General features: G+C 58.1%; 39 protein-coding genes, 1 tRNA gene and 5 pseudogenes (1 of these 45 only partly in view). 20 read left to right on the forward strand and 25 right to left on the reverse strand.

Annotated features, from left to right (window positions below; all coding sequences use genetic code 11):
- The 7 genes from JSY17_RS21130 to JSY17_RS21160 form a co-directional block, all read left to right on the forward strand.
- Positions 1-598, forward strand: partial view of a DMT family transporter gene (locus JSY17_RS21130; RefSeq protein ID WP_200980477.1) — the 3' portion only. Its footprint begins 329 nt before the window's first position; only the last 598 of its 927 coding nucleotides appear in the window; its start codon lies beyond the left edge, outside the window; it ends in the stop codon at positions 596-598.
- Between the two features lie 134 nt (positions 599-732).
- The gene (locus JSY17_RS21135) at positions 733-3,675 is read left to right on the forward strand and encodes a monovalent cation/H+ antiporter subunit A (RefSeq protein ID WP_117183766.1); all 2,943 of its coding nucleotides are present in this window, start codon (positions 733-735) and stop codon (positions 3,673-3,675) included.
- On the forward strand, positions 3,675-4,019 hold the full coding sequence (locus JSY17_RS21140; RefSeq protein ID WP_007251310.1) for a Na+/H+ antiporter subunit C: 345 nt from the start codon (positions 3,675-3,677) through the stop codon (positions 4,017-4,019). Before JSY17_RS21135 ends, JSY17_RS21140 begins: the two co-directional genes overlap by 1 nt.
- Positions 4,016-5,701: a monovalent cation/H+ antiporter subunit D gene (locus tag JSY17_RS21145; protein WP_206402879.1), complete on the forward strand. Its 1,686-nt coding sequence runs from the start codon at positions 4,016-4,018 to the stop codon at positions 5,699-5,701. Before JSY17_RS21140 ends, JSY17_RS21145 begins: the two co-directional genes overlap by 4 nt.
- Positions 5,701-6,189, forward strand: a complete 489-nt coding sequence (locus tag JSY17_RS21150) for a Na+/H+ antiporter subunit E (protein WP_200980506.1) — start codon at positions 5,701-5,703, stop codon at positions 6,187-6,189. The genes JSY17_RS21145 and JSY17_RS21150 overlap by 1 nt, the downstream gene beginning before the upstream one ends.
- The gene (locus JSY17_RS21155; RefSeq protein WP_117166237.1) at positions 6,186-6,464 is read left to right on the forward strand and encodes a K+/H+ antiporter subunit F; all 279 of its coding nucleotides are present in this window, start codon (positions 6,186-6,188) and stop codon (positions 6,462-6,464) included. Before JSY17_RS21150 ends, JSY17_RS21155 begins: the two co-directional genes overlap by 4 nt.
- A complete protein-coding gene (locus JSY17_RS21160; RefSeq protein ID WP_117166238.1) occupies positions 6,461-6,841 on the forward strand; it encodes a Na+/H+ antiporter subunit G in 381 nt (126 codons plus the stop codon). The genes JSY17_RS21155 and JSY17_RS21160 overlap by 4 nt, the downstream gene beginning before the upstream one ends.
- Before the next feature lie 49 nt (positions 6,842-6,890).
- On the opposite strand, the gene JSY17_RS21165 is transcribed toward JSY17_RS21160, so the two are convergent.
- Complete coding sequence (locus tag JSY17_RS21165) at positions 6,891-7,358, reverse strand: hypothetical protein (RefSeq protein ID WP_117166239.1); 468 nt, start codon at positions 7,356-7,358, stop codon at positions 6,891-6,893.
- A gap of 363 nt (positions 7,359-7,721) precedes the next feature.
- On the opposite strand from JSY17_RS21165, the gene JSY17_RS21170 reads away from it, so the two are divergent.
- Entirely contained in the window at positions 7,722-7,958 is a 237-nt protein-coding gene (locus JSY17_RS21170; protein ID WP_025259416.1) for a DUF2789 domain-containing protein, read from the forward strand.
- An 11-nt stretch (positions 7,959-7,969) separates the two neighbouring features.
- Here JSY17_RS21170 and JSY17_RS21175 read toward each other — a convergent pair whose 3' ends face one another.
- The 13 genes from JSY17_RS21175 to JSY17_RS21235 all read right to left on the reverse strand — a co-directional run bounded on the left by JSY17_RS21175 (position 7,970) and on the right by JSY17_RS21235 (position 24,793).
- Positions 7,970-9,451, reverse strand: coding sequence for a T6SS phospholipase effector Tle1-like catalytic domain-containing protein (locus JSY17_RS21175; protein ID WP_206402880.1), 1,482 nt, complete (start codon positions 9,449-9,451; stop codon positions 7,970-7,972).
- Positions 9,452-9,783: 332 nt separating this feature from the next.
- The gene (locus JSY17_RS21180) at positions 9,784-10,188 is read right to left on the reverse strand and encodes a TraR/DksA family transcriptional regulator (protein ID WP_025259414.1); all 405 of its coding nucleotides are present in this window, start codon (positions 10,186-10,188) and stop codon (positions 9,784-9,786) included.
- Positions 10,189-10,481: 293 nt separating this feature from the next.
- Positions 10,482-11,507, reverse strand: a complete 1,026-nt coding sequence (locus JSY17_RS21185; RefSeq protein WP_025259413.1) for an ABC transporter permease — start codon at positions 11,505-11,507, stop codon at positions 10,482-10,484.
- A 48-nt stretch (positions 11,508-11,555) separates the two neighbouring features.
- On the reverse strand, positions 11,556-13,139 hold the full coding sequence (locus tag JSY17_RS21190; protein WP_117183770.1) for a sugar ABC transporter ATP-binding protein: 1,584 nt from the start codon (positions 13,137-13,139) through the stop codon (positions 11,556-11,558).
- 60 nt (positions 13,140-13,199) lie between these two features.
- Positions 13,200-14,141, reverse strand: coding sequence for a sugar ABC transporter substrate-binding protein (locus tag JSY17_RS21195; protein WP_117183771.1), 942 nt, complete (start codon positions 14,139-14,141; stop codon positions 13,200-13,202).
- 481 nt (positions 14,142-14,622) lie between these two features.
- A complete protein-coding gene (locus tag JSY17_RS21200; protein ID WP_117186298.1) occupies positions 14,623-15,639 on the reverse strand; it encodes a Gfo/Idh/MocA family protein in 1,017 nt (338 codons plus the stop codon).
- A gap of 38 nt (positions 15,640-15,677) precedes the next feature.
- Complete coding sequence (locus tag JSY17_RS21205; protein WP_117186297.1) at positions 15,678-16,688, reverse strand: Gfo/Idh/MocA family protein; 1,011 nt, start codon at positions 16,686-16,688, stop codon at positions 15,678-15,680.
- A 42-nt stretch (positions 16,689-16,730) separates the two neighbouring features.
- Positions 16,731-18,668 (reverse strand): 3D-(3,5/4)-trihydroxycyclohexane-1,2-dione acylhydrolase (decyclizing), encoded by a 1,938-nt coding sequence (gene iolD / locus JSY17_RS21210; protein WP_200999507.1) that lies wholly within the window; start codon positions 18,666-18,668, stop codon positions 16,731-16,733.
- 22 nt (positions 18,669-18,690) lie between these two features.
- Complete coding sequence (locus tag JSY17_RS21215) at positions 18,691-19,518, reverse strand: TIM barrel protein (protein ID WP_201013452.1); 828 nt, start codon at positions 19,516-19,518, stop codon at positions 18,691-18,693.
- 39 nt (positions 19,519-19,557) lie between these two features.
- Positions 19,558-21,060, reverse strand: coding sequence for a CoA-acylating methylmalonate-semialdehyde dehydrogenase (locus tag JSY17_RS21220; RefSeq protein ID WP_200980482.1), 1,503 nt, complete (start codon positions 21,058-21,060; stop codon positions 19,558-19,560).
- 25 nt (positions 21,061-21,085) lie between these two features.
- Positions 21,086-21,895, reverse strand: coding sequence for a 5-deoxy-glucuronate isomerase (iolB, locus tag JSY17_RS21225; RefSeq protein ID WP_117183777.1), 810 nt, complete (start codon positions 21,893-21,895; stop codon positions 21,086-21,088).
- 14 nt (positions 21,896-21,909) lie between these two features.
- On the reverse strand, positions 21,910-22,809 hold the full coding sequence (gene iolE / locus JSY17_RS21230; protein WP_117183778.1) for a myo-inosose-2 dehydratase: 900 nt from the start codon (positions 22,807-22,809) through the stop codon (positions 21,910-21,912).
- Positions 22,810-22,855: 46 nt separating this feature from the next.
- Positions 22,856-24,793, reverse strand: a complete 1,938-nt coding sequence (locus JSY17_RS21235; protein WP_206402881.1) for a bifunctional 5-dehydro-2-deoxygluconokinase/5-dehydro-2-deoxyphosphogluconate aldolase — start codon at positions 24,791-24,793, stop codon at positions 22,856-22,858.
- Between the two features lie 294 nt (positions 24,794-25,087).
- On the opposite strand from JSY17_RS21235, the gene JSY17_RS21240 reads away from it, so the two are divergent.
- From JSY17_RS21240 to JSY17_RS26160, 3 genes and pseudogenes are all read left to right on the forward strand, one after another.
- Complete coding sequence (locus JSY17_RS21240) at positions 25,088-25,996, forward strand: MurR/RpiR family transcriptional regulator (protein ID WP_025259402.1); 909 nt, start codon at positions 25,088-25,090, stop codon at positions 25,994-25,996.
- 300 nt (positions 25,997-26,296) lie between these two features.
- Positions 26,297-27,070, forward strand: a pseudogene (locus JSY17_RS26155) (PAS domain-containing protein); the annotation flags it as partial.
- A gap of 105 nt (positions 27,071-27,175) precedes the next feature.
- Positions 27,176-27,616 (forward strand): annotated as a pseudogene (locus JSY17_RS26160) (methyl-accepting chemotaxis protein); the annotation flags it as partial.
- 86 nt (positions 27,617-27,702) lie between these two features.
- Here the strand turns inward: JSY17_RS26160 and JSY17_RS21250 are convergent.
- The 3 genes from JSY17_RS21250 to JSY17_RS21260 are packed head-to-tail and all read right to left on the reverse strand — an operon-like array spanning position 27,703 to position 30,724.
- Positions 27,703-28,683: a lysylphosphatidylglycerol synthase domain-containing protein gene (locus JSY17_RS21250; protein WP_206402883.1), complete on the reverse strand. Its 981-nt coding sequence runs from the start codon at positions 28,681-28,683 to the stop codon at positions 27,703-27,705.
- On the reverse strand, positions 28,680-29,942 hold the full coding sequence (gene clsB / locus JSY17_RS21255; protein WP_117186291.1) for a cardiolipin synthase ClsB: 1,263 nt from the start codon (positions 29,940-29,942) through the stop codon (positions 28,680-28,682). The genes JSY17_RS21250 and clsB overlap by 4 nt, the downstream gene beginning before the upstream one ends.
- Positions 29,939-30,724: an endonuclease/exonuclease/phosphatase family protein gene (locus tag JSY17_RS21260; RefSeq protein ID WP_183134053.1), complete on the reverse strand. Its 786-nt coding sequence runs from the start codon at positions 30,722-30,724 to the stop codon at positions 29,939-29,941. Before JSY17_RS21260 ends, clsB begins: the two co-directional genes overlap by 4 nt.
- A 168-nt stretch (positions 30,725-30,892) precedes the next feature.
- On the opposite strand from JSY17_RS21260, the gene JSY17_RS21265 reads away from it, so the two are divergent.
- The 4 genes from JSY17_RS21265 to JSY17_RS21280 all read left to right on the forward strand — a co-directional run bounded on the left by JSY17_RS21265 (position 30,893) and on the right by JSY17_RS21280 (position 34,985).
- Entirely contained in the window at positions 30,893-31,333 is a 441-nt protein-coding gene (locus tag JSY17_RS21265) for a hypothetical protein (RefSeq protein ID WP_117166255.1), read from the forward strand.
- Positions 31,334-31,430: 97 nt separating this feature from the next.
- Positions 31,431-31,970, forward strand: coding sequence for a cytochrome b (locus JSY17_RS21270; protein WP_117184403.1), 540 nt, complete (start codon positions 31,431-31,433; stop codon positions 31,968-31,970).
- Positions 31,971-32,081: 111 nt separating this feature from the next.
- Positions 32,082-34,265 carry a tol-pal system YbgF family protein gene (locus JSY17_RS21275; protein ID WP_206402884.1) on the forward strand — a complete coding sequence of 728 codons (2,184 nt, stop codon included), beginning with the start codon at positions 32,082-32,084 and terminating at the stop codon, positions 34,263-34,265.
- Positions 34,266-34,271: 6 nt separating this feature from the next.
- Positions 34,272-34,985 carry a DUF3142 domain-containing protein gene (locus JSY17_RS21280; RefSeq protein WP_200980491.1) on the forward strand — a complete coding sequence of 238 codons (714 nt, stop codon included), beginning with the start codon at positions 34,272-34,274 and terminating at the stop codon, positions 34,983-34,985.
- A gap of 1 nt (position 34,986) precedes the next feature.
- Here the strand turns inward: JSY17_RS21280 and JSY17_RS21285 are convergent, their stop codons facing one another.
- The gene (locus tag JSY17_RS21285; protein ID WP_206402885.1) at positions 34,987-35,544 is read right to left on the reverse strand and encodes a cysteine hydrolase family protein; all 558 of its coding nucleotides are present in this window, start codon (positions 35,542-35,544) and stop codon (positions 34,987-34,989) included.
- Between the two features lie 149 nt (positions 35,545-35,693).
- On the opposite strand from JSY17_RS21285, the gene JSY17_RS21290 reads away from it, so the two are divergent.
- The 3 genes from JSY17_RS21290 (at position 35,694) to JSY17_RS21300 (ending at position 37,154) form a co-directional block, all read left to right on the forward strand.
- Positions 35,694-36,443, forward strand: coding sequence for a 3-oxoacyl-ACP reductase family protein (locus tag JSY17_RS21290; protein ID WP_117184407.1), 750 nt, complete (start codon positions 35,694-35,696; stop codon positions 36,441-36,443).
- 166 nt (positions 36,444-36,609) lie between these two features.
- Positions 36,610-36,699, forward strand: a tRNA-Ser gene (locus JSY17_RS21295).
- Positions 36,700-36,785: 86 nt separating this feature from the next.
- Positions 36,786-37,154: a c-type cytochrome gene (locus JSY17_RS21300; RefSeq protein ID WP_117184408.1), complete on the forward strand. Its 369-nt coding sequence runs from the start codon at positions 36,786-36,788 to the stop codon at positions 37,152-37,154.
- A gap of 84 nt (positions 37,155-37,238) precedes the next feature.
- On the opposite strand, the gene JSY17_RS21305 is transcribed toward JSY17_RS21300, so the two are convergent.
- A complete protein-coding gene (locus JSY17_RS21305) occupies positions 37,239-37,403 on the reverse strand; it encodes a DUF6021 family protein (RefSeq protein WP_162880439.1) in 165 nt (54 codons plus the stop codon).
- 139 nt (positions 37,404-37,542) lie between these two features.
- On the opposite strand from JSY17_RS21305, the gene JSY17_RS21310 reads away from it, so the two are divergent.
- Entirely contained in the window at positions 37,543-37,947 is a 405-nt protein-coding gene (locus JSY17_RS21310) for a DUF4124 domain-containing protein (protein ID WP_206402886.1), read from the forward strand.
- A gap of 45 nt (positions 37,948-37,992) precedes the next feature.
- Here JSY17_RS21310 and JSY17_RS21315 read toward each other — a convergent pair whose 3' ends face one another.
- The 6 genes and pseudogenes from JSY17_RS21315 to JSY17_RS21340 form a co-directional block, all read right to left on the reverse strand.
- Complete coding sequence (locus JSY17_RS21315) at positions 37,993-38,610, reverse strand: hypothetical protein (RefSeq protein ID WP_232849582.1); 618 nt, start codon at positions 38,608-38,610, stop codon at positions 37,993-37,995.
- A gap of 363 nt (positions 38,611-38,973) precedes the next feature.
- Positions 38,974-39,243: a DUF6966 domain-containing protein gene (locus JSY17_RS21320; RefSeq protein ID WP_206402887.1), complete on the reverse strand. Its 270-nt coding sequence runs from the start codon at positions 39,241-39,243 to the stop codon at positions 38,974-38,976.
- Positions 39,240-39,791, reverse strand: coding sequence for a hypothetical protein (locus JSY17_RS21325; RefSeq protein ID WP_206402888.1), 552 nt, complete (start codon positions 39,789-39,791; stop codon positions 39,240-39,242). Before JSY17_RS21325 ends, JSY17_RS21320 begins: the two co-directional genes overlap by 4 nt.
- Positions 39,752-42,085 (reverse strand): annotated as a pseudogene (locus JSY17_RS21330) (DUF637 domain-containing protein); the annotation flags it as partial. The pseudogene JSY17_RS21330 and the gene JSY17_RS21325, both read right to left, overlap by 40 nt.
- Positions 42,085-42,354: pseudogene (locus tag JSY17_RS21335) on the reverse strand (transposase); the annotation flags it as partial. The pseudogenes JSY17_RS21330 and JSY17_RS21335, both read right to left, overlap by 1 nt.
- A gap of 180 nt (positions 42,355-42,534) precedes the next feature.
- Positions 42,535-42,825 carry a hypothetical protein gene (locus JSY17_RS21340; protein WP_263943136.1) on the reverse strand — a complete coding sequence of 97 codons (291 nt, stop codon included), beginning with the start codon at positions 42,823-42,825 and terminating at the stop codon, positions 42,535-42,537.
- A gap of 170 nt (positions 42,826-42,995) precedes the next feature.
- Here JSY17_RS21340 and JSY17_RS21345 point away from each other — a divergent pair.
- A pseudogene (locus tag JSY17_RS21345) lies at positions 42,996-43,082 on the forward strand (IS5/IS1182 family transposase); the annotation flags it as partial.
- Positions 43,083-43,160: the final 78 nt, after the last annotated feature.

Here is a 43,160-nt window from a genome sequence, read left to right on the forward strand (position 1 = left end):
CGTGCCCTTGCTGCAATGGCTGGTGCTGGGACGTCGTCCCGGCCTGATGCCCAGCCTGGGCATTGCGCTGGCCTTCAGCGGGCTGATACTGCTCTCGGGGCCGGAAGGCGCATCGTTGCAATTCAGTCCTGGCGAGATTGCCACCATCATCAGCGCCGTGGCGATTGCTGCCGAAATCATCATGATCGGTGCCTATGCCGGCAAGGTCGATGTACGACGGGTCACTGTCGTGCAACTGGCTACCGCCTCGATGCTGGCGTTTCTGATGATCGTTCCCACCGGCGAGAGCCTGCCGGGCTTTTCCTGGCTGCTGGTTATCAGTGCCGTTGGCCTGGGTGCCATGAGCGCAGTTATCCAGGTCGCCATGAACTGGGCACAGAAGAGCGTATCCCCGACCCGAGCCACCGTGATCTATGCCGGGGAGCCGGTCTGGGCCGGGATTGCCGGACGGCTGGCCGGTGAACGTCTGCCGGGTATCGCATTGCTGGGTGCGGCGCTGATTGTCGCTGGCGTGATTGTCAGTGAAATGAAGGCGCGGGCCCGGCCTCAGGAACAGGAAACGGAGCAGGAAGAAGGCATCCAGCGACTGGATCAATGACGCCGGATCCACGTCCTGCAAGGCTCACAGGTTTAAAACAGACACTTCTTGTAGGAAATTCCTGAGGCTCTGAGTTTGGAGATGCGACGTCTGGCACGTATGATGCTTGACATTTCCCTGCAGATTAGAAGCCTATGTCTCTGATAGTTCTACTGCTTCTGCCTTTCATCGGCAGCTGTCTGGCGGCCCTTTTGCCGCACAACGCGCGTAACGCCGAATCCCTGCTCGCTGGCATGATCGCTCTGATCGGTGCCGTGCAGGTGGCGTTGTGGTTCCCGCAGATCGCCGACGGCGGTGTGATTCGTGAAGAATACTTCTGGCTGCCCAGCCTGGGACTGAATTTCGTCCTGCGCATGGACGGGTTTGCCTGGATGTTTTCGATGATGGTGCTGGGCATCGGCACGCTGGTGTCCTTGTATGCCCGCTATTACATGTCACCGGACGATCCTGTTCCGCGTTTCTTTGCGTTTTTCCTGGCGTTCATGGGGGCAATGCTGGGGCTGGTGATCTCCGGCAACCTGATCCAGATCGTGTTTTTCTGGGAACTGACCAGTGTCTTTTCCTTCCTGCTGATCGGTTACTGGCACCATCGCAATGACGCACGACGCGGCGCTTACATGGCACTGATGGTCACGGGCGCTGGCGGTCTGGCGTTGCTGGTGGGCGTCCTGATGCTGGGCCATGTGGTGGGCAGTTATGACCTGGACCGCGTGCTGGCCTCGGGCGAAGCGATCCGTGCCCATGCACTGTACCCGGTGTTATTGACCCTGATCCTGATCGGCGCCTTGAGCAAGAGCGCACAGTTTCCGTTTCACTTCTGGCTGCCCCACGCCATGGCCGCGCCGACGCCGGTCTCGGCTTATCTGCACTCGGCAACCATGGTCAAGGCCGGGGTGTTTCTGCTTGCGCGCCTGTGGCCTTCGCTGTCCGGCACCGAACAGTGGTTCTGGATCGTCAGCGGGGCCGGTGCCTGCACACTGGTGCTGGGCGCCTACGCCGCCATTTTCCAGAACGACCTCAAGGGGCTGCTGGCCTACTCGACCATCAGCCATCTGGGCCTGATCACTCTGCTGCTGGGCCTCAACAGCCCGCTGGCGGCCGTTGCGGCCGTGTTCCACATCCTCAACCACGCCACCTTCAAGGCTTCACTGTTCATGGCGGCAGGGATCATCGACCATGAAAGCGGAACACGGGATATCCGGCGTCTCAGCGGGCTGATAAAGCTGATCCCTTACACCGCGACACTGGCCATGGTTGCCAGTGCTTCGATGGCGGGGGTGCCGTTGCTCAACGGCTTCCTGTCCAAAGAGATGTTCTTCGCCGAAACCGTATTCATTTCTGCCACCGCCTGGGTAGAAATGGCGCTGCCCATCATCGCGACCATTGCCGGGGCCTTCAGCGTCGCCTACTCCCTGCGCTTTACCGTGGATGTGTTTTTCGGCCCGGCGGCAAAAGACCTTCCCCTGCTGCCCCACGAACCGCCACGCTGGATGCGTGCGCCGGTGGAGTTGCTGGTGATGGCCTGTCTGGTGGTCGGTATTTTCCCGGCTCAATCGGTCGCTCCACTGCTCGCCGCCGCTGCACAGCCGGTAGTGGGCGATACGTTGCCCGAGTACAGCCTGGCGATCTGGCACGGCTGGAACGCACCGATGATCATGAGTCTGATCGCCATGGCCGGTGGCATTACGCTGTATCTGCTGCTGCGCAAGTCGTTCCGCCAGGAACGCTTTGTCGGCCCGCCACTGGTATCGAGGCTCAACGGCAAGCTGTTTTTCGAACGTTGTCAGGTGATCCTGATGCAGTGGGCTCGACGCTTCGAGCGTCAGGTCAGTACCCGTCGTCTCCAGCCACAATTGTTCATGCTGGTTCTGACGGCAGCGGTGCTGGGCTTTATTCCGATGTACTTCAGCGGCCTGACCTGGGGTGACCGGCCGAAGATTCCGGGCTCCGGAGTGTTTGTAACCCTGTGGCTGATCGCGATTGCCTGCGCCCTCGGAGCTGCATGGCAAGGCAAGTATCACCGTCTGGCTGCGCTGATCATGGTCAGTGTCTGCGGCCTGATGACCTGCATCACCTTTGTCTGGTTCTCGGCACCCGATCTGGCGCTGACCCAACTGGTGGTCGAAGTGGTGACCACCGTGCTGATCCTGCTGGGACTGCGCTGGATGCCACGCCGTAACGAAGATGTCGCGCCCTCGGTGAGTTCGCGACTCAATGCCCGTACCCGACGCATTCGCGACCTGACGCTGTCCGTACTGGTCGGTGCAGGCATGGCCTTGCTGTCCTATGCCATGCTGACCCGCCAGACGCCCAACGCCATCTCTTCGTTCTACCTGAGCCGGGCATTGCCCGAAGGTGGCGGCACCAACGTGGTCAACGTGATGCTGGTGGATTTCCGCGGCTTCGACACCTTCGGGGAAATCACGGTACTGGCCGCCGTTGCCCTGACGGTATTCGCCTTGCTGCGTCGTTTCCGTCCCCCCAAGGAAAGCATCCCCCTGCCCGCCCAGCAACGCCTGCTGGCCCGTGACGTGGTCACTGACCTGATCAACCCGCGCAGCGCAAGCGATACGGCACTGGGCTTCATGATGGTGCCGGCTGCGCTGGTACGCCTGCTGCTGCCCATCGCGTTCATGGTTTCGATGTACCTGTTCATGCGCGGCCACAACCAGCCGGGCGGCGGGTTCGTCGCCGGTCTGGTGATGTCGGTGGCGTTCATCCTGCAATACATGGTTGCCGGAACTCAGTGGGTCGAGGCGCAGATGAGCCTGCGACCTCTGCGCTGGATGGGCACCGGTCTGCTGTGCGCTGTCATCACCGGCCTGGTTTCCATGGCGCTGGGGTATCCGTTCATGACCACTCATACCGCGCATCTGGACCTGCCGATACTCGGCGAAGTCCATTTCGCCAGCGCCCTGTTCTTCGATGTAGGCGTCTATGCAGTGGTCGTCGGCTCGACGCTGTTGATCCTCACTGCGCTGGCCCACCAGTCGGTGCGCAGCCATCGTCCGACCCAGTTGCCGAAACCGATTGTCCGCCCTGCGGCCGAATCCGCGACTACACAAGGAGCCGTCTGATGGAAGAAGTCATCGCAGTCGCCATTGGCGTTCTCGCTGCATCCGGTGTCTGGCTGATACTGCGCCCGCGTACCTTTCAGGTGGTGATGGGTCTGTGTCTGCTGTCCTATGGCGTGAACCTGTTCATTTTCAGCATGGGCAGCCTGTTCATCGGCAAGGAGCCCATCATCAAGGACGGCATCCCTCAGGACCTGCTCAACTACACCGATCCCCTGCCCCAGGCGCTGGTACTGACCGCAATCGTCATCAGCTTTGCCATGACGGCTCTGTTTCTGGTCGTGCTGCTGGCGTCCCGCGGCCTGACCGGCACTGACCATGTGGATGGCAGGGAGCCCAAGGCATGAGCTGGATGAACCAACTGATTGTTGCTCCCATCCTGTTGCCATTGGTGACCGCCGGGCTGATGCTCTGGCTGGGCGAAAAACACAGGCCGCTCAAGGGCCGCATCAACCTGCTGTCGAGCATGCTCGGGCTGGCGATTTCCATCACATTGCTGTTGTGGGTCCAGAAGAGCGGTACCACTGGCAGCATCGGGGTCTATCTGCCGGGCAACTGGGAAGTGCCGTTCGGTATCGTGCTGGTGGTGGATCACCTGTCGGCCCTGATGCTGGTGCTGACCGGCATCATTGCCGTATGCGCGCTGCTGTTCGCACTGGCACGCTGGGACCGGGCAGGTGCCAGCTTCCACGCCTTGTTCCAGATACAGTTGATGGGCCTGTACGGTGCCTTCCTGACCGCCGACCTGTTCAACCTGTTCGTGTTCTTCGAAGTCTTGCTGGCGGCATCCTACGGTTTGATGCTGCACGGCTCCGGGCGCGCCCGGGTGTCGGCGGGCCTGCATTACATCTCCATCAACCTGCTGGCCTCGTCGCTGTTCCTGATTGGTGCTGCATTGATCTACGGCGTAACGGGCACCCTCAACCTGGCTGATCTGGCGATCAAGATTCCTCAGGTTCCGGAATCCGACCTCGGCCTGCTGCACGCGGGCGCAGCGATCCTGGCCACCGCCTTTCTGGCCAAGGCCGGCATGTGGCCGCTGAACTTCTGGCTGGTGCCGGCCTACTCGGCAGCCAGTGCACCGGTTGCAGCGATGTTCGCCATCATGACCAAGGTCGGCATCTACACCCTGTTGCGCCTGTGGACGCTGCTGTTTTCCGAACAGGCCGGGCCTTCGGCATTCTTCGGCGGGGACTGGCTGATCTATGGCGGCATGGCAACAATCGTTACCGCAGCAGTGGCGATTATTGCCGCGCAGCGCCTGGAGCGTCTGGCCAGCCTGAGCATTCTGGTTTCGGCGGGCATTCTGCTGGCGGCCATCGGCTTTGCCCAGCCGAGCCTGACTTCGGGAGCGCTGTTCTATCTGGTCAGCTCGACCCTGGCGCTGAGCGCAATGTTCCTGCTGGGTGAACTGATCGAGCGCTCACGCTCCTCCAACGAGATCCCCCTCGAAGACGATGCGGACCAATTGCCGCGTAACATGGAATCCCTGCACCCGCCGCCGGGCACCAACCTGGACGACGAGCAGAAGGCCGTGGTCGGGCAAGTCATTCCAATGACCATGGCTTTTCTGGGTCTGAGTTTCATAGCCTGCGCCCTGCTGATCATCGGCATGCCACCGCTCTCGGGATTCATCGGCAAACTGACACTGCTCAGCGCGCTGCTCAACCCGCTAGGGCTGGACGTGGCAAAGGACGAAGCCATTTCCACTCAAGGATGGATGTTGATTGGCTTGCTGATCTTCTCGGGTCTGGCATCGCTGATTGCCTTTTCTCGCCTCGGCGTCCAGCGTTTCTGGACCCCGCTGGAAAGCCCTTCGCCGCTGCTGCGGCGCAATGAATGCCTGCCCATCATTATTCTGCTGGGCCTGTGCATTGCCCTGACGATCAAGGCGGAACCGCTGTTGCGCTACACACAGGACACAGCTGCCGCCTTGCATAACCCGACTCAGTATGTGCAATCGGTCATGGCCACACGCCCCGTGCCAGGACCGACCGGCACCCAGGCCGTTTCGCAGGTGCAGCCATGATGAGATTTTTCTTCCCCGCCCCATGGTTTTCACTGGCGCTGTGGGTGTTATGGCTGGTGCTGAATCTTTCCATCAGCCCAGGTACGGTACTGCTGGGTGCCATATTCGGCTTTCTGGCCCCCCTGCTCATGGCGCCTTTGCGCCCGACCCCGGTGCGCATTCGCAAACCGGGCAGGATCCTGAAGTTTTTCCTGCGGGTGGGCTATGACACGCTGATCTCAAACCTGCAGGTATTCATGTCGGTCTGGAACCTCAAACGCCGCCCGCCACGTTCGGCGTTCGTCAAGGTGCCACTGGACATGCGCGACCCCAGCGGCCTGGCCGCACTGGCGATGGTCACGACCGTGGTGCCCGGCACCGTCTGGTCGGAACTGGCACTGGACCGCAGCATTCTGCTGATGCATGTGTTCGATCTGGAAGATGAAGCGCAATTCATCAAGCACTTCAAGACAGCTTATGAGCGCCCCTTGATGGAGATTTTCGAATGACGGCCCTGCTCGACAATGCCATTCTGCTCAGCCTGTTCATTTTTGCCCTGGCGATGGTGATCACCCTGATTCGCCTGTTCAGGGGACCGTCGGCACAGGATCGCGTCCTGGCACTGGATTACCTGTATGTCATCGCCATGCTGATGATGCTGGTGCTGGGCATACGTTATGCCAGTGACACCTATTTCGAGGCCGCCCTGCTGATCGCCCTGTTCGGTTTCGTCGGCTCCTTTGCCCTGGCCAAATTCCTGTTGCGCGGAGAGGTGATCGAATGAATTCGCTGCAGAACATTCCCTTCTGGGTGCAGGTCATTACTTCGTTGCTACTGGTTGCCAGCAGTGTGTTCGCCTTGACCGGCGCTCTGGGCCTGTTGCGCCTGAAGAGCTTTTTCCAGCGCATGCACCCGCCTGCTCTGGCGTCCACGCTGGGAGCCTGGTTCGTTGCACTGGCTTCGATCATTTATTTCTCGGCGCTGAAATCCGGGCCGGTGATTCATGCCTGGCTGATTCCTGTCCTGCTGTCGATCACCGTGCCGGTCACCACGTTGCTGCTGGCCCGTACCGGGCTGTTCCGCAAGCGCATGGCCGGGGATAACGATGTTCCGCCGGAAGTCAGCGGCGATCGTCCCGCCCGGGAATCGGTCGAGAACTGAACCGTCATTGATGGCTTCGCGGGCGGCCCTGCTCGCGAAGAAACTTCAATCACTCACTGGCCTTGAAGGTCAGCTCACCCTTGCGCCATTTGGCAGCCTTGCCGATGGCCGCCTTGAGAGGCTTGCTCAAGCCGCCCTGCAATTGCTCATTGGCCGCAAAGACCATGAACACTGCATGCCCCTCCTTGAACACGATGCCGTGGCCTTCGGGAATATCGACATAGGCGTAATCGCCCAGACCGTAGACAGTGAACTTGATATCACGAAACTTCAGCTCAAACTTTCCACCTTCGCGACTGGGCAGAACCGAGGCGCGAAAATGGTCCCCGACCTTGAGTTCAAGGCGCGGTTTGTCATCGACCACCATTGCTGTTTCGGTGTCGATTTCGGACATGTAGATGCCATCGGGCGACTGCTCGGTGACATAGACAAAACGTGACTGGAACTGCTTGACCAACTGCGCACGTAGATCACCGAGCACAAACAGAGAATGGGTATCCAGGTTACTTACAGCCAATGTACAAATCCTCGAACATGAAAATAAGCTGCCTGGCAAAACCAGGACAGTGAAAGAATAAGCATCCTTACAGGCCGCCGGAGCGGCTGAAATACCTGCTGACACGCACTGAAACTGCGAGCGATGATTCCATGGTCGCCACCCTGCCGGGCAGGCTGGAGGCGGATTCTACCGACAGACAACGCCAGCGGCCTATATACCTTTTTGTACAGAGAAATATCAGAGGCAGGAAAAGCGGCTCGGTTCGGCACGCGGGACAGACATTAGCACCTGTCGCCGGATGAATAAAAGGTTCGTCGAACTCTGCCCGTCGTCGACACTCCGATAAAGAACGAAGGCCAACCCTGCAGCCAAGGAGATGACATGGAATTGCCAACCCACTCTCTGCCCAACCTGTTCGCCCAACTGGGCCTGGACTCGGATGAGGATAGCATCCAGAACTTCATTGCCAACCACTCACTGCCTGACGATGTGAAACTGATCGACGCCGAGTTCTGGACACCTCAACAGGCCCGCTTCCTGAAAGAAGAACTTCGCGAAGATGCCGACTGGGCTCCTGTGGTCGACGAACTCAATGTATTGCTGCACAAGAGCCCATAACCTCGCACGACTCAATGCCGGTATCCGGACTGACTCGCGTTCGGGTACCGGACCCGGCCACCTGGCTGCGGTGCATGCACGAATACCGCATCACTGAAACTGCCGACCCTGCCAATGATTGCATTCCAGTGGGCGGAGTGATGAATATAGCGCCAGCGCAGCAGGCATTCCTCTCGCTCGTCCAGCGTGTAGGCACCGCCGCGGGCATAGCCGATCAACTTGCGGCAGATGCTTTCCAGCTCCGGAACGAGCCGCAGTTCTGCGGTATCGGGAACCGGCTCGAACGGCACGCCTTCATCACAGGCCAGTGCATGCATGACACGCAGATAGACTCGCGACAGATGCCCGAACACCTGGCGACGCAAACAGGCTGCCGCCACGACCGTCTTGCGTCCCAGAGCGGTCGTGCGCCCCCGGCCACAGATTTCGGAGCACTCCACCTTCAGTGAGGCCTGCCGATCCCGGGGATCAATCCATTGCCCGGCATCCAGGGCCAGCAGGTCTTCCTGGGCCTGCAACCAGGCCGCACTCGACTCACAGGGAGTGTCGCGATAAACCATGCTTAACCTTGGCCGGGTCAGGAGCAGCTTTTCTTCCATCTGCGGATGGTAACCGCCGCCAATGTCGGCATGGGCTCCGGGCAACACAATCTCCCGGCTCCAGTCAGGGGTAATGCTGTTGAGGGCAAAGTTGCGCCGCGACTCATCCCGTGCCACCAGATGAAGTACCTGCTGGGCGCATCCAGGCGGCAGATAGAGATTGACCCTGTTGCTGGCCGAGTCGCGAACATTGTAGAGATCCTTCAAACTGCCAATGGCAGCCACCGTGTCGAACAGTCCGATGACCTTGAGCCTGACGCTGCCCTTGTCCCAGCCGAAATCCGGCCCCAGCGGGACCTTGCGACTTGCCAGGGCCGGTTCGAGCGCCCCCTGGGCCTGCTTGAGCACTTCATTGACAAAATGCCGGGCCGAGGCAGCGCCACGGCTGAAACCGAAAACATCCAGTTCAAGGGCTTCGATGACGCATCCGGGATTATCCAGGGCAAACGCCTTCAGGCGAGAGCCCAGCTTCCTGACGGCATGTTCGGCCTTGGCCACAACCCCCGTGGAACCGCGCCCGAAGCTCTGTCCGAGCCAGAGAGTATCCCCTTCTCCGGAAGTTGTACCTGCGCCGCTGATATAAACGGGCCAGTAAACTTTCAGGCCCTCACCATCGTTTCTGGCGACATACTGATGGCGATAAAGTGCAACCAGCCGAGCGATATTACTCAGATCATTGCTGTAACTGCTATTGGGGTCGGAGTGCCGTCCTCCACACTCGACGATATGTCTGCCGTCATTGACCTCCATCATGGCGCGGCAATCGGCGCCTGTCTGGCTATTGGAGCGATTATTGCCCGTTCCGTCGAAGAACAGGCCGGCACGCACCGTAACACGAAGCATTGCGGTATCCGATACCGCAGGTTTGCGATTAACTTCCCATGTTTTCTTCATCTTCTGTTCCGTCCGTAGAAAGCAGTCACTTCCCATGACCGCCTTTTAACCAATTCCATACAATTGATTAAAAAGCTTGCTCAGCAACAGACAACAGTCAAGCAACAAGAAAATTTACAGAGCGCTCCTACAAACAGAACCAACATTACTCAAATTAAACAATAAATAAATATCACCTTCACTTTGAAAAATATTATCCGAATACAAACTTGCAGAACGCCTGCAATATCCCGAATAAAATTCCCGCATGAAACCGAAAGATTCCGGGCACAACAAAACCGGGAGGCTAAGATAGCCTCCCGGTCAGGTGACACACCAGTCCAGCCTGAGGATCAGGCCTGACGCTGATGCTTGTCGATCTGCTCGTGGCGCTCTTGCGCCTCGATGCAATATTTGGTCGTCGGGCTGATCAGCAGACGCTTGAGGCCAATAGGCTCTCCGCTGTCGTCGCACCAGCCAAAGGTGTCATCGGCAATGCGCGACAGAGCCATTTCCAGTTGTGGAAGCATGCGCTGATCGCGATCGATGACATTGACCAGCCAATGACGCTCTTCTTCTACCGAAGCAGCGTCGGCAGGATCGGCCGGGGTGTCCAGGCTCTCGATAGCAATGCGGCTTTGCTCGATACGCTCGTGGATTTCAACCTTCATGGCCTGCAACAGCTCGACGAAGAAAGCATGCTGTTCAGCATTCATGTAGTCATCGGCCGGCATGGCCAGCAACTTTTCCTTTGTCATTGATTTCTCTATAAAAAAACGTGCATTGAGGAGCGGCTCAACGTTGCCGTAAAAGCGCCATGATCTCCAAGCGCCACCAGGCACTCAATTTACGAGGGGCGGCAGTCTAAGGCCGGCTTGGCCCGTCGGCAATACAATTGAAGGGATTTTGTCCCCCGAGTGCATTGACGCCCCTGAAAATCAGGCCTTGAAACCTTTGTGAAGAGCCTCTGACTCTGCTTTGAGAGATCAGTTCCGGTAAAGGAAAAAGCACAAAAGGGCCCGTTGAAGGCCCTTTTGTGCTCAATCCGCTATCAACGCTTGGCTTTGCGCTTGTTGCGATATTGATCGATTACCACCGCAACCACAATGATCAGGCCCTTGATGATGTCCTGAACATAAGCATCCACACCCACGAAAGTGAAGCCGCTGGCCATGACCCCCAGGATCAGCGCACCGATCACGGTGCCGGTAATGCGTCCGACACCACCGGCCAGACTGGTGCCACCGATCACGGCGGCGGCAATGGCATCCAGTTCATAGGACATGCCCATCCCCGCCTGCCCTGTCGCCGCCCGCGCCGAAGCCACGACCCCGGCCAGCCCCGCCAGCAGGCCTGCAATGCTGTAGACAATGACCAGATGACGCTTGACGTTGATACCCGAAGTACGAGCCGCCTGCATGTTACCGCCGATGGCGTAGGTGTACTTGCCATACTTGGTGTAGCGCAAGGCAATATGAAAGATCACCGCGACAACCAGGAAAATGATGACCGGCATCGCCCCCTGACCAATGGCCGTATAGGAGTCCGAAAGCATGCTCACCGGCTGGCCTTCGGTATAGAAACGCGCCAACCCGCGAGCCGATACCATCATGCCCAGAGTGGCGATGAAGGGTGGAATCCCGGTGATTGCGATGATGCTGCCGTTGATTGCCCCGGCCAGCAGTCCGACTCCAAGCCCCACGACCACCGGTATCCAGACCGGCAGGTCAGTGAGCGAAGGAAAGACCGCCCGGGAAAAGTCCGACGTCTGCGCCAGACTGGCGGCAATCATCGCCGACAGGGCCAGCACCGAGCCGGACGACAGATCGATACCGGTGGTGATGATCACCTGAGTGACCCCGATCGCCAGCAGGCCGATGATCGAGACTTGCAGGATCATCAAGACCAGTCGCTGGGAGTTGAGCAGGAAGCTCTGGTCGCGCACGATCCAGCCCAACAATTCGAAAACCAGCCCGATACCGATCAGCACCAGAAAAATACTCAGTTCGGTAGGCAGCCGCCGTTTGCTCTTGTTCGGCGCCAGGGCCGGCTTGTTCTGCAAAATTGCGTTGCTCATTTCCATTTCCCTCTTGTTCTTTTTCTGCCATCAGTCCGGACGGGCAACTCAGTGAACCAGATTGCCGGAAGCCAGATGCATGACCTTTTCCTGGGTGGCCTCACTGCGATCGAGGATGCCCATCATTTCGCCTTCGTGCATGACCATGACCCGGTCGCTCATGCCCAGCACTTCAGGCAATTCGGAGGAAATCATGATCACGGCCATGCCCTCGCCAGCCAGCAGGGAAATCAGTCGATAGATTTCCGCCTTGGCCCCCACATCGATGCCACGGGTCGGCTCATCGAGAATCAGGATTCTGGGGTTGGTCATCAGCCAGCGGGCCAGCAATGCCTTCTGCTGATTACCGCCGGAAAGCGTATCGATGCACTGTTCAAGGGACGGCGTCTTGACGCGCAACTTCTTGCACATGTCTTCGCACATCAGCCGCAGGGCTTTCTGCTGGACGAAACCGTTGCCGGCGTAATTGGCCAGAACAGCCATTTCCATGTTTTCCATGACCGACAGACAGGGAAACAGCCCCGTAAGCTTGCGGTCCTCGGTCAGTAACGCGAAGCCTTTTTCAATGGCCTGATGCGGGTCGGTAATACGCACCGGCACCCCATCGAGCTGAATTTCGCCTTCTTCACTGGGGGTGATACCGAACAGGGTTTCGGCCACATTGGTCCGGCCGGAGCCCATCAGCCCGGCAATGCCAAGAATCTCACCGGCATGCAAGTCGAAGGACACACCCTGGAATACCCCATCCAGGCTCAGATCACGTACCGACAGCAGCAGGTCACCAATGGGCTTTTCCCGTTCGGGAAAGAGCTGGGTCAGTTCGCGCCCGACCATCATCGAGATCAGGCTGTCGCCGTCCATGCTTTCCGCACGCTGCAAGCCGATATAGGCACCGTCGCGAAACACCGCCACTTCGTCGGCAATCTCGAAAACTTCGCTCATCTTGTGGGTGATATAGATGATGCCTTTGCCCTGGGCGCGCAGGTCGGCAATGATCGAAAACAGGTGGGCGACTTCCGTCTCGGTAATGGCCGATGTCGGCTCGTCCATGATGAGGATGTCGGAGTCATAGGAAACCGCCTTGGCAATCTCCACCATCTGCCGCTCGGCAATGCTCAGGTTGCCCACCAGTTCCTGCGGATCGAGCCTGATGCGCAAGCGCTCCAGCAGTTCGGCCGTGCAGCGGTACATTTCCCGGTGGTCGACCATGTGCAGGCTGTTGAGTTGTTCGCGACCGATCCAGATGTTCTCCGCGATGCTCATGAACGGCATCAGGTTCAATTCCTGATGGATCATGGCAATACCCGCCTGCAAGGCGGCCAGAGGCGTATCGAAGCGCACGGGATTGCCCCGCAGGCGTATCTCGCCGGCATCGGGTTGATAGATCCCGGCGATGATTTTCATCAGGGTCGACTTGCCTGCGCCATTCTCGCCCATCAGGGCCAGCACAGTGCCGGGCCGTACCCGCAGCTGTACATCGTTGAGGGCGATGACGCCCGGAAAGCCCTTGCTGATATTGCTGATTTCCAGCAGATAGGGGGATGAAACGTCAGTGGCGTCCGGGTTATCGGCACGGGCAGCGGACGGCGTCTCGCGCTGGGCATGGCGGGTGGCAGTAGCGGAACCGAACATGATCGAAACTCCTCAAGCAACAGGCCATGGGAGAGCAGGCGACCGCCCTCCCATGCCTCTTCACTGTTTCTTTTTAGTGAATTCGTCGACGTTTTCAGGTGTGATCAGGCGATACGGAATCAGGATGGCCTGTGGCTCGACCTTTTCCTTCTTGGCCAGCTTCACGGCGGCATCGATTGCCCCTGTAGCCTGGCCGTTGGCATCCTGAAAGACCGATACCGCCAGATCGCCACGCTTCACGGCACTCAGACCATCGGGCGTGCCGTCCACTCCGGCAACCAGCACACTGCCGGGCTTGACGCCGGCCTGCTTGAGAGCCATGGAGGCGCCGATCGCCATTTCGTCGTTGTTGGCCAGCACCGCATTGAAGGCTCTGCCCTGGGTGATCCAGTCGTTGGTCAGGTCCATGCCTTTTTGACGTAGCCAGACACCGGTCTGCTCCTGATCGATCTTGATGTCGGGGTATTTGCTCAATACCTCTTTGACGCCTTTGGTACGGTTCTGCGTCGAGTTGTTGGCCAGATCCCCCAGCAGGATCATGACACTGCCCTTGCCACCCAGTTTTTCGGCGATGTACTGCATCTGCATGCGGCCTGCCTCCATGTCATCGGAGGTGACGGTAGCCACACCCTGGGGCAGTTTCGGATCATCGGGACGGCGATTGACGTAGACCAGCGGTATTCCCTTCTCCGTGGCGACCTTGGTAATACGGGCTGTCGCTGCGGTGTCCACGGGATTGACGATCAGCGCGTCGACCTGCTTGTTGATGAGCTCCTGCACCTGATCGATCTGCTTGTTCACATCCGCACGGGCATCGACGAACTGCAGCTTCACCCCATCGGGCAGGGTCTTGGCATGCTCGTTCATGTCTTCGCGCAGGTAAGTCAGCCAGGTGTCATCGAACTGCGACATGGCCACACCGATCCTGATGTCGGCCATGGCAGTACCGCTGCCCAGCAGCAGGGCCAGAGCCAGGGAGGTGAAACGAATCTTGGTCTTCATGAAGGTCTGTCTCCAAATTCTTGTTGTTGTTCAGACTTGGTAACGACGTAGCGAAGAGCGGGTTACTTCGGCAGACGAATACCCGTGGCACCGGGTATGCAGAACAGTTGCGCATCCTTGTGCTGCACGCACATGCCGCGTGCGACGAGCGTAAGGAATCGCTCCATGACAGAGATCCAGAATGACGAGGGGGCAGAACGCATGGCCTGTTGGCCGCGGGTAGGGGTTTTCATCGACGGTACCTATCTTTGTCTTGTTTTTGTTTGCTTGTTTCCTGCGACTTTCAGACGAGTCTGACAGCGCAGGTGATTCGATAGTCGGCAACCTGAAAACGACTTTATTGGAAAATATTTTCCAATTCAACTCATTTTAGAATTTTATTATGTTTTTATTTCCCCCCCTCCCGGCATGTCGATAGCAGCAAGCCCCGGCTCTCTCCAGAGAACCGGGGCTTGCATGCAATCCTGAAAAAACGCGCTGATTACAAGGCGATCACCCGCCCCTCCTGTGCACTCAAGCGTGCGGCGTCCAGCACGACGGCAGTCGCGACAGCATCGTTCGCATCCACGGGATTGCGCCCCTGTGCGTCGATGGAATCCTGCAACTGTCGGTAGAACTCCAGCCAGCATCCCTGCTCAGAGGGAACCCGCTCCCGGTGGTCGCCATGTTCGAACCAGCCCCAGCGCCTGTGCTCCTCGACACCCCAGCGTTCGCCTTCAGACCTGGGCGTCAGCCCCGCCAGAGCGGCCTCTTCCTGACCATCCAGACCTTCGACACTGTAGCAACCCTGGGTGCCGCTGACCCTGAAACGCGGCCTCGGAGTGTTTTGCAGACAACTGCCGGTCAGATGCGAGACGACACCGCTGGCATGGGTCAGGGAAATGAAGAAGGCGTGATCCGGCGCATCCGGCGCACTGAACTGCAGTTCGGCATACACACGGCTGACCGGGCCGAACAGCACCAGGGCCTGGTCCACCAGATGACTGCCAAGATCACGCAACAGACCACCACCGCTGGTCTTGCCCACCGACCTTGGAGAATAGCGTTCGATGCTGGATTCAAAACGGTTGATGGTGCCAAGCACATCGTTGTCGATCAGCTTGCGCACGGTCAGGAAGTCCGAATCCCAGCGCCGGTTCTGATAGACGCTGAGCTGCACGCCGCGCCGCTTCGCCGCGTCGACAAACTCACGGGCCTGGGCGGCATTGTCGGAAAAGGGTTTGTCACTGACCACGTTCACACCCAGCTCGATGGCTTCGAGTATCAGGGCACGACGCGAAGCCAGCGGTGTGGAGATCACCACGGCATCGACCCCGGCCGCGACCAGGTCGGCCAGGGTGTCGAACGTCGCGACATCGGGGTGGTCGTTGGCCACTTCCTGCCGTCGCTCGGGTGAACGGGTCACGACCCCCACAAAGGTTGCATCGGGCAAACTTGAAAGCAGCGTCGCATGAAAGTAGCGCCCGCCCTTTCCGTAGCCTACCAATCCTATTCGCATGAAGTCCTCCTGCTGTTGCTATCGCCAGCAACTCTTTTTCAGCCGTAGAACCCGGGACGACTGGCCAGACTCACCGGCACGATCGCACCACTGCGTTGCGCCTCGACGCAAGCGTCGGCGGTTACCGCAGCTGCGTAGCCATCCCAGGCTGAAGGACCACCGACTTTACCGGCATTCACACCATCGATGAAAGCCTGCAATTCGACATCATAGGCCGCGATAAAACGGTCCTTCCAGTCCATCAGGATGGCATTCGACAGCTTGGCCTCGCTGCGCAACTGCACTTGCGAAGGTTCGGGCAGTCTGGCAATACCGGTCTCGCCAACCACTTCGCACTGGATGTCATAACCGTACTGGCAATTGACGAAGACCTCGACGTCGATGCGGGTTCCCCTGGCGGTTTCCAGCAGGACGATCTGCGGGTCCCGGAGGTGCGCCAGCGCTTTGGAGGATTTGCGCGGGAAGACCACCTGCACCGAAATGTAGTCATCGTCGAGCAACCAGCGCAGTACATCGATCTCGTGGATCAAAGTGTCGGTGATTGCCATGTCGGTCTTGTAGTTCTCGCCCACGGTCGGGTTGCGGTGAGCGCAGTGCAGCATCAAGGGTTCACCGATCCTGCCGCTGTCGATCACCGCCTTCAGGGCACGATAGCCTTCGTCATAAGGCCGCATGAATCCCACTTGCACCAGACGCTTGCCGTGGGCGACTTCGGCATCGACGATGCGACGGCAGCCCTCGGCCGTAACCGCCAGAGGCTTCTCGCAGAACACCGGCTTGCCGGCGGCAATCGCTGCCAGCACGAACTCTTCATGGGTCGGCCCCCAGGAAGTCACCAGCACTGCTTCCACATCCGGTGCGGCAATCAGGGCGTGACCGTCGGCATAGACTTCAGCCGTGATATCCAGCTCACGAACCACATTGGCCGCCTGTTCGAGATTGATGTCGGTGACGGCCACCACCTGACTGCCGAGCAGGGTCTTGCTGCAGCGCCGGATATGATCGCGGCCGATTGCGCCAGTACCGATTACGCCTAATTTCAAAGCCATTGCAGTGCTCCTGTTGAATTCATTCCGAATGAATAACCGCAATCAATATTGACGGGCCTTGGCCAGTTCCTTGTTGAGCTTTTCGTACACCTGGGCCGTGGTGCCGGTGGTGGAGACCTCGGCGACCCCCACCCGCCACCAGGACAGGTAGTTGTGGATCATGGTCTTGGGCAGGACCTTGATATCGATGAGCGTCGAAACCGTTTGCCGTTGCGCATCTGCCAGAGCCTCGCGCAGTTGCTCAAGGGTGTTGACCCTGTAGGTCTTGCAGCCATAGGCCGCTGCACTCATGGCGAAGTCCACCGGCACGAAGTCGCCGTCGAGCAGGCCGGTTTCCGGGTTGCGGAAACGGAACTCGGTGCCGAAGCTGTTCATGCCGTTGCCCATCTGCAGGTTGTTGATGCAACCGAAGGTCATGTTATCCAGCAGCACGACATTGATCTTGCGTCGCTCCTGAACCGAAGTTGCCAGTTCCGAATGCAACATCATGTAGGAGCCATCCCCCACCAGCGCGAAGACTTCCCGCTGCGGCGCAGCCAGCTTGACGCCCAGTGCGGCATTGACCTCGTAGCCCATGCAGGAATAGCCATACTCGACGTGATAGGTATCGACGCCGGTACTGCGCCAGGCACGCTGCAGGTCGCCCGGCAGACTGCCAGCGGCGGCGACGATGACTGCGTCCTGTGGCAGGCTCTGGTTGAGCACACCCAGCACAGCGCTCTGGGTCAGGCAGGAACCGGTCAGCTCGATGAATTCGCGCAATACGGCCGGGTCCATGTGGTCATTGATTTCCGGAGTGAAATCGATGGCCTGGTATTCGGCGGCATAAATGCGATCGACTTCGGCATCCAGTTCCTGCTTCGCACGCCCGGGGGCGTCTCCCCAGGCTGCGCGATAGTCGCTGGCCTGCAAATCCCGAAGCAATGCCTGCAAGGCTTCCCGGGCATCGGCCAGCACCTGCACACCGTCAAGTTTCTGCACGTCGAAGGCACCGACGTTGAGGTTGAGAAACTGCACGTCCGGATTCTGGAACAACCATTTCGAGGCGGTGGTGAAGTCGCTGTAGCGGGTGCCGACGCCAATGATCAGGTCAGCCTCTTTGGCCAACTGGTTGGCCGCCAGCGTGCCGGTCTCACCAATGCCGCCCATGTTCAGGGGGTGAGCAGAAACAATGGCGCTCTTGCCGGCCTGGGTTTCCGCAAAAGGAATCTCGAAGCGTTCCGCAAAGTCCTGCAAGGCCTGGGCGGCACCGGAATAACGCACCCCGCCACCACAGATCAGCAACGGCTTGCGCTTGCCCTTGAGCAACGCCAGCGCGTCATCGAGCATCGCGCGGCTTGGCGGGCGACGGTCGATACGATGCACACGCTTCTGCAGAAAACTGTCGGGGTAATCGTAGGCTTCGGCCTGCACGTCCTGAGGCAGGGCCAGGGTCACGGCACCGGTTTCGGCCGGATCGGTCAGCACCCGCATGGCGCTGAGCGCAGCACTCATCAGTTGTTCGGGACGGTTGATACGGTCCCAGTATTTGCTGACGGCCTTGAAGGCATCGTTGGTGCTGATGCTCAGGTCGTGGAATTGCTCGATCTGTTGCAGTACCGGGTCGGGCTGGCGACTGGCGTAGACATCGCCGGGCAGCAACAGCAAGGGAATCCGGTTGGCCGAAGCGGTGGCGGCAGCAGTCAGCATGTTGGCGGCACCGGGCCCGACCGACGAGGTGCAGGCGTAGATCCTGCGCCGCAGATGCTGCTTGGCAAAACCGATGGCGGCGTGACACATGCCCTGCTCGTTACGCCCCTGATGAACCACCAGATCGCCACTGTCCTGCTCCAGCGCCTGACCGATTCCCAGCACGTTGCCATGGCCGAAGATGGTGAACACTCCGGCGACGAACTTGCTCTGTACGCCATCGACTTCGACGTACTGGTTATCCAGAAACTTCACCAAGGCCTGGGCCATGGTCAATCGGGTTGTACTCATGCTTGCACCTTGTTCTTGTGATTTATCCGCGAAGGCAGCATTGGGACAAATGACTCATGCTCTGCTCGATTGCCTCGGGAATGTTGTCCAGAGCATGCACGCTTTCGGCAAACGGCTCGAAGGACAGATGCCCGTTGTAGCCACTGGCCAATAACCGTTCGATCTGACTGGCATTCCCCAGAATGTCCGCCTTGCCCACCAGCACCCGATGTCCGTCGCGAATGCTGTTGAGGGGAGCCTGGGTATCTTCGACGCCGGAGATATGCACCAGCCCGGTGAGTTCGGGGAACAGCTCAACCTCACCCGCCAGATGGTGGTGGAAGGTGTCATGCACCAGTCGATACACATCCAGCCCGCCAACTCCTCTGATCGCATCCACCGCCTGACGCTTGAAGCGCAGCGCACATTCCTCGAAACCCAGCGGCTCGACGAAACCGAGAATCCCGTGCTCACGCAGAATCGGCGCCAGTTCGGTCAAGGCCGTGCGCAGCCCCGTGGCACGCTGCCCGGCACTGCGCGTATCGGAACGATCGTTGAGCGGGCACATCACCAGCGCTTCGGCACCACAATCGCGGGCATATTGCGCCAGCTTCGTGGCCTGGGCCCGACGCTCGTCATTCCACACATCGAACGGATACAAGGCATTGATCGACAACACCCGAACGCCTCTGGAAGTGCATAGTTCACGGACGGTCTGCGGCGGCGTACCGTCTTCGATCTCGATTCCCTTGAGGTCGTTGCGAATTTCGATGGCATCGGCTCCCAGCTTCACTGCCAGATCAACGAAGTCCGGCAGGGACAGGCGTGGGGCGACCATACGATTGAGGGCAAAGCGCAGCGGTTGGCTCATTGTTATTGTTCTCCACAATCCATTGTTTGAAGGTGACTGTTACTTGGCGGTTGGCATGCTGAACTCGGGACCTTTGGCGATGCTGTCCGGCCAGCGTTGCATGACACTCTTGTAGCGGCTGTAGAAACGCAGGCCCTCTTCGCCATAGGCATGGTGATCGCCGAACAGCGAACGCTTCCAGCCACCGAATGAATGCCAGGCCATGGGCACCGGAATCGGCACGTTGATACCGACCATGCCGACCTTGATCGACCGGGCAAAGGCACGGGCCACGCCACCGTCGCTGGTGAAGCAGGACACACCGTTGCCGAACTCATGGGCATTGATCAGCGCCACGGCGCTGGCGAAATCCGGCACATGGACGATGCCCAGCACCGGTCCGAAGATTTCTTCCTTGTAGATCTGCATCTCGGGGGTGACGTTATCGAACAGCGTCGCTCCGACGAAGAAGCCCTGCTCGGCACCCGGCACCGTGAAGTTGCGACCGTCGACCACCAGCTTCGCACCTTCCTTGACGCCTTGATCGATATAGCCCTGCACCTTGGCCTTGTGCACAGCAGTGACCAGCGGCCCCATGTCCGAGTCGGCCTGCATGCCATCGCCAACCTTGAGCTGGTCGATGCGTGGCAGCAGCTTTTCGATCAGTTGCTGGCCGACATCGCCCACTACCACAGCAATGGAAATCGCCATGCAGCGTTCGCCCGCCGAACCATAGGCTGCACCGATCAAGGCATCGGCAGCCTGATCCAGATCGGCATCGGGCATGACGATCATATGGTTCTTGGCACCGCCCAATGCCTGTACACGCTTGCCGTGGGCTGTGCCTTGCCGGTGGATGTATTCGGCAATCGGCGTCGAACCGACAAAGGAAATCGCTTCGATGCCCGGATGTTGCAGCAGGCCGTCCACAGCCACCTTGTCGCCCTGCACGACACTGAAGACGCCGTCCGGCAGCCCGGCTTCCTTCAACAGACGCGCCATAAGCAGGCTCGCCGAAGGGTCACGCTCCGAAGGTTTGAGGATGAAGCAGTTGCCGGTGACCAGTGCCAGGGGAATCATCCACAGCGGCACCATCACCGGGAAGTTGAACGGCGTAACGCCGGCACACACGCCCAGTGGCTGACGCAGGTTCCAGTTGTCGATGCCGCCACCGATGTTGTCGCTGTAATCGCTTTTCAGCAGGCTCGGCGCACCGCAGGCGAACTCGACGATTTCAATGCCACGCACCACCTCGCCACGGGCATCGGACAGCACCTTGCCGTGTTCACGACAAATGATCTGCGCCAGTTCTTCGTGATGCCTGTCCAGCAGTTCCTTGAACTTGAACATGACCCGCGCACGCCGCAGGGACGACTGATCCGCCCAGGCGGGAAACGCTGCCTGGGCCGAAGCGACCGCTTCGTCGATAGTCTTGAGGCTGGCCAGGGCAACCCGCGCCTGGACCTTGCCGGTGACCGGGTTGAACACATCGCTGTAACGCTCGCCATCACCGTTATTCAACTGGCCGTTTATGTAATGGCCGATAACCGGGGACTCGCTCATCTGACTGACTCCAAATCGAAAGAGGTTAAAGATCCAGCAACCAGCTGTGCTGCGGGTCGTTATTGAACTGCCAGGCGCGCTTGGGACCCGCCATCACGTTCAGGTAATAAGACTCGTAGCCGTAGGGCACGCTGACCGGGTGATAGCCTTTGGGTACGGTCACCAGATCGTTGTTTTCCACGGCCATGGCCTGATCGATGCTGCGATCGTCGGTGTACACCCGCTGAAAGACGAAACCCTGAGGCGGGTTGACCTGGTGGTAATAGGTTTCTTCGAGATAGCTCTCGTGGGGCAGGTTATCCATATCGTGCTTGTGGGGCGGGTAGCTGGAGGAATGCCCCGATGGCGTGCGCACTTCCACCACCAGCAACGAATGGGCCTGCTCGGTATCCGGCAGGATGTCGCAGATATAACGGGTATTGGCGTCTTTGCCGCGCACACTGCGCTTCATGCTGTCCGGCGTGATAAGACGTGCCGGGGCGTGTCTGGAACTGTCGCCGGGAGCCTTGCACACCGCCAGTTGCGCAGGCCCAAGAGCCGTGAAATGTGCCTGGCTGTGGGGCGGCAGGTACACGGCGAACGGCGACTTGTCTTCAAAGACCGAGTGCCGGTCACCGATATTTTCCCAACTGAACGCGCCCTGCCCCAATGCCTCACCGCTCACACTGGCATGGCCAGTGAGCAGTACCACACACAATTCGTTGTCTTCGGCATTGAGGGACAGACGCTCACCGGTTTCCAGGCGATAGGCGGCGAAGCCTACATATTCCAGAACACCGTCTTGCAACTCGACGATGTCGCGCCCCTGAGCCTTGCTTTTAGTCAACAGATTCATTGTTCAGTCCTCCGTTATCGAGCATCCATCAAGAGTTGGCGCAGCGTGTCATAGCCTTTTTTGGCATAGACATAACTGGGCGCGACGGCAGGGTCCTGTTCGGCTTCGACGACCAGCCAGCCCTGATAACCGGCCTGCAGCAGCACCTTGAGCAGCGCCGAAAAATCGATATCGCCATCGCCGGGCACGGTAAAGGTGCCGTTGACGATGCAATCAGGGAAACTCCAGAGATTGTTGCGCGCCAGTTGCACGACCGGCTTGCGCACATCCTTGAAATGCACATGACAGACGCGGTCGATGTGCTTGCCCAGCACCTGCAAGGGTTCGCCACCGCCCATGTAACAGTGGCCCGAATCGAACAGCAGGCCGACTTCGGGGCCAGTCAGCTCCATCAGGCGATCAATGTCCTGGGGCGACTCGACGTAGGCGCCCATGTGATGGTGATAGGCAAGACGCACGCCCTGAGAGAGCGTGAAGCGCGCCAGCTCGGTGAGTTTGTCGGCATATTCGCGCCAGGCGGCATCGGTGTGAAAACGGGGTCGCTCGACCAGAGGAATACGCTGCCCCTGAATGGAGTCGGCCACCTCGCCATACACCAGCACCGAAGCACCGTTCTGCGCCAGCAGTTGTACATGAGAAGCGATGGCTTCGATTTCCTCGGCCACCGAACGGCGTGCCAGACGGCTGGAATACCAGCCCGAAACCAGCGCCAGCCCATAAGGACGCAGCACATCGCCGACACCTTTGGCGTCCTTGGGAAACTTGCCGTTGAGCTCAAAACCTTCGTAGCCGATTTCCTTGCCTTCACTCAGAGCAGTACTCAGCGGCGTTTCACCGCCCAGCGCCGGCAGGTCGTCGTTGCTCCAGGAAATCGGATTGATGCCGATGCGGATGTTGGATGCGGAAACAGGCATGGCTGCACCTTTTCTTGTTGTTATCACTGCGTCAATGACGATGGGGTCAGGCGCGGGCTTCGCGCCAGGACTCGATCAACCAGATAAACGTACTTTGCACCTGACTTATCAGAGTAGCGTCGTCGATCTCTCCGGCCATCCAGGCGCGACTCGGCTCCCTGAAAATCGTCCGGCCAACGGCAAACCCCTTGCAGGTGGTGCTGTGACGCGCCTGGGCAAAGCCGACGGCCAGCTCCTCTACCGGGGCATTGAGGCCCAGCAGCACCACGCCACGGCAATACGGGTCGCGCTCCTGAATCAAGGCATCCAGTTGTTGCCAGACCTCGGCGCTCTGCGCTTCGATCTTCCACCACGCAGGATAGATCCCCAGGTTGTACAGACGCTTGAGGGCACGGTACATGACATCGGGATGAGTCGACGGGTGGTCCTTGGGCGGAATGATTTCCAGCAGCAGCTCATGGCCACTGACCTGGGAAGCCTCGTACAGCCCCTTGATCTGCGCTTCCTGCTCAAGACGCAGAAGCGGCTCGTCATCGGGGTGATATTGCACCAGGCACTTGATGATCTGTTCCTGAGGCCAGCTCAACAGATTGCTGCCAATCGAACGGCCATGCTCGAACGCCAGCGGTCTTGAGCCCTGCACTTCAACAGGTCGGGCAACCCACCAGTCGCGACCGGTGGCCGCATTGAGTGAGTCCTGACCGAATCGCTGGTCGGCAAGCAGACCGACATCGGCCTCAATGCCGCGCTTGCGCAGATCGGCCTCGACACGCTCGACAGCCGTTATAAACAGCTGTTTGAGATGGCTGATGCTGCCCAGGTCGCGCCCGGCCTGCTGGGCCAGCTCCACCAGTTGTCCGCGATGGTCGAAGGCAAAGATGAACAATTGCTTCCACTGTTTGCGCGGCACGCTGACCTGATGCAGGCGTTGCAGGGTGACATCGCGATCCGGCCGAGTGATCGGCACCGGGCTGTTGAACAGGTAATCCAGTTCCGCCGGGGTCGGCATGGCCGGTGCACAGGCATGACGCGACACCACTAGGCCACCGCAGGCATTGGCCAACTGGCAGCAGCGCTCGTCGCTGGCATCCTTGAGCCAACCGCTGAGATAGCCGGACATGAAAGCATCCCCCGCTCCCAGCACATTCAGCACTTCGACCCGTACGCCCGGATAGATGGCACCATCCTCCAGTCGGGCCGGAATCGCGCCGTGAATCACCGTGCAGCCCTGAGGCCCGAGCTTGACCACCAGGGTCGCAGCCGTAAGCTCGCGCACCACCCGCAAGGCACCGAGCAAATCCTCGGTTCCGCCCGCGATCAGAAACTCTTCTTCAGTGCCGACAATCAGGTCAAAACGCGGCAGGATGCGCTGCACATGCTGGCTGACATGCTGATCGGCGACAAAACGGGTTTCGCCATCGGCCTTGCCGGCCAATCCCCACAGGACAGGCCGGTAGTCGATATCCAGAATCCGTTTGACGTTGTGCTTTTCGGCGTAGTCCAGTGCCTGACTGCTCGCCTTGAACACTTGCTCGGTGGAGAAATGCGTACCGGTAATCAGCAGTGCCTTGCTCGAGGCGATCTGGGCTTCGTCAATGTCCTCGGCGCGCAGAGCCATGTCGGCGCAGTTTTCGCGGTAGAACACCAGCGGAAATGTTTCACGATCTTTCAACCCCAGCAGCACCATGGCCGTGAGGCGCTCGGGATCACGCTTGATTGCACTGACATCACAGCCTTCGCGCGCCAGTGCTTCAACCAGAAAACGTCCCATATGATCGTCGCCGACACGACTGAGCATGGCAGACTTGAGCCCCAGTCGAGCCGTGCCGAAGGCGATATTCGCCGACGAACCGCCCAGGTATTTGGCAAAGCTTGAGACATCTTCCAGCCGCGCTCCAACCTGCTGCGCGTAGAGATCGACGCCAAGGCGCCCGAGGCAGATCAGATCCAACTGACGCCCACTGACAAAGCGAGTCTGGCCCATGGTGGCTCCTGTTATTTTTATCAGCCTGCATCTCACGTCGCTGATGCGTGAAATGCTTTTGGTAGGACAGAGCCTAAAACGTCCCGCCACATCAATCAATAATTATTCTATAATTTTTTCAAGTGGAATATTTTTTCCAATAGTGGCGCGTGGAGTGCTGGCACACTTGGCAAGCAGGTGAGATATAGTTTGAGGCTCTGTACGAAAGCGGCCAGATCAATGCGTGATCAACGACGCTCGACCCTTTTCCTACAGCGCCTGGCGCCCTAAAGAACAAGCAAAAAGGATTGAAATATGAACAGCACCGAGCAGCCGTCCCTGCCGGACACAGGCCTCGATACGCCACCGACCAGTGCCGAGGGCCTGCTGCGGCTGATCACCAATGAATATGACGGCTTGCCACGTCAGCTCAAACGTATCGCCAGCTACATGAGCCAGCAGAGCGACCGGATCATGGTCGATCGCATCAGCGATATCGCCCGGGAATGCGAAGTTCATCCTTCAGCCATCGTGCGCTTTTCACAGCGCTTCGGCTTCAGTGGTTTCAGTGAAATGCAGGCGCTGTTCCGCGAGGCTTACACCCACAAAACCACACCGGTTCAGAATTACCAGCAACGCATTCGCAACATGATCGCCAACAAGTCACAGAAAGCCCGAGGCGGCGATCTGGCTCGCGAATGCGTGAATGCCACCTTGTCGGGCCTGGAGCGACTGGGCGCGGATCTGGACGACGACGAATTCGAGAAAGCCGTGGATCTGGTGGTCAATGCCGACAATATCTACGTGGTTGGTGTACGCCGCTCGTTCGCCGTGGCCGATTATCTGGTCTACAACCTGCAACACACCAACAAGCGCATCCATCTGATTTCCGGCCTGGGCGGCAGTTACCGGGAACAGATGCGCAGTGTGCGGGCCAATGATCTGGTCATTGCCATCAGCTTCACGCCCTACGGCAAGGAAACCCAGCATTGCCTGCGCATCGCCCAGCACAATCAGGCCAAGACGCTGATCATCACCGACAGCAACCTCTCGCCCCTGGCCAAGCGGGCCAATTCGGTGCTGCTGGTCAATGAGGGCAGCTCATTCGCCTTCAGGTCGTTGAGTGCCACGCTCTGCCTGTGTCAGGCGCTGTTCATCGCCGTGGCCTATCGCCTGGAATTGAAGGTGGACGAGATTCATGAGCAGGCGGGGTTCGAGGACTGAAACCATCTTTCACGGCGCAGCCTTTATAAAGAGGCTGCCAGCTTTTTATTGGCGTCAAGGAAATCCGGGACATATTCATTTGAATAAAACTTTTCAGTGATCCAACACAAAACAATGCTCGTATTATCTACAAAGTTGATCATCGTTATCATCTGAATGTTTTTTTCACAATCCGTTGTACAAACGCCCGAAGTGCCACCTATAGTGCCATCATCGCAGAAGGATACGCACGAGTGCCCTACGCACCGCAGGCCGAAGGACGGGAACTCCCATTGCAACTTCCTCCTGAGCCACGCCGCCATGCTATTTAATTCAAACAAGAAAGAATTAACTGCCCTCCAGCAAACCATTGATCAACAGGCCTGGCTATTGAAAGCCCTCGATCGTTCGATGGCCATCATCGAATTCGATCTCAATGGCGTTGTACTTACTGTCAATGACAACTTCCTGAACACCATGCATTACCGGCGCGAAGACGTGCTGGGCAAGGAACACCGCAAATTCTGCCCACCCGAATACGCCCGCAGTGCCGAATACAGCCAGTTGTGGAATCGCCTCAGGGCGGGAGAGTTTGTCTCCGCGACTTTCCGTCGTGTGGCCGGCAACGGCCAGACGGTATGGCTGGAAGCCAGTTACAACCCGATCAAGGATGAGTCGGGCAAGACCGTGAAGATCGTCAAGTACGCATTGGACATCACCGCCAAGGTCAAGGCCGACAGCGAAGCGAAAAACAAGCTTCAGGCCCTCGACCGAGCAATGGCTGTGATCGAGTTCGATCTGGAAGGCCGGATCCTGTGCGCCAACAGCAACCTGACGAATCTGATGGGTTACAGCGAAAAAGAGTTGGTCGGCAAGAGTCACAAACTGTTGTGCCCACCGGAAATCACCGGCAGCAGCGAATATGCAGACTTCTGGAAACGCCTGAACAAGGGTGAGTTCTTCAGCGGTCAGTTCAAGCGAGTCAACCGCCATGGGCGGATTATCTGGCTGGAAGCCAGTTACAACCCCGTATACGACACCGACGGGAAGCTCTGGAAAATCATCAAGTTCGCCTCGGATATCACAGACCGGGTCGAACAGCATGAGCGCGATACCAGCAGCGCTGCACAGGCCTATCACATCTCGGTCCAGACCCAGAAAGTCACCGAACAAGGCTCTCAGGTGATCCACCAGGCCGCGACCGAGATGCGCCAGATCTCGGTGAATATCGAGGACTCGTCACGCATCATCACCCAGTTGGGCGAGCGCTCGGAGCAGATCACCACCATCGTCAACACCATCCGCAGCATTGCCGAACAGACCAACCTGCTGGCGCTGAACGCAGCAATCGAAGCTGCTCGTGCCGGTGATCAGGGACGCGGTTTTGCGGTAGTGGCCGATGAGGTCCGCCAACTGGCCGGACGCACCAGCCGTTCCACTGCCGAAATTTCGGAGATGATCGGTGTGATCCAGAACGAAACCCGCCAGGCCATCGACAGCATGGAGAACACCCGCAGTAACGCGGTCAAGGGTGTCGACCTGGCGGATCAGGCCGGCTCTGTGATCGTAAAGATCAGCGAAGGCACCAGCCATGCGGTCGATGCGGTGAAAATGTTTGCGCGTCAGGATGTGGGGCACTGACAGATAGCCGCCACTTCAAGAGGCCTTGGTCGCGACAGCACATTCAGTACTGAAGATGTGCTGTCGCGGCCAAGGCCCCTCCCACTTCACATCCGCTGCTGGTTCTTTGCGCTGAGCTGCTTCGCCTTTTTCTCCAGCACCACATACACCAGCAGAGCAATCAGCAGAGGCAACAGGAAGTAAATCGCCCGGTAGCCGATCAGCCCGGCCAGCAGGCTGCCTTTGGAAAACTCCTGAGCCAGCAAGGTAATGAACACGGTTTCCAGCACGCCGAGACCCGCCGGTATGTGGGTAATGACGCCTGCGATACTGCTGATCAACAGTACCCCCAATATCGCCGGATAGAACGCGTTATCCGGCAACAGGGTATAAATCACCATCGCCATCAACGACCAGTTCAAGGCCCCGAGGCTGGCCTGCATCAAGGCCTGCCCGAGGGATGGCAGAACGATTTCCTGGCCCCGCAGATTCCAGGAGCGGCGTTTGGAAAAGCGGCATGCCAGCAGGTAGCAAAAGCACAGCACCAGCAGACCCACGCCGATCAGTTGCAGGGAAGTCGTACCGACCTCCCAGGCCTTGGGCAACTTGGGGAAGCCCATCGCAAACACGGCCCCTGCCAGTAACATGTAACCCAGCCAGTTGGTGATCAGACTGAAGCTCAGAATCCGGGTGATGGTCGGTACATCCAGCCCCAGCCGGGAATACAGGCGATAACGCAAGGCAATCCCGCCCACCCAGGAACTCAGGTTGAGGTTGAAGGCGTAGCAGACAAAGGTGACCGGAACGATCTGCTGGATCGACAACTTATGGCCCGTATAGAAGCGCGCCAGGATGTCGAACCCGCAATACGTCAGGTAACTGGCCAGCGCCACCAGTACCGCAAGGCCCAGGGTACTGGCCTTGTAGGACTGCAAGGCGTGGCTGACTTCCTGCCAGTCAAGGTTCTTGACCAGCATGAACAGCAACACCGGCACGGCGATGAAGAAAAACAGGTTCAAGACACGCTTGGCCCACTTCCAGCGGGTTCCGTGAGCATTATTGGCTGATGCCTGGGCGACCTGAGTCATGAAGATTGCTCCCTGTCCGGCAAATCCTGATGAGCCTGCTGATCGATAACCCGCGCCTCGGGCATTACATCTCCAGCCCTGATCGGCTTGAGGCGCATGCCGTGGACCGGAAACAACCCGGCGATGGCCGGAAAATGCCGCAGGAAGTGGAAACACAGAAAAATCATCGGCGCACGCCACCACTGACCGCGAGCCGCGCCCTTGAGGTTGATCTGGGTGCTGTGAGCAGCAGCGAGTTCGCACAAGTGCTCATGCAAGTGCTGGTTGAGGCCCTGGTCACGAATGAACAGATTGGCCTCCAGATTCAGCGCCAGACTCAGCGGGTCCAGATTGCTGGAGCCGATGGTTGACCATTCGCGGTCGATCAGCGCGACCTTGCCGTGCAAAGCCCGTTGCTTGTACTCGTGAATCACCACGCCATCGCGCAGCAGATAGGTATAAGTCAGACGCGAACAGACCCGCACGAACGGCATGTCCGGCTGCCCCTGCAGGATCAGCGTGACCTTCACCCCACGCCGTGACGCATTGCGCAACTCGCGCAGGAAGCGATAGCTGGGGAAGAAGTAGGCGTTGGCAATGGTGATTCGCTGGGTCGCACCCCGAATGGCCTTGAGGTATTGCTCCTCGATATCGGTGGTATGATTGCTGTTGTCGCGCTCGGCCAGCAGCATCCGGGCACTGCCGGCATACTTCAGCTTCAGGGGTATCTGCTTCAGCGTGGCACGCACTGCCGGGTTGAGCATGTGCAACGCGCTGCGATGGATATCGGCGAGAATCGGGCCACGGACCAGCACGGCATAATCCTGCTTGGCAGTGAGCCCGGTATCGGTCATGTGATCGACGCTGTAGTTGATGCCGCCGATGAATCCCAGCTCACCGTCGATCACCACCACCTTGCGATGCAGGCGTCGGAACAGGTTGGTGCGCATCCCCATGAAGCGCGGGCGCGGATCGAACAACTGGATCTGGATGCCTGCCTCGATCATGGCTTTGACAAACCCGGAACTCAGGTCCGAAGTGCCATAGTCGTCCACTGTCACCACGACCCTCGCCCCATTGTTCGCGGCCTCGATCAGGGCCTGCTGCAAGCCCTTGCCGATGCGGTCCTCGAAAATGATGAAGGTCTCGACCAGCACTTCCTTGCGGGCCGCACGAATGCACTCGAAGACCCGGGAAAAGAAATCCTCACCGTTGATCAACAGCTCCACGCAATTACCATCGCGCCACTGCCCCTGCTGCTCCCTGGCATTGCTGCTCATAAAGTTACCTCCACCGCCAAGGGTGCATGATCGGAAAGATGGGACCAGGGCCGGTTGGACAGCACTCTGGGCCTGTGGGTGGTCGCGTTGCGTACGTAAATCCGATCGAGCCTCAGCAAAGGCCAGCGGGCCGGGAAGCTCTTGGCCGGCGCACCGAAACGCTCGACGAAGACCTCATGCAGCCCGGTCCCCTGCAACAACGCATCGGCGCGCTGACGCCAGTCGTTGAAATCCCCGGCGACAATCACCGGCACACCGGCCGGCAGACGCTCCATCAACCCGGCCAGCAGCTTGAGCTGTTGTCGCCGGTGACTTTCAAAAAGCCCAAGATGCACACAGACCGCATGAACATGCCCGTAATGCGGGACCTCAAGGATGCAGTGCAATAACCCGCGCTCTTCAGTGCCGTGAATGGAAATATCGAGGTTTTCGTGCTGGACGATGGGGTATTTGGACAGCAGCGCATTGCCGTGATCCCCTTCCGGGTATACCGCATTGCGCCCATAGGCAAAGTCCTTCCACATGCTGTCGGCCAGAAACTCGTACTGCGAAATCGTCGGCCAGTCCTTGATCCTCCGGGCATGGCTCTGGTGCTCGCCATGGACTTCCTGCAGGAACACGATATCGGCGGACACACTGCGTACCGCCTCGCGCAGCTCAGGCAGAATGAAGCGGCGGTTGAAGATGCCGAAGCCCATATGCATGTTCATGGTCAGCACATTCAATGAAATGTTCGCTGACACCGGCGTGATGTTGCCTACAGGGGGATTGGCACTGGTCAAGGCTCGCTCCTTCACGACATTCAAGTCATATGAAGCCGGGCGCATGCGCAGGTTCCATCGTTTGTCAAACTCGTGCCGCCTGCCGCTCGTCATCAGGGGATGAACTTCATGCAGGCTTTGTGATTCGCACTATCGACAGTTCCCGAGACGTGAAGAGAGATAACAACAATGACTCTGCGACTCTGTATGGCCCTGACCGGCTGCCTGCTGTGCAACATGGCGCTGGGGCAGGCGTGCGATGTAGTGACACGTCCTGCCAGTGCACAGGTTCCGGTGGTCCAGCCACACATCTGCTATGAATATAAAGGGGTGCCCGAAGGAGCCATTGACTGGTCATGCAGCAATGAAGACAAAGGCTCCACGCCCAGGGAAAAACGCAAGGTCGACACCTGCCCGAAAGGCGCAGTGGCGTTATGTACGGCAACCGCGACCACGGAGTCTCTGGCTAATGAACGCTCGACCAGCAAAGAGCAAGGTGAAGGCACCGCACAGCTTCCGGATGATGCACAGGTCATCACCTGGTACTACGAAATAAAGGAACAGGCCCAGGCCAGAAACGACTGCGAACAGAGCGGTGGCAAGTTCAGTTATCCGCTCCAGACGCCCTGAAACGGTTAGGTTTCAAGGCATGAGGTTTGCTTGATGCACAAGTGGTCGGAAAAATGTCAGGAAGCTGGCTGAGAACAACATGACAAGGGTAACAACAGTGGATTTACCGTCTTCTGAACGCTATACCTCCCGGGCCAGGTGGCTGCACTGGATCATGGCCGCCCTGATTGTGCTGGCTTATGCCTTGATTCTCAGCCGTACCCAGTTCGGCAAGGGATCGGAATACCGGACCTTCGTCGTGCAAAGCCATTTCTGGGTCGGCATCGCAATATTGGCTCTTGCCTTCTTTCGCCTGGCAGAACGTCGTCGCCATCGACCACCGGGAATTACGCCGCCTCTTGAAGGAGCACTGCGACTGGCGGCAACCGCATCACACTACGCCCTTTATGCCTTCCTGTTCGCCCAGCCGGTGCTTGGCGTGCTCACGGTAATGGTTGAAAAAGGCGCCTTGCCTGTTCCACTCACAGACCTGCAGATCCCTTGGCCCTTCCCTACTTCAGGACGCATCGCCGAACGCTTTGAAGACCTGCACAAGCTGCTGGCGTCGATCTTCTACTACGTGATCGGCCTGCATGCGATTGCTGCGATCTGGCATCACTTCGTGCGCAAGGACAATACGCTCAAGCGGATGCTGTAATCGCGTCAGGGCTGCGTGGGGGGCAACTTCAGTCGCAAAGAGACTGTAAACACAGCGACACATTGGCCTGTATGATTGCCAACGCCCCCTTCATGGCTCAAGGACTCCCCCATGCGCACCCGGCTATTGACTGCTCTGGCCCTTGCTGTCGGCTCTGTTTTCTGCACTCAGGCCCAGGCCAGCGGCGATGATTCCTGCTACCCGAACTGGACGATCCTCAAGGAACGTCTGGACGTCTGCAGCAACCTGGCCTTCCTCAGCCCCGGTAACGACAGCCAGGTCAACCTGCGCCTGTTGCTGGCCGATCAGGGTGCGCTGGCGCTGCAACCCCATGCACTGAACAACGAAGATCTTGCGCAAGGCTATGGCCCGGTGCCCTTTCCTCTTTATCGTCTGGGCGCGGCAGTCCCCCGCCCTGAAAGCGAAACCGACGAGCCGACAGCCCCTCAAGCCAATGCAAGCTTGAGCCCGCTGCTCGAAAAACTGGGTATCCAGCACGAAGTTGGCGAAACCGCTGGCGACGCGTTTCTGCAGGGCGAAGGCAGCCGTTGCCGCAGCAATGGTCAGGCCAGCGCCACTGCCTTTATCGAACAGTTGGTTGCCAGCCCGGAACTGAGCGACACCGAGCGCCGTTCGCTGGCCAATGCCCGCCTGCAACTGCTGAGCGTGTGCGGCTGGGACGCCAGCCAGCAGGCCGGCATGCTACCGGGCGATCTGAAATCCTCCACCGGCAAGGCATTCGCCACTTACCTGCAAGCCGCCAGCGACTTTTACAGTGGCCGTTTCGTCGAAGCGGCAAAGGGCTTTGCGGCCCTTGCCGACAGCACACAACCCTGGCTCAAGCAGACCGCGCTGTACATGAGCGCACGCACAGCGCTGAACGATGCCCAGCAAAACGCCTTCAACGAATATGGCGAGCGCTCCACGGAACAACTGGACAAGGCACGGCTGCAACAGGCCGAAAGCGGCTTCGAGCAATACTTGCAGGCCTACCCACAGGGCGAGTACGCCGCGTCGGCCCAAGGCTTGCTAAGGCGCGTTCACTGGCTGGCCAACGACGCCGACAAGCTCGCCAGGGACTTCGCCCGGCAACTGACGCAAACCAGCGATGCGCAGCGCAATGTTTCACTGGATGAGCTGGTCAGCGAGGTGGATACCAAGCTGCTGACGGTCAACCGGCAAGCAGTGCAAACGCCTTTGCTGATGGCCGTCAATGACCTGATGTGGATGCGGGAAAAGTCGACGCCTCAATTGACCGAAGCCGATCTGCAAGCGCAGAAGGCAATCTTTGCCGAACAGCCAGCCTTGTATGAGTACGTGCAGGCTGCATTTGCTTTCTATGCCCAGAACGACCCGGCCAAAGCCCTGACGCTGCTGCCGGACAAGCCACCGGCCACACTCGACTACCTGAGCTTCAGCCAGCAGATGCTGCGCGGCCTTGCACTGCAAGCCCGTCAGGACTGGAAAGCCGCGCAGTCCCTGTGGGAGCACCTGCTGCCGCTGGCCACGCAACCGTTGCAACGGGAACAACTGGAACTGGCCCTGGCCATGAGTTACGAACGGGATGAGCAACTGGCCCGGGTCTTCGCGGCGGACTCGCCGATCAAGTCGCAACAGGTGCGCTACACCCTGCTCAGGCATGTGGCCGACGCCGATCTGCTGCGCCAGCAGATCACTCAAGGTCCCGATGCCACCGAACGCAACACCGCGTTGTTCGTGCTGCTCTACAAAGACCTGCTGCGCAGCCGCTACGCCGACTTTGCCGAGGACTTCAAACGACTGCCAGCCACGCTTCCCGACGAGAAGCTGGGTTACAGCCTGGGTTATGTGTACGAAAAAGGCCCGGAACTCGGCCTGTTCCACTGGCAAGGCGACAAGGCCCAGTCCGGCTACACCTGTCCGAGTATTGCTCAGACAGCAGCCACCTTGCAGGCTGACAACAAGAGCCCGCAAGGGCTGAACTGCCTGGGCGAGTTCATGCTGCGCAATCAGTTGGACAGCATGCCACTCGACCAGAAACGTCACGCCGACAGCCTGGGCGGCACCGCTCCGGGATTTGCCGGTGAGGTCTTCTCGCGACTCGAAGGTTACAAGCAGGTCATCGCCAACTCCAAGGCCCCCCGTGACGACAAGGCTTATGCCCTGTTTCGCGCGATCAACTGCTATGCACCTTCGGGCTATAACAGTTGCAACGGCAAGGACGTGGCTCCCGCTGTACGCAAGGCCTGGTTCAAGCAGTTGAAGGGCGAGTTCGCCGATACCCGCTGGAGCAAATCGCTGCAGTATTACTGGTAAAGCGCGATGAATGTCTGGCGTTGCCTGCCGCTGCTCTGGCTGCTGGGTCCGCTTCATGCCTGGGCAGCGGTGGACGCCTCCGATTACGACGCCTTCTGGTTATGGGGCGGCGTCAACTCGCAGCCGGTGTTGGCGCAGGCCAGGACGCTGTATGTGCTGCAAGGCCAGATCAGCAGCTCACGCCGCGATCCGCAACAGCGGGTCGACTTCATCGCCCAGGGCATGGCCGTGACCCGGCTGCCTCAGGAACAGCTCTGGGTGGTGTATCGCGCTCACACTCTGCGCTGGCCGGAGTCGGTCTATCGCCAGTTGCTCGGTCAGGTCGAACGCTGGCGACAGGCAGGCAACACACTGGTCGGCATCCAGATCGATTTCGATGCCCGCACCCGCTACCTGAATGAATACGTCGACTTCCTGCGCGACCTGCGCCGCCGTCTGCCGCCCCAATACCGCCTGAGCATTACCGGCCTGATGGACTGGAGCAGCAACGCCGACGCCAGCGCCATCGGCAATCTAAAGGGCGTGATCGACGAAGTGGTGGTGCAAACCTACCAGGGCCGCCACAGCATCCCCGACTACGCCGCCTATCTACCACGCATGAACCGCCTCGGCCTGCCGTTCAAGATCGGTCTGATCCAGGGCGGCGAGTGGCAGGCGCCTGACTATCTGCAGGACAACGAGTGGTTCAGGGGGTATGTGGTGTTTCTGCAAAACCCCTGAGTTACAGGCGCTGCAAGACCTCTGCCGCGCTCAGCACGGTGGCATATTCACCATGCAGATTGCCCAGCGACATGGCATGCACCTCTTCGGCACTGCGCGGGGCTCCGAAAAAGTCCTTGCCGTCAAAGGTAAAGCAGGCGTCATGCACCACGATGACCTCAAAACCCAGATTACCGCCGGTTCGGGCAGTGGACTCCACCGAGTTGTTGGTCACGACTCCCACGATGACCATCTGAGCAATCGAGGCCTCGCGTAACCAGGCTTCCAGTTGCGTCCCGCAAAACGCATCCGGCACCTGTTTACGTAACTCGCGCTCTGCAGCTTGCGGCACGAATGCGGGCTGATACTCCACGCCGGACTGCTCCGGCCAGAACACCGACTCGGGTGAACGGGAAAAATGCCTGACATGAATGACTGGCCGCCCGCTCTCCCGCCACGCCTGCAATAACGCTGAAATCTGTGCCTCGGCCTGCGGATTGTTGCGACGTCCCAGCTTCGGATGATTGATGCCCTGCTGCATGTCGATCAGGAGCAAGGCGCTGTTGGCATGAATATTCATTTAATTGAATCACTCCTCCGGGCCGGGTTCAGATCACAGCAGTATGCATGACAGTGACTGCGCCTGGGCAAGGTCTATGCTCAAACCTCCAATACCGGGCGGCATCAACGCCACTTGTCTTCCACGAAGCAAACCCACAGGAGAACACCATGAATCAGCATCGTAACCTCGCCGGCAAAGTGGCACTCGTGCAAGGCGGCTCACGCGGTATCGGTGCCGCCATTGTCAGACGCCTGGCCAAGGAAGGTGCAGCCGTTGCCTTCACTTACGTCAACTCCGAAGTCAATGCACTCGACCTTCAGGACAGCATCAATGCCAACGGCGACAAGGCCCTGGCCATCCGTGCCGACAGTGCCGATGCCAACGCCATCCGCCACGCCGTGCAGACCACCGCCGAAACCTTCGGCGGCCTGGATATTCTGGTCAACAATGCTGGCGTACTCGCCGTCGCGCCGCTGGACCAGTTCAACCTGGAAGACTTCGACAGAATCCTCGCCATCAACGTGCGCGGCGTATTCATCGCCACCCAGGAAGCCGCTCGGCACATGAACGAAGGTGGCCGCATCATCAACATCGGCAGCACCAACGCCGATCGCATGCCCTTCGCTGGCGGCGCGCCCTATGCCATGAGCAAGTCGGCACTGGTGGGCCTGACCAAGGGCCTGGCCCGCGACCTCGGCCCGCAGGGCATCACCGTCAATAACGTGCAGCCCGGCCCGGTGGACACCGACATGAACCCGGCCCATGGCGAATTCGCCGAAAGCCTGATGGGCTTCATGGCCATCCCGCGCTACGGCAAGAGTGAAGAAATCGCCAGCTTCGTGGCCTACCTGGCAGGCCCGGAAGCCGGCTACATCACCGGTGCCAGCCTGAGCATCGATGGCGGCTTCGGCGCCTGATTCACTGCCCTTCACCGATCCCCGGCTTCATTACAAAGCCGGGGGCGGCCCCCAAAGTGCCACTTTTTGCTTAAGCGCATGAAAATTCTGGAAAAAAGGTTTGCGTTCGGAAAACGTTTCGACTACATTAGCGCGCCTCGACAGACACAACAGTCTGAAGAGATACGGTGAAGTGTCCGAGTGGCTTAAGGAGCACGCCTGGAAAGTGTGTATACAAGAAATTGTATCGAGAGTTCGAATCTCTCCTTCACCGCCAAATTAGAAAAACGCGAAGCCCCTGAATTCACAGAATCTCAGGGGCTTCGTGGTTTTCGGCGTTTGAAAAATGCCCATGGGACGTACATGAAAAAAACCGTGCTACTGACACTGGCCCTGCTGATCCAGACAACCGCCCAGGCCGCTGGCGATGCCGAAGCAGGCAAGGCAGTCTTTACCCGACTCTGCTCCGGCTGCCACAAGATCGGTCCCTCGGCCCGCAGCGCGTTCGGCCCGCCCCTCAACGGCATCATCGACCGCCCGGCCGCGCAATACCCCGACTACAAGTACACCCCCGAGATGCAGGCTTCCGGTATCGTCTGGACCCGCGAGAAAATCAGCGCCTTCGTCAAAGACCCCAGCGAAATGGTCCCCGGCACCCGCATGAAACTCTGGTGGATGGGCAACGACCAGCGCATGGAAGATCTGCTGGAGTATCTGGACGCCAACAAGTAGACCGCTTTTTGTGGGAGGCAGCTTGCTGGCGGTGCCATAGCCCACCATCGACCTGTTTACGCCTTCAAAGGGACACGATTGGCCTTACTTTTCCGGATTGTAAGGCGGGTAATCGTCCTGGGTGCCCTTCTCCTTGGCCGGCGTCTTGGCAGGCTTCACAGGGTCCATCTGCGGATCTTCGGCATCGGGGGATTCCGTATTGAAATCCGGGTCGTCAGGGTTGCCAGTCTTCGATTTATCGCCTGTCATGCGTACCTCCAGTCAGATCGGTTTGAGTCTGATACCTGCACGTCAGAAACCCACTGGCCATCAGAGTGCGATACAACAGACCAGCGGTAGCCGCAACTCCGTGCAAATGCTAGCCTTGCGCCTTCAACGGAGAGACCTCATGAAATGGCCTTCACTGGCGCTGGCAGCCGCAGCGCTGAGCTTCAACGGCACCGCTCACAGCGAAATCTTCAAATGCACCTCACCTGAAGGCCATGTGAGCTTCGCATCCATCCCCTGCGCCGAAGGCGACGCAAACACCTCCATCCAAAGACAAGGCCCGCCCAAAATGCTGCGCCAGGGCGAACCGGTAGACCATGCCCACAAGGTCAACCTCAAAGCCACCGAATACCTGAAAATCAGCGGCCGCGCGAAGGTCAATGTCTACGAGACGGAAAGCTACAAGCAATACCAGCGAGACAGACCACCGCCACCGACTGCAGTGTCGCAGTGCAAGAGCCCGCTGTATGACAGCCAGTGTTTTGATCCGTCGGGTGGGATGTCTTCGAAGAAAGTGGGGAAGTAATGGTGAGATATAAGGGACGCATGGGGCGCGTCCCTTTAGTTTTCGTTAGCGCTTAACCTGAGGAATAATCAACGGCACATAAATCGGCCCCGCTGGCGCAGGCGGCTTCACTACACCCTCGCTCTCGACCACTTTTACGCCTTTGCCTTTGATCGCATCGAACAGACGCACAGTTGCATCGCCATCGATATATCCGCCTTCATCAATCATGGCGCTCAAGGCAAGCTGGCGTCGCTCTTCAGTCAACTGCACCTGCTTGTTCTTGAGAAACGAATAGAGCGACACCGTCCTGAGTGCGGCCAGATCGACCCGGGCAATTTCCGTGTACTTCATCTGTTTGGCATCCCAGCCTTGCACATAAAGCCCGGTTGCGGTCAGGGCGTAGGTGCAGAAGTAATATGGGCCAGTGGTCGAGCCAGGCGTGGAGACGATGACCGAACAACGTCCGTGCTGGGTGATCGGAGTGTTCAGATCGGGGACGTCTTTGACGATTTGGGACGAGAATTGTGTTCGGTCGTAGTAGATGGTGGCTTTGTCGTAGGAGGTGGTGTTGCAGGCTGATAGGAGGGTTGTCAGGCACAAGGGAAGTAAGAGTTTTAGGGTTTGCACTGGAAGCGCCTTGAGGGAGAGAAAAATATATAATAAAGCATTATAAATACTCAAATTAAAGACCACAAAAACACCCACACAAAAAAAAAGCAGCAATACATATCAAAATTAAAACTTATTAAATTGAATTTTGGACCTATACATCAAACATTTCACCCCACCCTCAATAGAACCAGCACCTCCAACAAAGCCAATATAAAACATAGCACGACAAACCCAACCAAAATTACGGAAGGTGGATTTACGCCTCATATACCATAGAGCTTCAACAACCATCACGACCGCAGACGACCCCGATCGAGCTCCAGACAAGCATGTCCTTGGCGCTAATTCAACCACGGTATAATACCCCAAACCCCGGAACTCTAGCCACTCATGACGTCGATCTGCCCACGCCGACTTTTCATAAAAACCTAGTCATCGACACAACTTATAAAGCTCCGAACGCAACTCATCAAATTTATCATTTTCGCGCACCAAAACTTTCCCACCAAAATAAAGAACAATATCATTTAGAGAACCACTACCACCATACATCCTCAGCACAGTATTGTATAAGATAGATGCCTCGGACTCATCATTACTACCAGCCCGTCGTATAGCCTCAGCCCAGTCACTAATTCCGGCCATATCGAGGAGGGTTGCCATCTCCTCCAGTATTACTAAAACACGCTCATATTTATTCATTTTAGCGGCTCCGCGTCCAAGACTTTCACCCCTTCAATCGCCCAAGGTTTAACCACCACTATCTGTTCCGTCCCACCTATATAGAACCCCTCCTGAACACCCACCTTACCGACATAAACTGTTGTCCCTGCTGGAATTCTAACAGCAAACGAGGTATCAATCGGTGATTGTGCACCGTTTGGCCAGACAGGCAGCACAGCCTTATCAATACGACTTTGTATGATCCCACTGGGTTTCTCCTGGCTAAAAAACTGTCCTAAATCTCTCTCAGCAGTGCCTGCGCGATATAGGAGAGTATCGCTTTGCAGCACAACCTCTTTGTAAACTCCACCAGAAAACGTTTCTGCAAGCTCATCGGCAAGTGGTCCTGGCTTTACTGCTGAGTACTCACCTCGAGAGATACCCAAAGTCGGCCTTATGACGTTTCTATCGACTAAAGTTCCAGCCTCAAGGTCCGTAAAGGAACTACTTGGATTCAAATTATTTGGTGTCGAACCATTGGTAGCATTTACGCTATTTTCTGCACGAACCCACTTCCCCCCACCCACTTGACCGCAACCCCACCAATCGTCGTCGTAATCAAGCCGCTGACAGTGTCGAAAATAAGCTCGCCAGCTTGCTGCTCGGACTGTGCAAGCAGTTGATCCCCTACACGCTCAAGCCCTTGAGCAGGAATAGGGCTGGTTGCCCAACCGGCTACTGAACCCGCAGCAGACCAAACACTCTGCGCAGCTCCCGCCAAAGTATCCCACGGATGAGTGACGGTACTGACTATACCGCCAAGGACCTCACCTGGCCATTTGATGAGGGCGTTGGCAGCGCCGATGCCCCTCTCGGAAAGCATGTAGCCTAACGTTTTTGCAGGGTCGTATCCGTCAAAAGTTATCTCGCTCTTATCAAGCCCCTTGCTGGCAAAGTAATCGTCGTAAAGGGCTTTGTTGTAATCCTCCAGAGACCAGCCACCTTCCTGCAAGGACTGAAGCTGAATAGCGCGTGCTCGCTCTTGCAGCTCATATTCACGCTCTTTATGCAACGTCTCCATCTTGCGAGTGATCGCTAACTGACAACCTTGAACATCACCTCCCTTTGCTGCACACGCGCTCCGGGCCTCATCAGCAATCCTTATCTCTCTGTGTGACAACCAGTTGTACTGGGTAGCATTCGCTGCAACTGCTGCTGCAATGCCAACATCCGAGTCGTTGGCCGCTGCACCAAGCACGCCAACAATCTGTGACAAGGCCAGCAAATTGGCCTTGGCCCGATCATACTCAGGCGTGCCCTCTATGAGATTTGGAGGCAGGAGCTTGTCCCCCAACAACCCCACCAAAACCTCATTTGCGCCACCAGCAAGAGCCCCAGCGCGGAAGTCACCGCCCATAGCTTCAGCTAACAGGCCACCCAAACCAGCATGCAAAAGAATCTTGGCGATACCACCGTCAGCGAGGGGCAAGTCTCCGATTTTCCCAGCAACTGCGGCACCACCGATGCTAGCTGCCGTACCCGCTGCCGCGCTTACCAGATTGTCCGTGAAGCTCCCGCCATACACAGCTGTTTTGATCGTTGCATCAGCAACTGTTTTTATAGCGGCAGTTTTTACACTTGCGGTGGCAGGGTTGTAGCCAAGCCCGTCAGCCACTCCTGCGGTAGCCACTGCCACCGCATACCCTTTGACGCTGTCCTTTGAGGTAACGTCTTTCAGAACCTTCCCGAGGTTCCCTCTGTTGTCAATCGTACTGACGGTTGCTTTTGTCGCGACACTGATGGCACCAGCCTGTGCCATAGTGCTAAAACTGGCCATCATGGGCCCCATGACAGCTGCCAATGCGATTGCAATGATTATCTGCGAAGCAGGGCCCAACCCTGAGTTGCTGTACTTAAAGCTCTCGTGAATTTCCTTCACTTGACGCCAATCTACATCTCCGCGCTTCTCGGCATCCTTGAGCCAAGCCAGTTGCGGGTCGGCCTGTACCATGGCATCAATGGTCTGACTGACGGTTTGCTGATCAATATGCTTAATATCAATTTTCAAACCATTGACGGCCTTGATACTCAGCTCACCTTTGGCAACCATCTGCGTCTGACGCAAGGTTTCATCAGTCCTACCTTTACCTTTGGATGAGGTCCAAAAGGCGTCGTTATTGCTCTTGGTATGACTCTCATCATGCAAGTCCTTCACCCCCTCAAAGGTGATACCACCACCACTTTCAAGGGTCAGATCGTTGCCACTGGTAAGCTTGGCCACCTGGTACAACTGGTCGCCGCCACTCTCTAGGGTCAGGTCGCCGCCGGAGGTGATTTCGCTACCGACATTGCGGATATCGGTCACTTCATCCCGCTTGGTCTTTTTGGCGCCGAAGGAGCCTTTTTTCTTCTTGTCGTAGAGGTAGTAATCACTGTCCTGTGCGGCCAGGAGGCTGAGGTTTTCGCCTGCAGACAGGTTGGCGTTTTCACCTGCGGTGATGCGGCTGGAGATGACGGCCAGGTCCTGACCGGCGTTCAGGGCAATGCTGCCGCCGGCATTCAGGTCGGCGGAGACCTGTTTGACATGGTCGGTCTGGACGGTGAGTTTCTTGCTTCTGGACAGGGAGTGGGTTTCGTCTGCCGCCGAGCTGATGGTCATGTTCTCGGTCGCGGCCATGGCGATGTCGCGCTTGGCGTCGATATCGCTGGCTACAACATTGATATCGCGTCCCGACAGGGCCATCAGGTCACGACCGACGCTGACGCTGGCGCCCAGTTGCGTGATGCTGGACTGGGTATTCGCGCCCTGTACCTTCGATGTTTCGGTTTGTGCCGCGCCGATATTCAGGTCACGACCGGCAATCAGGCTGAGGTCGCGACCAGTGTCAGACGCGCGAACTGACGCATGGGCGTGATTTCATAGAGCGCCTCTTCCATGGCCGGATCACTCAGGGAAAACCAATTTTGCAGCAGGTGAATGCGCAGCATGGTTTCCAGTGGGTAAGGTTTTCGACCACCCTCGCCTTGGGGTAGAAAGGCTCGATCAGCTCCAGCAGGCCTGTCCAGAGTACGACCTGATCCATCTCGCTCGCGGCGGGTTTGCTTGCGCTTGCCGACGTACTCGAAGTCGGAAAAGCTCATCTGGCTCAGGGGCAGCTCGGATCAGGTAGTCAGACGATTTCGCATACCCGGGACTTGTTCGGAGACCCCCTAGCTCTTTGAATTCAGGAGCAATTCCCTCAAAGGCGAAGATTTAAGCACTTTATATTTGTAGCCCCTCGAGTCGAGTTGGCATAGTAGCAGCTACCTCGCCGGTTACTTTTTCACCAACTAAACCTTAAGGAAAATAGAAAAATCCGGACCAAGTTCACATCTCAAGCTTTCAGCCAATCGCTCTCCCTCCAGCTTGAATTCGCACTCTAACTCCTCGCTGTTGAATCCAGAGTTTGGTGGATAATCAGCATCCAGTGATTCGTCGTATAGAGCTGCCCACTTTGATAGACGCAACTGAAGCTCTTTAGAGATAGGAAGCTCGCAAGGAGCTATGTCACCATACTCATCGGGAGACATATTCCAAAGCGGGTGACACTGATAATCCGCCATCAATTTTATATTTTTCACTTAGCGCTCCCCCTTGGATTTGCACCGACGACAAAACCGTTGTTGCCAACAGTCACAGCAATCCGCTGCAGCTGCTCATTAATAGTTAACTCATAATTATCGGCCAATAACCAACGGCATCTCTTACGTGGCCGACCTCGATTAGAGGGAATGTGCACACCCTCCAATCGAAGAGATGCCGTTGGCTATTGGCCGATAAGGGTTATGACGCGGAGTCCTTGCGGCAGTATTGCGACCGCTACCGAATGCAGCCGGTGAGTAAGCGTCCGGCGAACTCACCTTGCGTAAGTCAGGCCGGCATCCACTGATGCGGCAGTAACTGCCCGATCTCACTG

The organism is Pseudomonas capsici, from assembly GCF_017165765.1.
Lineage (GTDB): Bacteria > Pseudomonadota > Gammaproteobacteria > Pseudomonadales > Pseudomonadaceae > Aquipseudomonas > Aquipseudomonas capsici.

What these genes read in the sequence shown, in the direction of transcription:
- JSY17_RS21240 (WP_025259402.1), top strand. Translation starts at nt 25,088, where the DNA reads ATGAACAGCACCGAGCAGCCGTCCCTGCCGGACACAGGCCTCGATACG.
- JSY17_RS21235 (WP_206402881.1), bottom strand. Translation starts at nt 24,793, where the DNA reads ATGGGCCAGACTCGCTTTGTCAGTGGGCGTCAGTTGGATCTGATCTGC.
- JSY17_RS21175 (WP_206402880.1), bottom strand. Translation starts at nt 9,451, where the DNA reads ATGAAGAAAACATGGGAAGTTAATCGCAAACCTGCGGTATCGGATACC.
- JSY17_RS21265 (WP_117166255.1), top strand. Translation starts at nt 30,893, where the DNA reads ATGACTCTGCGACTCTGTATGGCCCTGACCGGCTGCCTGCTGTGCAAC.
- iolD (WP_200999507.1), bottom strand. Translation starts at nt 18,668, where the DNA reads ATGAGTACAACCCGATTGACCATGGCCCAGGCCTTGGTGAAGTTTCTG.
- JSY17_RS21145 (WP_206402879.1), top strand. Translation starts at nt 4,016, where the DNA reads ATGAGCTGGATGAACCAACTGATTGTTGCTCCCATCCTGTTGCCATTG.
- JSY17_RS21150 (WP_200980506.1), top strand. Translation starts at nt 5,701, where the DNA reads ATGAGATTTTTCTTCCCCGCCCCATGGTTTTCACTGGCGCTGTGGGTG.
- JSY17_RS21250 (WP_206402883.1), bottom strand. Translation starts at nt 28,683, where the DNA reads ATGACTCAGGTCGCCCAGGCATCAGCCAATAATGCTCACGGAACCCGC.
- JSY17_RS21290 (WP_117184407.1), top strand. Translation starts at nt 35,694, where the DNA reads ATGAATCAGCATCGTAACCTCGCCGGCAAAGTGGCACTCGTGCAAGGC.
- JSY17_RS21320 (WP_206402887.1), bottom strand. Translation starts at nt 39,243, where the DNA reads ATGAATAAATATGAGCGTGTTTTAGTAATACTGGAGGAGATGGCAACC.
- JSY17_RS21305 (WP_162880439.1), bottom strand. Translation starts at nt 37,403, where the DNA reads ATGACAGGCGATAAATCGAAGACTGGCAACCCTGACGACCCGGATTTC.
- JSY17_RS21155 (WP_117166237.1), top strand. Translation starts at nt 6,186, where the DNA reads ATGACGGCCCTGCTCGACAATGCCATTCTGCTCAGCCTGTTCATTTTT.
- JSY17_RS21160 (WP_117166238.1), top strand. Translation starts at nt 6,461, where the DNA reads ATGAATTCGCTGCAGAACATTCCCTTCTGGGTGCAGGTCATTACTTCG.
- JSY17_RS21140 (WP_007251310.1), top strand. Translation starts at nt 3,675, where the DNA reads ATGGAAGAAGTCATCGCAGTCGCCATTGGCGTTCTCGCTGCATCCGGT.
- JSY17_RS21135 (WP_117183766.1), top strand. Translation starts at nt 733, where the DNA reads ATGTCTCTGATAGTTCTACTGCTTCTGCCTTTCATCGGCAGCTGTCTG.
- iolB (WP_117183777.1), bottom strand. Translation starts at nt 21,895, where the DNA reads ATGAATCTGTTGACTAAAAGCAAGGCTCAGGGGCGCGACATCGTCGAG.
- JSY17_RS21285 (WP_206402885.1), bottom strand. Translation starts at nt 35,544, where the DNA reads ATGAATATTCATGCCAACAGCGCCTTGCTCCTGATCGACATGCAGCAG.
- JSY17_RS21300 (WP_117184408.1), top strand. Translation starts at nt 36,786, where the DNA reads ATGAAAAAAACCGTGCTACTGACACTGGCCCTGCTGATCCAGACAACC.
- JSY17_RS21170 (WP_025259416.1), top strand. Translation starts at nt 7,722, where the DNA reads ATGGAATTGCCAACCCACTCTCTGCCCAACCTGTTCGCCCAACTGGGC.
- JSY17_RS21190 (WP_117183770.1), bottom strand. Translation starts at nt 13,139, where the DNA reads ATGTTCGGTTCCGCTACTGCCACCCGCCATGCCCAGCGCGAGACGCCG.
- JSY17_RS21220 (WP_200980482.1), bottom strand. Translation starts at nt 21,060, where the DNA reads ATGAGCGAGTCCCCGGTTATCGGCCATTACATAAACGGCCAGTTGAAT.
- JSY17_RS21195 (WP_117183771.1), bottom strand. Translation starts at nt 14,141, where the DNA reads ATGAAGACCAAGATTCGTTTCACCTCCCTGGCTCTGGCCCTGCTGCTG.
- clsB (WP_117186291.1), bottom strand. Translation starts at nt 29,942, where the DNA reads ATGAGCAGCAATGCCAGGGAGCAGCAGGGGCAGTGGCGCGATGGTAAT.
- JSY17_RS21180 (WP_025259414.1), bottom strand. Translation starts at nt 10,188, where the DNA reads ATGACAAAGGAAAAGTTGCTGGCCATGCCGGCCGATGACTACATGAAT.
- iolE (WP_117183778.1), bottom strand. Translation starts at nt 22,809, where the DNA reads ATGCCTGTTTCCGCATCCAACATCCGCATCGGCATCAATCCGATTTCC.
- JSY17_RS21275 (WP_206402884.1), top strand. Translation starts at nt 32,082, where the DNA reads ATGCGCACCCGGCTATTGACTGCTCTGGCCCTTGCTGTCGGCTCTGTT.
- JSY17_RS21200 (WP_117186298.1), bottom strand. Translation starts at nt 15,639, where the DNA reads ATGCGAATAGGATTGGTAGGCTACGGAAAGGGCGGGCGCTACTTTCAT.
- JSY17_RS21280 (WP_200980491.1), top strand. Translation starts at nt 34,272, where the DNA reads ATGAATGTCTGGCGTTGCCTGCCGCTGCTCTGGCTGCTGGGTCCGCTT.
- JSY17_RS21185 (WP_025259413.1), bottom strand. Translation starts at nt 11,507, where the DNA reads ATGAGCAACGCAATTTTGCAGAACAAGCCGGCCCTGGCGCCGAACAAG.
- JSY17_RS21205 (WP_117186297.1), bottom strand. Translation starts at nt 16,688, where the DNA reads ATGGCTTTGAAATTAGGCGTAATCGGTACTGGCGCAATCGGCCGCGAT.
- JSY17_RS21310 (WP_206402886.1), top strand. Translation starts at nt 37,543, where the DNA reads ATGAAATGGCCTTCACTGGCGCTGGCAGCCGCAGCGCTGAGCTTCAAC.
- JSY17_RS21215 (WP_201013452.1), bottom strand. Translation starts at nt 19,518, where the DNA reads ATGAGCCAACCGCTGCGCTTTGCCCTCAATCGTATGGTCGCCCCACGC.